This is a genomic window from Candidatus Paceibacterota bacterium (genome assembly GCA_036517255.1).
Lineage (GTDB): Bacteria > Patescibacteriota > Minisyncoccia > Phycocordibacterales > WO2-35-19 > DATDXE01.
In genome coordinates, this window is sequence record DATDXE010000017.1 from 1 (window position 1) to 56,849 (window position 56,849).

At 41.9% G+C, this 56,849-nt stretch carries 58 protein-coding genes and 1 tRNA gene (1 of these 59 running past the window's edge); 46 read left to right on the plus strand and 13 right to left on the minus strand.

Going from position 1 to position 56,849, the window contains the following annotated elements:
* Positions 1-144 precede the first annotated feature (144 nt).
* Complete coding sequence (locus VJH67_03370) at positions 145-1,314, plus strand: MFS transporter (protein ID HEY4516197.1); 1,170 nt, start codon at positions 145-147, stop codon at positions 1,312-1,314.
* 5 nt (positions 1,315-1,319) lie between these two features.
* Here VJH67_03370 and VJH67_03375 read toward each other — a convergent pair whose 3' ends face one another.
* A complete protein-coding gene (locus tag VJH67_03375) occupies positions 1,320-2,504 on the minus strand; it encodes a hypothetical protein (protein HEY4516198.1) in 1,185 nt (394 codons plus the stop codon).
* Between the two features lie 611 nt (positions 2,505-3,115).
* Here VJH67_03375 and VJH67_03380 point away from each other — a divergent pair.
* The 9 genes from VJH67_03380 (at position 3,116) to VJH67_03420 (ending at position 11,902) form a co-directional block, all read left to right on the plus strand.
* On the plus strand, positions 3,116-3,427 hold the full coding sequence (locus tag VJH67_03380) for an RNA-binding protein (GenBank protein ID HEY4516199.1): 312 nt from the start codon (positions 3,116-3,118) through the stop codon (positions 3,425-3,427).
* A gap of 66 nt (positions 3,428-3,493) precedes the next feature.
* Positions 3,494-3,940: a DUF192 domain-containing protein gene (locus tag VJH67_03385; GenBank protein HEY4516200.1), complete on the plus strand. Its 447-nt coding sequence runs from the start codon at positions 3,494-3,496 to the stop codon at positions 3,938-3,940.
* A gap of 123 nt (positions 3,941-4,063) precedes the next feature.
* Complete coding sequence (locus VJH67_03390) at positions 4,064-6,745, plus strand: ribonucleoside-diphosphate reductase subunit alpha (protein ID HEY4516201.1); 2,682 nt, start codon at positions 4,064-4,066, stop codon at positions 6,743-6,745.
* A 25-nt stretch (positions 6,746-6,770) separates the two neighbouring features.
* The gene (locus tag VJH67_03395; protein HEY4516202.1) at positions 6,771-7,805 is read left to right on the plus strand and encodes a ribonucleotide-diphosphate reductase subunit beta; all 1,035 of its coding nucleotides are present in this window, start codon (positions 6,771-6,773) and stop codon (positions 7,803-7,805) included.
* 26 nt (positions 7,806-7,831) lie between these two features.
* Positions 7,832-8,857, plus strand: coding sequence for a glyceraldehyde 3-phosphate dehydrogenase NAD-binding domain-containing protein (locus tag VJH67_03400; GenBank protein HEY4516203.1), 1,026 nt, complete (start codon positions 7,832-7,834; stop codon positions 8,855-8,857).
* The gene (locus VJH67_03405) at positions 8,854-9,336 is read left to right on the plus strand and encodes an RpiB/LacA/LacB family sugar-phosphate isomerase (GenBank protein HEY4516204.1); all 483 of its coding nucleotides are present in this window, start codon (positions 8,854-8,856) and stop codon (positions 9,334-9,336) included. Before VJH67_03400 ends, VJH67_03405 begins: the two co-directional genes overlap by 4 nt.
* Positions 9,329-10,000, plus strand: a complete 672-nt coding sequence (locus VJH67_03410) for a hypothetical protein (protein HEY4516205.1) — start codon at positions 9,329-9,331, stop codon at positions 9,998-10,000. Before VJH67_03405 ends, VJH67_03410 begins: the two co-directional genes overlap by 8 nt.
* 1 nt (position 10,001) lies before the next feature.
* Positions 10,002-10,901 carry a transketolase gene (locus tag VJH67_03415; protein ID HEY4516206.1) on the plus strand — a complete coding sequence of 300 codons (900 nt, stop codon included), beginning with the start codon at positions 10,002-10,004 and terminating at the stop codon, positions 10,899-10,901.
* A gap of 2 nt (positions 10,902-10,903) precedes the next feature.
* Positions 10,904-11,902: a transketolase C-terminal domain-containing protein gene (locus tag VJH67_03420; GenBank protein HEY4516207.1), complete on the plus strand. Its 999-nt coding sequence runs from the start codon at positions 10,904-10,906 to the stop codon at positions 11,900-11,902.
* Between the two features lie 5 nt (positions 11,903-11,907).
* Here VJH67_03420 and VJH67_03425 read toward each other — a convergent pair whose 3' ends face one another.
* On the minus strand, positions 11,908-12,906 hold the full coding sequence (locus VJH67_03425) for a carbohydrate kinase family protein (GenBank protein ID HEY4516208.1): 999 nt from the start codon (positions 12,904-12,906) through the stop codon (positions 11,908-11,910).
* Between the two features lie 14 nt (positions 12,907-12,920).
* On the opposite strand from VJH67_03425, the gene VJH67_03430 reads away from it, so the two are divergent.
* The 11 genes from VJH67_03430 (at position 12,921) to VJH67_03480 (ending at position 21,822) form a co-directional block, all read left to right on the plus strand.
* Positions 12,921-13,766: a ketose-bisphosphate aldolase gene (locus VJH67_03430; GenBank protein ID HEY4516209.1), complete on the plus strand. Its 846-nt coding sequence runs from the start codon at positions 12,921-12,923 to the stop codon at positions 13,764-13,766.
* Positions 13,767-13,809: 43 nt separating this feature from the next.
* A complete protein-coding gene (locus tag VJH67_03435; GenBank protein HEY4516210.1) occupies positions 13,810-15,513 on the plus strand; it encodes an FAD-binding oxidoreductase in 1,704 nt (567 codons plus the stop codon).
* A 24-nt stretch (positions 15,514-15,537) separates the two neighbouring features.
* Entirely contained in the window at positions 15,538-16,218 is a 681-nt protein-coding gene (locus VJH67_03440; GenBank protein HEY4516211.1) for a 50S ribosomal protein L25, read from the plus strand.
* 173 nt (positions 16,219-16,391) lie between these two features.
* Entirely contained in the window at positions 16,392-17,138 is a 747-nt protein-coding gene (locus VJH67_03445; GenBank protein HEY4516212.1) for a hypothetical protein, read from the plus strand.
* A 216-nt stretch (positions 17,139-17,354) separates the two neighbouring features.
* Positions 17,355-18,719: a hypothetical protein gene (locus VJH67_03450; GenBank protein ID HEY4516213.1), complete on the plus strand. Its 1,365-nt coding sequence runs from the start codon at positions 17,355-17,357 to the stop codon at positions 18,717-18,719.
* A 33-nt stretch (positions 18,720-18,752) separates the two neighbouring features.
* Positions 18,753-18,986, plus strand: a complete 234-nt coding sequence (gene rpmE / locus VJH67_03455; GenBank protein HEY4516214.1) for a 50S ribosomal protein L31 — start codon at positions 18,753-18,755, stop codon at positions 18,984-18,986.
* Positions 18,987-19,922, plus strand: coding sequence for a PCRF domain-containing protein (locus VJH67_03460; protein HEY4516215.1), 936 nt, complete (start codon positions 18,987-18,989; stop codon positions 19,920-19,922).
* Positions 19,923-19,944: 22 nt separating this feature from the next.
* Positions 19,945-20,643, plus strand: a complete 699-nt coding sequence (rpsB, locus tag VJH67_03465; GenBank protein HEY4516216.1) for a 30S ribosomal protein S2 — start codon at positions 19,945-19,947, stop codon at positions 20,641-20,643.
* 8 nt (positions 20,644-20,651) lie between these two features.
* Complete coding sequence (gene tsf / locus VJH67_03470; GenBank protein ID HEY4516217.1) at positions 20,652-21,248, plus strand: elongation factor Ts; 597 nt, start codon at positions 20,652-20,654, stop codon at positions 21,246-21,248.
* 4 nt (positions 21,249-21,252) lie between these two features.
* Complete coding sequence (locus VJH67_03475; GenBank protein HEY4516218.1) at positions 21,253-21,705, plus strand: hypothetical protein; 453 nt, start codon at positions 21,253-21,255, stop codon at positions 21,703-21,705.
* 41 nt (positions 21,706-21,746) lie between these two features.
* Positions 21,747-21,822 (plus strand) — tRNA-Thr (locus VJH67_03480).
* Positions 21,823-21,824: 2 nt separating this feature from the next.
* On the opposite strand, the gene VJH67_03485 is transcribed toward VJH67_03480, so the two are convergent.
* Together VJH67_03485 and VJH67_03490 are read right to left on the minus strand one after the other, a co-directional pair.
* Positions 21,825-22,532 carry a thioredoxin family protein gene (locus tag VJH67_03485; GenBank protein ID HEY4516219.1) on the minus strand — a complete coding sequence of 236 codons (708 nt, stop codon included), beginning with the start codon at positions 22,530-22,532 and terminating at the stop codon, positions 21,825-21,827.
* 11 nt (positions 22,533-22,543) lie between these two features.
* A complete protein-coding gene (locus VJH67_03490) occupies positions 22,544-23,668 on the minus strand; it encodes a glycosyltransferase family 2 protein (GenBank protein HEY4516220.1) in 1,125 nt (374 codons plus the stop codon).
* Between the two features lie 303 nt (positions 23,669-23,971).
* On the opposite strand from VJH67_03490, the gene VJH67_03495 reads away from it, so the two are divergent.
* Positions 23,972-24,223 (plus strand): hypothetical protein, encoded by a 252-nt coding sequence (locus VJH67_03495; GenBank protein ID HEY4516221.1) that lies wholly within the window; start codon positions 23,972-23,974, stop codon positions 24,221-24,223.
* Positions 24,217-24,561: a type II toxin-antitoxin system PemK/MazF family toxin gene (locus VJH67_03500; protein ID HEY4516222.1), complete on the plus strand. Its 345-nt coding sequence runs from the start codon at positions 24,217-24,219 to the stop codon at positions 24,559-24,561. The genes VJH67_03495 and VJH67_03500 overlap by 7 nt, the downstream gene beginning before the upstream one ends.
* Position 24,562: 1 nt before the next feature.
* Here the strand turns inward: VJH67_03500 and VJH67_03505 are convergent, their stop codons facing one another.
* A complete protein-coding gene (locus VJH67_03505) occupies positions 24,563-25,705 on the minus strand; it encodes a hypothetical protein (protein HEY4516223.1) in 1,143 nt (380 codons plus the stop codon).
* A gap of 39 nt (positions 25,706-25,744) precedes the next feature.
* Between VJH67_03505 and VJH67_03510 the strand changes: the two genes are divergently transcribed.
* From VJH67_03510 to VJH67_03520, 3 genes are read left to right on the plus strand one after another with little or no spacing between them, the layout of a single operon-like run.
* Positions 25,745-26,368: an NlpC/P60 family protein gene (locus VJH67_03510; GenBank protein HEY4516224.1), complete on the plus strand. Its 624-nt coding sequence runs from the start codon at positions 25,745-25,747 to the stop codon at positions 26,366-26,368.
* Complete coding sequence (locus VJH67_03515) at positions 26,352-26,963, plus strand: C39 family peptidase (GenBank protein ID HEY4516225.1); 612 nt, start codon at positions 26,352-26,354, stop codon at positions 26,961-26,963. Before VJH67_03510 ends, VJH67_03515 begins: the two co-directional genes overlap by 17 nt.
* A gap of 46 nt (positions 26,964-27,009) precedes the next feature.
* Positions 27,010-29,106, plus strand: a complete 2,097-nt coding sequence (locus VJH67_03520; GenBank protein ID HEY4516226.1) for a DNA topoisomerase subunit B — start codon at positions 27,010-27,012, stop codon at positions 29,104-29,106.
* A 13-nt stretch (positions 29,107-29,119) separates the two neighbouring features.
* Here VJH67_03520 and thrS read toward each other — a convergent pair whose 3' ends face one another.
* Entirely contained in the window at positions 29,120-30,841 is a 1,722-nt protein-coding gene (gene thrS, locus VJH67_03525; protein HEY4516227.1) for a threonine--tRNA ligase, read from the minus strand.
* 226 nt (positions 30,842-31,067) lie between these two features.
* Complete coding sequence (gene dnaE / locus VJH67_03530) at positions 31,068-34,310, minus strand: DNA polymerase III subunit alpha (GenBank protein ID HEY4516228.1); 3,243 nt, start codon at positions 34,308-34,310, stop codon at positions 31,068-31,070.
* Between the two features lie 159 nt (positions 34,311-34,469).
* On the opposite strand from dnaE, the gene VJH67_03535 reads away from it, so the two are divergent.
* From VJH67_03535 to rnc, 5 genes are all read left to right on the plus strand, one after another.
* Entirely contained in the window at positions 34,470-34,604 is a 135-nt protein-coding gene (locus VJH67_03535; protein HEY4516229.1) for a hypothetical protein, read from the plus strand.
* Positions 34,605-34,976: 372 nt separating this feature from the next.
* Positions 34,977-35,585, plus strand: a complete 609-nt coding sequence (locus tag VJH67_03540; protein HEY4516230.1) for a ribonuclease HII — start codon at positions 34,977-34,979, stop codon at positions 35,583-35,585.
* A 31-nt stretch (positions 35,586-35,616) separates the two neighbouring features.
* Entirely contained in the window at positions 35,617-35,829 is a 213-nt protein-coding gene (gene rpmF, locus VJH67_03545; GenBank protein HEY4516231.1) for a 50S ribosomal protein L32, read from the plus strand.
* A gap of 69 nt (positions 35,830-35,898) precedes the next feature.
* Complete coding sequence (gene nusB / locus VJH67_03550) at positions 35,899-36,774, plus strand: transcription antitermination factor NusB (protein HEY4516232.1); 876 nt, start codon at positions 35,899-35,901, stop codon at positions 36,772-36,774.
* A 13-nt stretch (positions 36,775-36,787) separates the two neighbouring features.
* Positions 36,788-37,483 (plus strand): ribonuclease III, encoded by a 696-nt coding sequence (gene rnc, locus VJH67_03555; protein ID HEY4516233.1) that lies wholly within the window; start codon positions 36,788-36,790, stop codon positions 37,481-37,483.
* A 17-nt stretch (positions 37,484-37,500) separates the two neighbouring features.
* Here rnc and VJH67_03560 read toward each other — a convergent pair whose 3' ends face one another.
* Complete coding sequence (locus tag VJH67_03560; protein ID HEY4516234.1) at positions 37,501-37,740, minus strand: hypothetical protein; 240 nt, start codon at positions 37,738-37,740, stop codon at positions 37,501-37,503.
* Between the two features lie 30 nt (positions 37,741-37,770).
* Positions 37,771-38,136 (minus strand): ribosome-associated translation inhibitor RaiA, encoded by a 366-nt coding sequence (raiA, locus tag VJH67_03565; protein HEY4516235.1) that lies wholly within the window; start codon positions 38,134-38,136, stop codon positions 37,771-37,773.
* A gap of 86 nt (positions 38,137-38,222) precedes the next feature.
* Here raiA and VJH67_03570 point away from each other — a divergent pair, with 86 nt between their 5' ends.
* The 3 genes from VJH67_03570 to VJH67_03580 are packed head-to-tail and all read left to right on the plus strand — an operon-like array spanning position 38,223 to position 39,781.
* Positions 38,223-38,843 carry a hypothetical protein gene (locus VJH67_03570; GenBank protein HEY4516236.1) on the plus strand — a complete coding sequence of 207 codons (621 nt, stop codon included), beginning with the start codon at positions 38,223-38,225 and terminating at the stop codon, positions 38,841-38,843.
* Between the two features lie 45 nt (positions 38,844-38,888).
* On the plus strand, positions 38,889-39,395 hold the full coding sequence (locus VJH67_03575; protein HEY4516237.1) for a hypothetical protein: 507 nt from the start codon (positions 38,889-38,891) through the stop codon (positions 39,393-39,395).
* Positions 39,396-39,397: 2 nt separating this feature from the next.
* A complete protein-coding gene (locus VJH67_03580; protein HEY4516238.1) occupies positions 39,398-39,781 on the plus strand; it encodes a DoxX family protein in 384 nt (127 codons plus the stop codon).
* A gap of 21 nt (positions 39,782-39,802) precedes the next feature.
* Here VJH67_03580 and VJH67_03585 read toward each other — a convergent pair whose 3' ends face one another.
* Positions 39,803-40,138, minus strand: coding sequence for a 4a-hydroxytetrahydrobiopterin dehydratase (locus tag VJH67_03585; GenBank protein ID HEY4516239.1), 336 nt, complete (start codon positions 40,136-40,138; stop codon positions 39,803-39,805).
* A 2-nt stretch (positions 40,139-40,140) separates the two neighbouring features.
* Positions 40,141-40,857 carry a TIGR00730 family Rossman fold protein gene (locus tag VJH67_03590; GenBank protein HEY4516240.1) on the minus strand — a complete coding sequence of 239 codons (717 nt, stop codon included), beginning with the start codon at positions 40,855-40,857 and terminating at the stop codon, positions 40,141-40,143.
* A 73-nt stretch (positions 40,858-40,930) separates the two neighbouring features.
* On the opposite strand from VJH67_03590, the gene VJH67_03595 reads away from it, so the two are divergent.
* Complete coding sequence (locus VJH67_03595) at positions 40,931-41,440, plus strand: FKBP-type peptidyl-prolyl cis-trans isomerase (protein HEY4516241.1); 510 nt, start codon at positions 40,931-40,933, stop codon at positions 41,438-41,440.
* 37 nt (positions 41,441-41,477) lie between these two features.
* A complete protein-coding gene (locus VJH67_03600) occupies positions 41,478-41,726 on the plus strand; it encodes a type II toxin-antitoxin system HicB family antitoxin (protein HEY4516242.1) in 249 nt (82 codons plus the stop codon).
* 232 nt (positions 41,727-41,958) lie between these two features.
* Here the strand turns inward: VJH67_03600 and rnr are convergent, their stop codons facing one another.
* A complete protein-coding gene (gene rnr / locus VJH67_03605) occupies positions 41,959-43,905 on the minus strand; it encodes a ribonuclease R (GenBank protein ID HEY4516243.1) in 1,947 nt (648 codons plus the stop codon).
* Positions 43,906-44,145: 240 nt separating this feature from the next.
* Here rnr and rpsP point away from each other — a divergent pair, with 240 nt between their 5' ends.
* From rpsP to trmD, 3 genes are read left to right on the plus strand one after another with little or no spacing between them, the layout of a single operon-like run.
* Entirely contained in the window at positions 44,146-44,562 is a 417-nt protein-coding gene (gene rpsP / locus VJH67_03610; protein ID HEY4516244.1) for a 30S ribosomal protein S16, read from the plus strand.
* 40 nt (positions 44,563-44,602) lie between these two features.
* Entirely contained in the window at positions 44,603-44,929 is a 327-nt protein-coding gene (locus VJH67_03615; protein ID HEY4516245.1) for a KH domain-containing protein, read from the plus strand.
* A 7-nt stretch (positions 44,930-44,936) separates the two neighbouring features.
* Positions 44,937-45,578 (plus strand): tRNA (guanosine(37)-N1)-methyltransferase TrmD, encoded by a 642-nt coding sequence (trmD, locus tag VJH67_03620; GenBank protein HEY4516246.1) that lies wholly within the window; start codon positions 44,937-44,939, stop codon positions 45,576-45,578.
* Positions 45,579-45,637: 59 nt separating this feature from the next.
* Here trmD and VJH67_03625 read toward each other — a convergent pair whose 3' ends face one another.
* Positions 45,638-46,204 carry a phosphoglycerate mutase family protein gene (locus tag VJH67_03625; GenBank protein ID HEY4516247.1) on the minus strand — a complete coding sequence of 189 codons (567 nt, stop codon included), beginning with the start codon at positions 46,202-46,204 and terminating at the stop codon, positions 45,638-45,640.
* A 118-nt stretch (positions 46,205-46,322) separates the two neighbouring features.
* Here VJH67_03625 and VJH67_03630 point away from each other — a divergent pair, with 118 nt between their 5' ends.
* The 7 genes from VJH67_03630 to dnaG all read left to right on the plus strand — a co-directional run.
* Positions 46,323-46,871, plus strand: coding sequence for a hypothetical protein (locus VJH67_03630; GenBank protein ID HEY4516248.1), 549 nt, complete (start codon positions 46,323-46,325; stop codon positions 46,869-46,871).
* Positions 46,872-46,974: 103 nt separating this feature from the next.
* Positions 46,975-47,202: a hypothetical protein gene (locus VJH67_03635; protein ID HEY4516249.1), complete on the plus strand. Its 228-nt coding sequence runs from the start codon at positions 46,975-46,977 to the stop codon at positions 47,200-47,202.
* 368 nt (positions 47,203-47,570) lie between these two features.
* The gene (locus tag VJH67_03640) at positions 47,571-50,741 is read left to right on the plus strand and encodes a DNA-directed RNA polymerase subunit beta (protein ID HEY4516250.1); all 3,171 of its coding nucleotides are present in this window, start codon (positions 47,571-47,573) and stop codon (positions 50,739-50,741) included.
* Positions 50,742-50,750: 9 nt separating this feature from the next.
* Positions 50,751-54,410 (plus strand): DNA-directed RNA polymerase subunit beta', encoded by a 3,660-nt coding sequence (gene rpoC / locus VJH67_03645; GenBank protein ID HEY4516251.1) that lies wholly within the window; start codon positions 50,751-50,753, stop codon positions 54,408-54,410.
* Between the two features lie 62 nt (positions 54,411-54,472).
* On the plus strand, positions 54,473-54,847 hold the full coding sequence (locus tag VJH67_03650) for a four helix bundle protein (protein ID HEY4516252.1): 375 nt from the start codon (positions 54,473-54,475) through the stop codon (positions 54,845-54,847).
* Between the two features lies 1 nt (position 54,848).
* Positions 54,849-55,280: a hypothetical protein gene (locus VJH67_03655; protein HEY4516253.1), complete on the plus strand. Its 432-nt coding sequence runs from the start codon at positions 54,849-54,851 to the stop codon at positions 55,278-55,280.
* 38 nt (positions 55,281-55,318) lie between these two features.
* A protein-coding gene (dnaG, locus tag VJH67_03660; protein HEY4516254.1) for a DNA primase crosses the window boundary here: on the plus strand, positions 55,319-56,849 show its 5' portion. Its footprint extends 176 nt past the window's final position; 1,531 of the gene's 1,707 nt are visible here — the first part of the coding sequence; it begins with the start codon at positions 55,319-55,321; its stop codon lies off the right edge, out of view.

Genomic DNA, 56,849 nt, shown 5'->3' on the forward strand with positions numbered 1-56,849 from the left:
AACTATTTTTCTGGGGGAAAGGATTTGGCAAAACCTCGGCTGACTTTTGTCTTTGCATTTGTCCGCGCGGAGGAGGGGTCTGGGGAGGAATCCGCGCGGGCTGATTTTTGGCACTGGGAATGGGTTGCATGATAAAATAAGTTCATGCTTCTATCTTTCCACAAAGCAAGTTCTGGCAGGTTGACGATATATCTCACAAACCTTTTGATCTCGTTCCATTATTTTATCATCATTTATATAAATTCTGCCTTTCTTTCAAAATATGTTAATGCTCAAGATTTAAGCCTTCTCTATATTGTCGGATCAATTTTGAGCATTGTACTTTTTTCAACATTTGCACAAATTATCAAGCGAGTAGGCAATTACCACCTCGTACTCTTTTTTACTGCGATAGAAGTTTTGGCTTTGTTGGGACTTGCATTTGGGCGAGATGTGAATATTGTCATTACTTCTTTTATTTTATATCTTGCCGTCTCGCCAATCATTTATCTTAACCTTGATATTTTTCTCGAAAGGCTGACTAACAATGAAAAAATAACGGGCGGCGTTCGCGGCATGTTTCTGACCATGCAAAACATCACGCAGGTTGTATGTCCATTGCTTGTGGGTTTGTTTCTCTATGACACGGAATATTGGCGGATTTATTTTATTTCCATCGGGTTTCTTTTTGCTGGCGTGATAGTAATTATTACGCGCTTGCGCCGATTTAACGACGCGCGATACCACCCTCGAACATTGTGGCAGAGCGTTGGTTATGTGCTCAAACATCCAGTTTTATACAATGTGGTCGCGGCGCAATTTTTACTACGTTTTTTCTATGCTTGGATGGTGATATACACGCCTTTATATCTTTTCCAATATATCGGTTTTTCATGGTCAGAAATAGGAACGATTTTTGCCATCATGTTATTGCCATTTCTACTTTTGGAATTGCCGCTCGGTAGAATGGCTGATTCGCGAATCGGGGAAAAGGAAATTATGATTTTTGGTTTCATTCTCATGGCCGTGGCAGTCGCTAGCGTTCCCTTTCTTCCATCCGCACTTGTTCTTTGGGCGGCCGTCTTATTTATTAGTCGCATTGGTGCAGCATGCGTAGAAATAGCTACCGAGAGTTATTTTTTCAGACATGTTGATGGGTCGCTTGCCGACACCATAAGTCTTTTCAGAATGGCTCGCCCGGCAACATATATCGCGGCCGCGGGTGTGGCGGCACTATCACTTCAAGTCATCACTTTGCAATGGAGCTTCCTAATTCTTGCGATAATTATGGCGTGGGGCTTAACCTACGCGTTTGCTTTGAGAGATACAAAATAGAGCGATTATTTTATATCTTTGTCGTACTCGATATCAGAAATATTGTAAGCCTTTCGTTTGTAGAACCACGTAGTTATTTTGTTGGCAAAGTAACCAATGGCCGCGAGCGCGACGAAATAACCAACTCCGAACATGGTGAATTGTGGAATAGAGTTAGTCGTAAAGAGACCGATGAGGGTTGCGCCCACGCCCATCGAGGTGACCACGGTAAGGTTTTTGACTGAGTTTTGCGTAGCTTGTGCTTCCAACGATGAAAAGAGGTCGAGAGCCGAATTGACATAATTTTTAGTCATGACCCAAATCTGCTGGAGATATGCCAACGTATCACCTAGCGTTTCGTAGCGGTATTCAAGCAGAGTAAGAAATCCTTTCAGTTCGTCGTCGCTTTTCACTATTCGCTCGCGGGTATGCAGGTACGTGCCCATTTGGTTGATACGGGCCTCAATGAGATTGATAGTTTTTGCATAACCTTGCACTTTGTCACGAAAACCCCCAATTTCGCCACCCTTGATATTTCCTTGCTCCTTAACCTTGGCGATTCGCTCCCAAATAATTCGATGGAGATTCAGGTAGCGATGGAGTTGACCCTTGAATTCGCGCAAGAATATCTGCTCCTCAATAAAACGCTCGCTGTGGCCTAAATCCTCTTTTTTGATGTGTACAATGTAAAACTTATCCCCACGAAAAAGGTCAAAGCGATCACCTGTAACCTCAAAATACGTTTTCTCATGGAAAGAGTCCATCAGAGCCGTTATCTCTTCGCGGGTAGCGTGCTCAACCACAACGAAGTAAGGATAGACGGTCTTAATGTTCGCTAGTTCTTTTGGCACCGGCGCTCCTAGACTAAAAATATAACTAAACGCTGGCGAAAGTTTTTTCTCGTAATACTCGGTTAATATTTTAATATCAGCAGCCAAATCATCGCCTTGACCATAATCGTGCCTCAACACAATAAGTCCGTCCTCATGGATTTTTAACGAAATGCCGTTGGTGCTCGTAAGTTCAATATGTTCTAGTCCATCAACTTTCAGCTCTGTTGATTGGATATCCAAATTCTGTTGCAACTCCTTAAGTTTTTTCTTGTCGAGCTCTAAGTTAGAATATCCTTCACGTAGAAAATCATATATCTCCGAGAGATGAAGCGTCGTTCGTTGAAACCAGCCGCCGATATAAACTCGTCTAATTTGCATGGTCTTATTGTAGCAAATTTTTCAGTTCTATATCAACCCATTCCCAGTGCCAAAAATCAGCCCGCGCGGATTCCTCCCCAGACCCCTCCTCCGCGCGGACAAATGCAAAGACAAAAGTCAGCCGAGGTTTTGCCAAATCCTTTCCCCCAGAAAAATAGTTTGGCAAAACCGAGTCCGCATTTCGCCCCGCCAACTGCCCGAATACTTGGAGGGCAGAACCCCGAAAGAAAAAACACCCTTTCCTTTTCCAAAAGAAATTTCACCCCCGCCAAACCAGAAATGCGAGGAGTGTTTTTTCTTTCGGGGTTGCCGCCGAGTCCGCGAGGCGGTGGCGGGACGATTCGTCGAGCGTACGATTTTGGTCAGAGCCACCACGCGCTCCGCGCGTGGCACATCAGTCGGGGTTCTGCTGGAAATGAGTCCGAACTTTTTGGTATAATGACCACAAAATAAGCAGCGCCATAGGCCTGTAGGGTTGACTTTTGGGATCGAAAGGAGTAGAATAGGGGGGTAAGCATGAATCTTCGTTTTCGTGTCTCTAGCGGGATACTTAGTAAGACGAATAAGTAAGTGCTTCGGGGTCGTTTTATAAGTATTCTAGAAAAAGAGAAATGAAAAAACTTTACGTCGGGAACCTTCCTTACACTACCACTGACACGGATTTGAAGGATATGTTCTCACAAGCAGGAGAGGTGACATCAGCTGTCATCATCATGGACAAGATGAGCCACACTCCTCGTTCTAAAGGTTTCGGTTTCGTTGAAATGACAAATGACAACGAAGCAGATGCCGCTATTGATATGTTCAATGGCAAAGATATGGGTGGACGCGCACTTACTGTGAACGTCGCTCGTCCTATGGAACCTCGCGAAAATCGCGGTGGTGACAGAGGTGGGGACAGAGGTGGTTATCGAGCAAGATAATCGATCTTTCCACTAATTAACAAAAACCGTCTGCGCAAGCATGCGGTTTTTGTTATAGTTATTTGTATGAAAGTAACCCTCTTTTCTATTTTCTTTTTGGTTGCTGTTGCTGTTCTATATGGTTTTTATAATAGAAGCTCCCTTTTTTCTGGTCATTTTTCTACTTTGAACGCTGGTGGCTCTATTCTTGTGGCTGAAATAGCTAGGACTCCTAAGGCTAGAGAGCTAGGCTTATCAGGTCGACCTCCACTTGTAGATGGGGAAGCGATGCTTTTCGTTTTCGATAAGCCTGGGCCGTATTCATTTTGGATGAAGGACATGTTTTTCCCTATCGATATCATATGGCTCGATAAAAATATGAAAGTAGTCCATATAAAAGAGAATGCAAACCCCTCTTCTTACCCTGAAAAATTCATTCCGAAGAGTCCTTCCCACTTCGTCCTGGAAACTCAAGCCGGACTTGTCTCAAAGCAAGGAATAAAAATCGATGACATTATAAAAGTAGTGGAGTAAAGTGAGTGAAAGCAAGGCTTTTTGGAAGTTTTTTTTGACAAAGATTTGCATCTGTTTTTGACTCCTGATTTTTAGGGTTATCCACACTTTTTTAGATCGAAAAAGATGTAAAATATTCCTCGTATGTCACCTGCGAATATTTTCATCAGTAAGCGCGACGGCACCAAGGAACTATTCAATGCCGATAAGATCAACCGCTCCATTGAGAGAGCTTGCAAGGGCCTCTCCGACCCGATATCCATGGTGGTGCAGATAGCGACTGATACTCGCCTCATGATCTATGATGGCATTACTACCTATGAAATGGATCGGGCTACTATCGATGCCGCAGTGCAGAATATAAAGAACGATACCGAATACGATAAAGTGGCGGTGAGGCTCATGCTGAAGACTATTTATAGGAAAGTGATCGGAGAATACGATGTCGATAGCCCTGAGGACTTAAGAGAGAAGCATCGCGCAGGTTTTATCAATTATATAAATGACGGAGTCACGCTTGGCAGGTTGCATCCTGAAATGCAACAGAAGTTTGATCTAGAAAAACTCTCTAGAGTGCTCGATGTAACACGAGATGAGATTTTTGTTTACTCTGGGCTCGATACCTTGATGAACCGTTACTCTATAAAGAATCTCGAACAGGAATATACTGAAACTCCCCAGTTCTTTTTCATGCGTGTCGCTATGGGGCTCTCTTTTGGTGAGAAGGACCCGACTCTTTGGGCTACTCGATTCTACGACAAAATGTCCAAGCATCAATATATTGCCGCTGGTTCTACAAACCTCGGTGCTGGTACTATCAGGTCCTCACTTTCCAACTGCTTTCTACTTGAAGCTCATGATGATATGAGGCATATCGCCAAGTCAGTATCCGATGTGATGATGCTTTCTAAAGATTCCGGAGGTATCGGCCTCTCGGTGACCAAGTTGCGCGCCACCAATTCTCCTTTAAAATCAAATTTTGGTGGAGCTTCTTCAGGTCCGACCAGTTTCGCTAAAATATTTGATACCGCTATACGGGCCATCATGCGAGGTGGCAAGAAAAAGGGGGCCCTCTGTTTTTATATGGAGAACTGGCATTTAGATTTTCCAGAGTTCCTACACTGGAAACATAATGCTGGTGATGATTATGCTCGTATGCGTACTGCCAATACTGCGGCTTGGATATCCGATGAATTTATGCTCAGGGTGCAGAGAGGGGAGGATTGGTATCTCTTCGACCCTTCCGAAGTCCCGGAGCTGAACGAGCTTTATGGCAAGGCTTTTTCTGAAAAATACAGAGAGTATGCAGCTAAAGCCGAAAGGAAGGAGTTGCGTATGTGGAAAAAAATGCCTGCGAGTGAGCTTTGGAGGCAAATGCTTATTTCCTTACAGACCACTTCGCATCCTTGGATTACTTGGAAAGATCCGATAAACGTAAGAGCCCTGAATAATAATACCGGTGCGATACACATGTCGAATTTGTGTACCGAAATATGTTTACCTCAAGACAAAGAAAACATTGCTGTGTGTAATTTGACCTCTCTCAATCTTTCTGCTCATATTCAAAACAAAGAAATAAGTTGGTCTCGGCTTGAGGAATCAGTACGCTTAGCCATTAGGCAGTTGGACAATGTGGTAGAACTGAATAAGCTCTCCATACCAGAAGCGAACAAGTCTGATAAGGAAAACAGGGCAGTAGGTCTCGGGGTTATGGGTGTGGCTGATATACTGGAACAGTTTGGTATGGCTTACGATTCGCCTCATGCCGCTGATTTCGTCGATAGGATTTTTGAATTTATCAGCTATATGGCGATCGATGAAAGTGCTAATCTTGCAACAGAGAGAGGTTCTTACAAGAACTTTGAAGGTAGTCGTTGGTCCAAAGGAATGGTGCCTATTGACACTCTCAGAGTTCTTGAAGAAGAGAGAGGTAGGCCCCTTACGGTGGATAAAGAAAGTAAACACAAAGGTCTTAATTGGGATCTGCTTAGAGAGAAGGTGAAGAAGGGAATGAGGAATGCCACTCTAATGGCTACTGCTCCTACTGCTAACATCGGCCTTGTTGGAGGTACTACGCCTGGAGTAGATGTACGTTTTGCTCAAATTTTTTCTCGTAACAAAATTTCTGGTAAATATATCGATGTCAATCGCAACTTGGTGAAAGATTTGAAAAACCTTGGCCTCTGGGAGCAAGTAAAGGAGAAAATAATCGAGCATCAGGGGGATATCTCAAATATAGAAGAGATCCCACAACATTTTCGCAATATTTATAAAACTTCTTTTACCACTGATCCGAATGCCGTAGTGGAAATAGCAGCAAGAGCTCAGAAGTGGACTGATCAAGCCCTTTCACGAAATATGTACCTTGAAACCAGAGACATTGATGACACTATGAAAATTTACGCTAATGCTTGGGAAAAAGGCTTGAAGACGACTTACTACCTGCACATGAAGCCTCGTCACACTGCTGAACAGTCGACAGTCAATGTAAATAAGTCACAGAAGATGGGTAGGGTTGGTTTTGCCGCTATTGCCCAGAGGATGGCTGAAAAAGCTAAAGATGAACAGCTTGGCTTTGCTGCCCCTCTCCAAAAATCTCTTGTTCCTGATAATTCTCCTGTCGAAATACCGATTTTTTCACAAGTTACAGCCATTCCTGTTCCAGATCTGATTCCTGCCCCAGTTTCTGTTCAAATTCCTTTAGAAAAAGTTTCCTTCAATATAAAACCTCGAGAAACTGTAGAAGTTTCTACTCCAGTCCAGAAATATAATGTCATCGCTCCTGAGGACCCGGGAGCCGAGAACATTTGTATCGGTTGCGAATAAATTAAAAGTAAGTAATATCCAAATCATGTTAATCGGAAAAGCTAGTCCGGAAGATACTAACCTGCATCCTATTCAATATAAATGGGCCTATGACCTTTATAATCAGGCTGTACGTAACACTTGGTTTCCCCATGAAATTACCCTAAAGGAGGATCTACAAGATTGGGAAAAAATGACTCCCGATGAGCGTCATGCTGTGAAGTTCCTCATGGCCTTCTTCAACCCTGCTGAGCTTATCGTCAACCGCTCTCTTGCTCTCGGTGTTTATCCTTATATCAAAGCTCCTGAATGCCATCTCTACTTGGCCAAGCAAATGTGGGAGGAGGCCAACCACTGTGTCGCTTTCGAATATGTACTTGAGACTTTTCCCTTTGATAAAGAAAAAATATATAACGTCCACCTTGAGGTTCCTTCTATGAAGAATAAAGAGGATTACATAAAGAAATACATGAGAAGAATGACGGAGGTGCTTCTCGATATTGAAACTCTCGATGGTAAAAAAGATTTTGTTAGAAATTTAGTAGCAACAAACATCGTGATGGAGGGCATCTGGTTCTACTCTGGCTTTATGGTGGCTCTTTCTTTCCGCCAGAGGAATCAACTTCGCAACTTTGGCTCCATGATCAATTGGGTCCTCCGTGACGAATCTCTCCATCTTCAGTTTGGTATCAACCTTATCCACAACGTGCTAGAGGAAAATCCAGAACTTCTAAGCGAGGAGTTTGCAACTGAAATCAGGAATATCATTATCGAAGGAGTTGACTTGGAGATCGCTTACAACCGTGACCTTTTTCCAAATGGTATCCTAGGCTTGAATGCTGATTATGTGAATCAATATGTGATGTATGTTACCGACCGAAGGCTTGAGGAGTTGGGTCTGCCAAAGCACTACAATGTTACCAATCCAGCTAAATGGATGTCGGGAGCGACCGATGTCTATGAGCTAGTAAATTTCTTCGAAGCTCAAAATACTTCTTACGAAGTTGATGGTCATGCCCACTCAAACAAAAAAGATGAGAAGCAATCCGATTCCGTTCTCCAGTCCCCAATCTCAGAATAAATAAAAAGTTTGCTATAATGTAGCCAATGATCAAGGTGGCTATTAATGGTGCGGGGAGGATAGGCAGGGCTTTTTTGAAGCTAGCTCTTTCGGAGGCTGAAGTGGAGGTCGTGGCTATGAACGACCTTTGTGACGTGGAGAATATTATTTATCTCTTGAAATACGATACTGCCTATGGCCGGAGCGATTTTTTGCCGATCTTAGCTAAAGATAAAAAATCGATCTCTATCTATGATAAAGAAATAAAATATTTTAGTGAAAAAGATCCGGCCATTTTGCCTTGGAAAGATTTGGAAGTGGATGTGGTGGTAGAGTCGACTGGAGCTTTCACTACTTTTAAAAAAGCAGGCCTCCATATTAAGTCAGGGGCTAAGCGGGTAGTCATCACTGCTCCAGTCAAGGAAGAACCAGCTGATGTTACCGAAGCCACTATCCTCATGGGTATCAATGAAGAAAAATTTGAAACCTGCATTGTAACTTCAAATGCGTCTTGCACTACAAATGCCGCTTCTCCTCTTATACAGATTTTGAATGAGAAGTTGGGTATAGAAAAAGCCATTCTGAACACTGTGCATGGCTATACTGCTAGTCAAAGTATTGTCGATGGACCAAATAAAAAAGATTGGAAGGAGGGCCGAGCGGCTGCTCAAAACATCGTACCGACTTCTACCGGTGCGGCTATAGCTGTGACCGAAGCTATCCCAGAATTAGAAGGAAAATTTGATGGTATATCAATGCGCGTGCCGATAGTAGCCGGTTCCATTGCTGACATCACTTTTATTTCTAAAAAAGAAACCACTGTAAAAGAAATAAACGAAATCTTGAAAGATGCTGCCAAGGAAGACAGGTGGCAAGGTATTTTTACTGTCACCGAAGACCAGATCGTCTCTTCGGATATTGTCGGTTCTTTATATGGCTCTATAGCTGATCTGGGCCTCACTCGGGTTGTGGGTGGCAATTTAGTTAAAGTATGTGCTTGGTATGACAATGAAATGGGGTATAGCAATACATTACTTAGGCATGTGCTCGAGATAGGAAAATATTTAAAATGAAAATATATTTTGCCAGTGATCACGCTGGCTTCAACCTCAAGAATAAATTAATCAGTATGGTCAAAGACTTGGGCTATAATACAGAGGATTTGGGGCCAAGCTTTTATGATCCGAACGATGATTACCCTATATACATAGCCCGTGCGGCTGAAATAGTAAGTCATGATCCGAAAAATTCTCGAGCTATAATACTGGGAGCTTCTGGAGAAGGGGAGGATATGGTAGCTGACAAATTTCCGGCGGTGCGTTCGGCTGAATTTTATGGAGGGCCTCTCGATATCGTCCGCCTTTCTCGCGAGCACAATGATGCCAATGTCCTTTCTTTGGGGGCAAATTTTATCTCCGAAGAGGAGGCTAAGGAAGCTGTAAAAATTTGGCTCGAAACTCCTTTTTCGAAAGAAGAAAGGCACATAAGGCGGCTCGGCCAAATAGAAGAATTGGAAAAACATTTACATAAAAATTTATCAAGCTATGAGTGAAATAGTACCAGCCATAATTCCAAAAAATTTGAATTTACTTAAAGAGCGCCTTCCTCTTGTTGCTTATTTTGTAAAACGAGTTCAGATAGATTTTATAGATGGCAAATATGACGATGATCTGTCCTGGCCTTTCTCGGTAGAAGGTTTGGATGAAGTCGCGAACATGGTTCGTAACGATGAAAAATTTCCTTTTTCGGACAAGGTTGTGATCGAAGCCGATATGATGGTGCTCCACCCGATTGAGTACCTTCCCGACCTCCTTTCTCTTGGAGTGAAAAGTTTTGTCATTCATGTTGATTCTACCGATCATTTGAAAGAATGTATCAGCACTATAAAACATGCTGGATGTGAGGTGGGATTAGGCATCAAACCATCTATTAACAGCGAGCTGTTGGAACCTTTTATCCTTGATGTAGACTTCGTCCAGTTTATGGACAGTGACAATATAGGTCATGTTGGAGTTGAAGTAGATAATTTAGTTCTAACAAAAATAAAAAGTTTCCACGAGATTCATCCTTTATTATTGCTGCAGGCTGATATAGGAGTAAATGCCGAAACTATTCCAGAATTAAAAAAAGCCGGAGTCTCCCGCTTTGTCGCTGGTTCTGCCGTCTTCAACAACCCCAACATAAAAGAAGCTATCGAAAAATTATCTAGTTTATAAAATGGAAACACTTACTCCTGAAAAAATAAAGTTTTTGGAAACCATGGCGAATGAGATAAGAATTTCAATTATTGAAATGCTTGTGGAAGCGGGAAGTGGACATTCGGCTGGGCCGCTTGGCATGACTGACATTTTTACTGCTCTATATTTCCATGTTTTGAAGCATGATCCTAAAAAGCCTGAATGGAAAGATCGGGACAGGCTGGTGCTATCAAATGGCCACATCTGTCCAGTGCTTTACGCTACTATGGCCCATGCCGGCTATTTCTCTCTGGAGGAATTAAAAACATTGAGAAAGTTTGGCACTAGATTACAAGGTCACCCTCATCGGGATTTCCTGCCCGTGCTTGAAACTAGTTCTGGGCCTCTGGGGGCTGGGCTTTCCCAAGCGGTAGGTATGGCCCTTGCCGAAAGGATGGATAACAGAGCTTCTAGTAGCAAGCAGATATATTGCTTGATGTCGGATGGCGAGCATGATGCGGGAAACACTTGGGAAGCAATTCTCCTTGCTGGCAAAAATAGATTACAAAACCTTACCGCCATAGTCGATAGAAATAATATCCAAATCGATGGCTACACTGAAGACATTATGCCCCTCGAACCATTGGCTCGTAAATGGGAAGCTTTCAATTGGCATGTCCAGGAAATTGATGGTCACAATTTTGAAGATATAGTGAGGGCTTTAGGAGAAGCACAGGCTGTGTACGAAAAGCCTTCTGTCATAATCGCTCACACTATTCCGGGCAAAGGGGTAAGTTATATGGAGCGTGATTATCGTTGGCATGGTCAGCCGCCTGGAATTTCCGATATGCCGGGGGAACCTCCTAAAGCCGATCAAGTAAAAATCGCACTGCATGAACTCCGAACCTTAGGTGGCAAGATTAGAAGTGAACACGAATAAAAATGCTAAATCCAGACGCAAAACTAAATCCTAAAATTTTTGATACTGATGTAGAACAGGAGCCAATCCGGAAAGGTTTTGGTGAAGGCTTAGTCATTGCCGCTGATACCGACGCAAACGTCATCGGCCTTTGTGCTGACCTCACTGAATCGACTAAAATGGAAGCCTTTGCAAAAAAGTATCCGGAAAGATTTGTTGAAATCGGAGTAGCTGAACAAAATTTAGCAGGAGTAGCGAGTGGCATGGCCGCTATGGGCAAAGTGCCGTTCATTTCCTCCTATGCCATGTTCAGTCCAGGTAGAAACTGGGAACAAATCCGCACCACTATTTGTTACAACAACAGAGCCGTAATCATTGCTGGGTCACATGCTGGCATCTCTGTCGGGCCTGATGGTGGTACTCACCAAGCTATTGAGGATATTGCTATTACTAGGGTCATCCCTCGTATGGTGGTCATTTCTCCTTGTGACAGTATCGAAGCCAAAAAAGCTACTATCGCTGCGGCTAAAAATGGTACTCCAGTTTATCTTCGTCTAGCGAGGGAGAAAACTCCAGTTATCACCACTGAAAGTTCTCCATTTGAAATAGGGAAAGCGGAGGTGTTGTTTACTCCACCTAATCTTAAACCTGAAGTCCTGATCGTCGCTACCGGCGCTCTTGTGCACAAAGCTCTTAAGGTGGCTCATGAGCTAGAGAAAGAGAAAGTGGGTATAGTCGTTATAAATTTACATACTATAAAACCTCTAGACGAAAAAACGATCATTAAATTTGCGATGCAGTCTGGAGCGGTAGTGACTTTAGAAGAGCATCAATTGATGGGGGGGATGGGTAGTGCTGTTGCTGAAGTCTTGGCTCGCAATTGCCCGGTACCAATAGAATTTGTCGGAGTGCACGATAAGTTTGGTCAAAGTGGCCAGCCAGAGGAGCTACTGGAGTACTATGATATGGATGAGAAAGGAATAAAAGAAGCAGTAAAAAAGATCTTGCAAAGAAAAGTTTAACTACTCTATATTTTCTGTGGTTTGTAATCTTCGGGTGCTTTTTTCAAATAGTCCTCAATTTGTTTCCGGGTGAGGAGTCCTTCCTGAGCCCCTATTTTTTGGACTACTGACATTGAATTGATCGGTCCCCACATCAAAGATTCTTCTAATGTTTTGCCAAGGGCGAGGGCAGCAATCACTGTCGATGCAAAAGCATCTCCTGCGCCTGTTCTTTCATATGGTTTATGAGGGTATACTGGCATGAACCAGGCGTTGTTTGACTCTGAATCGTAGGCATAAGCGCCTTTTATACCATCAGTGATAAATACTTTCTTCGGTCCCAATTTTGCCATCATTTCCATTAATTTTTTGATGTCGTGTTCTTCTGTACTAAGTATTGTCCTAGCTTCCTCTACATTACAGAAAAATACTTCAGTCTGTTTATAAATATTTTTTATTTTTTCTCTGTCCCACTTGATTTGAAATATACCAGGCTGGAAAGCCATTTTTACATCTTTATTTTTATCTAGGTACTCTGATATTTCGTTGTGTAGCCCCACAGAGTTGTCGCCTAGGGAGGTGAGGTAAATCCATTTTGGTTTATTGATCGCAGGCATTTTGTAATGAAAGTCGGAATGTTTTTGCAGAATAGTGCGTTCGGATTCGTACCACAACACATAATGGTAATTGGTCTCTTTATCTGTATTTATTTTTAAGTATTCAGTCCCCACCCCATCTTTTTGGAGCGATTTTTTACATTTTTTACCGTTGTCATCTTTGCCAATATTTGCTATGAGGGCGCTACTCAGGCCTAAACGACTAGCGGAGACAGAAGCGTTGGCTCCGTTGCCGACAGCGGGTATTTCTTTACTGAATTCGAAGGGAATTTTAGCTCCGAAGTCGACACAGAGCTGACAATTTTCATTATTTATATTGCAATGAACGCTGGCATCTTTCAGCCTGATAAAAGCGTCTATAGTGGTTTCCCCAATGGCTAAAAAGTCATAATTTTTCTCCCAAAACATGCTATGATCATAGCATGTTACTTTGTGAATGCATTGCCCAAGCTGAGGAAAAAGGTGTTGCTATTGGCCATTTCAACATTTCAAACATTGAGGGTTTTTGGGCTGTAGTAAATGCTTCAAAAAAACTTAATTTGCCAGTCATAATCGGAGTTTCTGAAGGGGAGAGGGATTTTATTGGTGTGAAGCAGATTAAGGTTTTGGTGGACACTATTAAAGCTGAAGGCCAGCCCGTTTTTCTGAATGCTGATCATACCTATTCTCCAGATCGAGCGAAGCAGGCTATTGACTGTGGATATGACGCGGTCATTATCGATGAGACAGATAAGAGTTTCGATCAAAATGTTGTTATTGTCAAAGAAGTTGTTTCTTATGCTAGATCAAAAAATCCTGAAATTTTAATAGAAGCCGAACTTGGTTTTATCGGCAAATCCTCTAAGGTTTTAGAAGAAGTTCCGGACGGAATAGAAATTGTCAGTGTAGAGGAAGCCATAAAATTTGTTGAAGAAACTGGTGTTGATCTATTTGCTCCAGCTGTAGGCAATGTCCACGGGATGCTTAAAGGAGGCTTGGAACCAAAATTAAATGTACAGAGAATAAAAGAAATAAAAGAAGCTACAAAGCTCCCCCTTGTGCTTCATGGAGCCTCAGGAAATAAGGATGATGAAATAAAAGAGGCAATCAAAGCTGGGATTTCTATTATTCATATCAGTACCGAATTGCGAGTTGCCTTTAAAAAAGGTCTTCAACGTTCACTTTCAGAAAATGTGGATGAAATCGCTCCTTACAAATATCTGCGACTCGCTCGGGAAGAAATGCAAGAAGTAGTCGAAAAGAAACTTTTCCTCTTCAATCAAAAATAACCAAGGGTGACCCTTGGTATTGGAAAATTTGTGGTGTAATTTTATGACAAAAGAAGAGTTAAAAAATAAAATTTCTGAATTGGTAGAAGGAGAAGTTTTTGATGACGAGGAGACACTGAAGCTTTATAGCAAGGATGCATCACTTTTTGAGGTTAGGCCTAGTGTCGTGGTGTGGCCGAAGGGTGCGAACGATGTGAAGAGGGTGGTAAAGTTTGTAGCCAAAAAGAAGAAAGAAGAGCCGGAGGAAAATAAAAATCTATCTGTCACTGTGCGGGCTGCAGGAAGCTGTATGTCGGGAGGATCGCTCAGCGAGTCTATTATTTTAGATGTTTCCAAACATTTAAATAATTTTTCTGTTAGTGCGGACAAGGCAGTGGCCGAAGTAGAGCCTGGAGTTTTTTATCGTGATTTTGAAAAAGAGACATTAAAAAACAATTTGATTTTACCTTGTTACACTGCATCAAAAAATTTATGTGCTCTAGGCGGGATGATCGGCAACAACGCTGCGGGAGAGAAAACTTTGCGTTATGGCAAAATGGAGGATTATATCGAGGAACTGACTGTCGTTCTGTGTGATGGTGAGGAACATACCTTTAGAGCAGAAAGTAGGGTAGAGGCTCTAAAAAAATCACATGAGCACAATTTTGAAGGTGAGATTTACCAATATATTTCGGCTCTGATCGATCGCAATCGGGAAGTGATAAATTCTTCCAAACCTAAAGTATCAAAAAATTCTGCTGGGTATTATTTGTGGAATGTCGAAAGAAACGGCCTATTTGATCTTACTCGTCTTATTGTCGGCTCTCAAGGAACGCTGGGCATCGTGACTAAAGCAAAAATAAAATTGGTTCCAGTAAAACCGAAATCAAAATTGTTAGTGGTATTTTTAAATAGTTTGGAAAATTTGGGAGACATTATAAATGTCATGTTAAAAAAGAATCCAGAAAGTATCGAATCATATGATGACTCGACCATAAAACTTGCCGTTCGTTTTGCACCCGAAATGATGAAGTTAATGAAGGCTAAAAACGCTCTGAAACTATTCTTTAGTTTCCTGCCTGAAGCTTGGATGATTCTAACGGGAGGGGCGCCAAAGCTTATTTTACTTGTGGAATTTGTGGGGGAGAGCGAGCCAGAAATAGACATTCAAGCTAAAGATTTGGAGAACGAACTACGAAGATTAAACCTCTCATTACCAAGGCTTAATCTTCGTACGCGACTTACAAGTGATGTCGCGGATGCGGAAAAATATTGGACTATTAGACGGGAGAGTTTCAATCTGCTTCGCCAACACATTAAAGGTAAAAGGACAGCTCCTTTTATAGATGATGTTTGTGTCAACCCTGTCTACCTGCCACAGTTTTTGCCTCGGCTACGAAAGATTCTTGATGAAGCAAAAATCGTCTATACTATTGCCGGCCATGCCGGTAATGGTAATTTCCATATCATTCCTCTTATGAATATGAAGGAGGAACACAATAGGGAATTAATTACGGAGCTTTCGGATAAAGTTTATGACCTGGTGGGCGAGTATAAAGGTACTATTACCGCCGAACACAATGATGGTATCGTCCGTACTCCTTATTTGGGCAAAATGTTTTCGCCTGAAATGCTTGCTCTTTTTGAACAAACCAAAAAAATATTTGATCCTGATAACATTTTCAACCCCGGCAAAAAAGTCCCTTCCTCGTCGACAGACGGGAGTGGCACTGTGAAGTATATGATGAGCCACCTTGCCAGGGAGTAAGTATTTTGTTATATTTCTCTCGCTATGGTCCTGACACTCAAAGCGGAAAAAAGGAATAAAATTGGGAAATTAGGAGCTCTTAGAAAGGAGGGTATTTTCCCTGCGGTATTTTATGGACATAAAAAGGAATCAACTCCGATTCAGATGAATAAGGCTGATTTTGTAAAGGTTTGGAAGGAAGCAGGGGAATCGACTGTGGTTTCTATCACTATGCCTGAAGGCAATGTCGATGCTCTGATTCACGATGTCAATTACGATCCACTTACTGGTGAGCCGAGGCACGCTGACTTTTATGTCTTTGAGAAAGGTCACAAAATCGAAATCTCAGTTCCTATTGAGTTTGAAGGAGTTTCTCCTGCAGTCAAAGAAAAGGGAGCTGTGCTGGTGAAAGTGCTCCACGAACTCAAGATCAAAGCTGATCCGACAAATATTCCGCATGAACTTATCGTCGACGTTTCTTCACTTATCGAAATGGGTGATCAAGTTTTAGCTAAAGATATCAAATTGCCAACGGGTGTAGAGCTTGAAGAAAATCCTGAAGAGGTTATGGCTTTGGTAACTGAAGCTAAGGAAGAAGTCGAGGAAGTGGCTGCTCCTGTAGACTTCTCCGCTATTGAAGTTACAAAGAAAGGTAAGGCCGATGAAGCTGAAGGTGCTGAAGGCGAAACCGAAGCAGGAGCTTCACCTGCCTCAGAATCTAAGTAATTTTTTATTTGACATGCGTAGCTGTTAGGTGTATAATGCTGGGAGATTTAAAATTTAGTGTCGTTTAGGAATAGGCGACATAACGTTCTTAGAAATAGAGAAGCATAAGGAGAGATTTCATGACAACGACTAATACTCAGGTAGGGGCGGACCTCGAATACGCTCGTCGCAATATGTCCCGTGGTACCGATTTCATCGGGCCACTAGAGATTGAATCGGTATCTGATCTGAAGATGCTGGTACACAAAGTCCCTCCGATCTTTTCGGAGTCGGAAGTTCTTCGTACCCGTTCGCTGGGAGAGACTCTCATCTACCAGCCAGCTGGTATCACTATGCAGGGGATTCATGACATCTGGGGGAACAAGACCTCGGATGACCATCCCTTGCTCTACAAGGTCGATTGGTATTCCGGCGAAAAGTTCTATACCAAGGATACTCTCCGGTCCGGTTGGCGGTGCACCACTCTCGATGTGGTGCTTGGCACTCGCGATGTCGACTACCTCCAGCAGACGGCAGTGCTTGTCGAATATGCCGAACAAAAGGTCTTTCCCGACCACATGCCAATTCCGACGAAGGAGGCGATCAAGGAGTTTCGTTCTCGGCAACTGGACATGGAGAAGCTGCTCAGTAGAGACTGGCAAGAAGGGGCGCGACAACTGGCTCTTCTCACATTCAACCAGTTACATCGTGAGACGCCGGCCGAAGCTCTGTGGCGGGTTGCCCTGCACCAGCGGGTGAATGGTATCCGTCTTTTGCCTGATGGCACATGGACATGGACCAATGCACTGTCCTCGGATGGCTACCTGGTGAACCTCGGTGCTTTCGATTCTGACGGTGTGGGCGTCGGCGGCGACGACCCCGACCGCTCGAACTCCTACCTTGGTGTCTGTTTCTCCCGCAGCGGGTCCTTGGAATCCTGAAATATGGATTCCTGACTGCCCCCGCCCGTTTAGGGCGGGGGCAAAGAGCGCGTCTTTACCGGCGGGCTCTTTTTGTATCCGATTTATTTTTTTGAATTCTGATATAAAATAAGAGTGGCGGCAGTTTCAGCAATCTTTTAATTCGTATCTAGGGCTTTTAAAACATTGTAATTCAAATGAGTTGAAAAAGCATATTTTTGCTATACTTAAGTCCTAATGCAAACAGTAATCCTCAAAAGATTCTGGGTTTTTATTTTTTTGTTACTTTCTAGCTTCTATTTCCTACTTTCTACTCCAGCTAATGCCCAGCAGATGTCGGAGGCTGAAATACAGGCCCAGGAGGCTAAATGGAGAGTCGAGCTTGCGGAAACAGAGGCGGAAATTGCTAAATGGCAGGCAGAGCTGAATAAAACAAAGCAAGGCACAGCTTCACTTCAAGGGGAGTCGGCTAAGCTCCAGGCTAAAATAAACGAGGCCAAAGCTTTTATCAGACAAAGGCAAATACAAATAGAGCAACTTACTCGTGATATCGGGGAGAAAACTCGGGTTATCAGCGAACTGGAAGCAAAAATAAATCGAGGAAAAGAATCACTCGCTTCTATTATAAGAGCTACTAATGAAATTGATTCATATTCTCTGCCAGAAGTAATTTTGTCCAATGAAAATATTTCCGAATTTTTTACTGATGTTGATTCGTACAATACTATCAAGCTTTCTTTGAAAGAAGAGTTCGATGCGGTGAGGAATTTGCAAGATTTGACTGCGACCGAAAGGGAAGCTCTGGATGCAAAGCGAGATGCCGAGGCCGACAGGAAAGCGGCTATAGAAGTCGATAAAAAGAAAATTGAGCGCGATGAGGCTGAAAAGCAGCGCCTCATTACTATAAACAAAACTCAAGAAAAAACTTTCAATCAAATTATCGCTGAAAGGCAGGCCAAGGCGGCCCAAATACGAGCTGAGTTGTTCCGTTTGCGTGATTCTGACGGTATTTCTTTCGGTGATGCCTTGGTCTACGCCAATGAAGCTTCGAGGCTTACTGGTGTCCGTCCGGCGTTCCTCCTCGGTATTCTCCAGCAAGAAAGTAATATCGGCCAAAATGTCGGCTCATGCATCATCACTGATCTTGAAAGTGGGTCTACTCAAAGTGTCAATTCAGGTAAAACATTTACAAATGGTATCCATCCTACTCGCGACTTGCCGACCCTGAAAGAAGTGCTCGAAGATCTTGGCCGGGACCCACTAATGACAAGAGTGTCGTGCCCGCTCTCCATAGGCTACGGTGGTGCCATGGGGCCGGCGCAATTCATCCCTTCCACTTGGAAAATGTATATAGAGAGATTGAAACAAATTCTAGGCACTCATCCCGATCCGTGGAATCCACGCCATGCTTTTATAGCTTCTGCCTCACTCCTGTCTGATTTAGGGGCCTCAAAAGGAGGCCATACTGCTGAACATACGGCAGCGGCCAAATATTATGCCGGTGGCAACTGGAAATCTTCGGGCCAAGGCTATGCCAATAGCGTCATGAAGCATGCCCAAAACATCCAACTCACCATGATCGATCCTTTGGAAGGGTTTTGACTTTAGGGGCTTTGTAGATTATAATGGGGAATAATGAAAACTGATATTCATCCACAATACTATACGGATGCCAAAGTAACCTGTGTTTGTGGTAACAAATTTAGCGTGGGTTCAACTATGAAGGAAATCAATGTGGAAATTTGTTCTGCTTGTCACCCATTTTATACTGGCAATGAAAAAGTACTTGATACCGCAGGTAGAGTAGAAAAGTTTAGAGCTCGTAAAGCTCTCGCAACCAAACTTCCAAAAAAGGCTAAGAAGTCTTAAATGGACATTTCAAAATACAAGCAAAATCCGAAAACTGCCTATATCGCAGAATCTCTAGAACGGCTCTTGAAAGAAGAGGCGGATATTTCTACGCTCTCTCCTGAAATGGCCGACTTGGCTAAGGAGGAGCTTGTCAAAATAGAGGACCAGAAGAAAAATATTATTGACCAGATGGAAGAGATTTTGAAAGAGGAAGAAAAAGAAGACGAATTTCCAAATGAAGTGGTGCTCGAAGTGCGGGCTGGAGTGGGAGGTGATGAAGCCGCTCTCTTCGCTCGCAATCTGGCTTACATGTACGAAAAATATGCCGAAATAAGAGGCTGGTCGTGGAAATCTCTCGATGAATCGGAGAACCCACTTGGTGGTTTCAAGGAAGCCAGCTTCGAAATAAGAGGCAAAGACTGTTATAAAGATTTAAGATTGGAAACCGGAGTGCATCGTATCCAACGTGTGCCTACTACAGAGAAGTCGGGTAGGGTGCACACCTCGACAGCGTCCATCGCTATTTTACCTATGAGGAAAAAAACTAAGATAGATATTAATCCGATTGACTTGGAAGTGACTTTCTCTCGAGCTGGGGGTAAGGGGGGTCAGAACGTGAACAAAGTGGAAACGGCCGTGCGTCTGACTCACAAGCCGACCGGTATTGTTGTTTCCTGTAGGGCGGAAAGAAGTCAAAATGCCAACAGGGAGAAGGCTCTCGAAGTCCTTTCTGCCAAGCTCGAAATTTTGAAGAGGGAAGAGGAGGATAAAAAGTACGCTCACGAGCGCAAAGCTCAGATAGGCAATGTCGATCGTTCTGAAAAAATAAGGACATACAACACTCTTCAGGATAGGATTACCGACCACCGTATCAATAAGAGTTGGCATAATATTGAGGCTATTTTAAAGGGTAATATGCAGGCTATTATCGATGATCTTGCGGAAGCCTCTTAACTTTGCTAATCTTACTCTCGTTATGTCAAAAATTGTAGATGCCACAAATACCCAGAGTAAGCTCATAAGCGACTTGTTTGAGGTCGGCGCGCATTTTGGTTTTGGTAAGAGCCGTAGGCACCCTTCGGTCAGTGATTTCATTTTTGGTTCTAAAAATAAGACTGATATTTTTGATCTAGAAAAAACATCTCAAACTCTCGAAAAAGCTATAGAGTTTGTGAAAAAATTGGCCTCGGGAAAAGGCACTCTTCTTTTTGTTGGTGGTAAGAGTGAGGCTAAGGAAGCTGTAAAAAAGGCGGCGGAGAGTTTAAATATGCCTTATGTTGCTGGCCGTTGGATCGGCGGTAGCCTTACTAATTTTACTGTTATTCGAAAGAGAGTCGATACTATGCTCGACCTCCTATCCCAGAAAGAGAAGGGAGAGCTTGCAAAATACACTAAAAAGGAACGTCTGATGATCGATCGCGATATCGAACGTTTAAATCATTTTTTTGTGGGCCTTGTCAATCTCACTTCTTTACCTAAGGCTATTTTTATCGTTGATCCTAGAAAGGAAGAAACAGCTTTAAGGGAAGCCGTCCAGCTCAAAATTCCAGTCATTGCTCTTTGTGGTTCTGATAACAAAATAAGTGGCATCGACTATCCTATTATTGGTAACGATTCAGCCAGAAAGAGCATCGAATATTTTGTCGAAGCGATCAAGGAAGCTTATAAGGGATAAATTTTAAAATGGCGATTACAACCGAGCAAATAAAAGAGCTCCGCGAAGCAACTGGTGTTTCTGTCATGCAGTGCAAGAAGGCACTTGAAGAAGCGGGAGGTGATATGGAGAAGGCTAAAATCATTTTGCGTAAAATAAGTAAGCAAAGTGCAGAAAAAAAGGCAGATAGGAATTTAGGTTCTGGAGTCGTCGCCTCTTATATTCATGGTGAAGGTGGTATTGGCGCTATGGTGGAGCTCCTATGCGAGACCGATTTTGTGGCCCGCAATGATGAGTTTAAGGCCATTGCTCGTGATATAGCAATGCATGTTGCCGCACAAGCTCCTGAATATGTAAAAATCGAGGATGTGCCGGAGGAGGCTAAAACTAAAGCCAAAGAGCTTTTTGCTGAGGAAATCGAAAATAATAGTAAGGATAAGACTCCAGAAATGAAGGATAAAATAATCACAGGAAAGCTTGAAGCTTACTTAAAAGAAAAAGTTCTTCTAGAACAATCATTTATAAAAAATCAAGATGTTCTTATTAAAGACTTGGTAAGCGGTGCGGTTCAGAAATTTGGGGAAAAGACAGAGATTGGTAGAATCTCTCGATTCAGTGTAAAATAGTTTTGTGCTAGTCATATATTTTTTCATCCCAGCCTTTCTTGTGCTTGTTATCCTTTTTCTCTCAAAGCATAGGGAGATAAATGCAGGTACAAAAACATTTGTAGGTAATTTTTTATCTCGTTTTGATGTTTCTTCGGCTCGTATTATGAGCTTAATAAAGTATCGGATGTATCAGGTGGTGCAAACAGTAAGGTACCTACTTTTTGTTCATCTACCTGAAAAGAGTAAAGTAAAAATAAATAAAACTAAGGAAGCAGTCGAGGAAAGATATCGTAAACAGAAAGATGCGGTGATGGGTAAGAAAGAATTAAAACAAAACGGTTCCTCTTCGTTCTTTTTACACAAAATGAGTGAACATAAAAATAGCGCAGACTCGGAAGTAACCGAAGGTGGTGAAAGGGGTAGAATAGAGGATGAAAGTATAGGAAATTTGGAAGACAAAAACGAGAAGGATTGAAAGATTTTTTAAATAAGATAGTATTCAAGATCGAAGAGTATGCCGGCATAGCTCAGTTGGTAGAGCGCCACTTTTGTAAAGTGGATGTCCGGGGTTCGAACCCTCGTGCCGGCTCCAGTTTATATTTCACTTGTGGTAGCTGAATTTTCCTTATTCTTTTGAGCTTTTTCTCTTTCAGAATCGATCTTTTTCAGCTCTGGAATAATTTCTTTTATTTCGTCGACAGATTTAAAGCCGGAGTAGGTTTTTTCTTCGATAATCATCGATGGAGTATTTGTTATGGAAAACATTGATACCATAGTTTGCATGGCCGGAGTCTGTAGGCTACGGTCAAGCCAGTAGACTCTTATGTTTGGATAGAGCGAAGAAATTTTATCGAGGACTAGAGATTGTTTGCGGCAGTCAGAACAGTCCAAGTCGTGGAAATAAAGAATGGTAGACATTTTCTCTTTGCAACGGGTCGCTAATTCCCGCATGAGCAAATAATCTTTGATTTGTAAAAGAGAGTACTGTGTTTTGATGAGGACTACATTAGAATCGTCAGCCCCTAGTTGATTTTCCATATACTTCACTCTTTTTGCCATATCATTCAGTTCGAGGGTGAGCTCATTTTCAAGAGAAGTTTCAGAAATAGTATCCTCGCATGAAGCTATGCGGAGCAGGGAGAATTTTGTTTCTGTGGACAGAATATTAGTCGATATCTGCTGATAAATGTTTTCTAGCTGGTTAAGTTTCTTATCATTAATATAATCACTCACGAAGAAAGCTACGGCAAAAATACCGAGGGTTATAAAGAAAACCATTAAATATTTTTTCCAGTCAGTCATTTTATTTTATATTAACGCCAAGACGGCATCTTTGATGTCAGTGTGTAGTAAACCGACTTCATTAGCCAAAGTGGCGGAAACAGAGAGTATATTAGGCAATACGAGACAAAAGATGAGAATGATACTTTGCTTTTGGAAAGGCGTATTCCAATAACAATAGAAAATATCATAAATATATAAAGTACCGGTACCAAAAAGGCTATTGTTCGTGTGTCTATAAAAAATAGATCAAATTTTAAAAAATCAAGAATGTCGCTAGACCCAAAGCCGACAGCATTGATCTTGGCTATTTTAAACCAAGTAGATTTTACAAGGTAAATCCAACTCCAACAAAAAACATAAAAAACGGTGAAGTAGCTTATGATACCTATCGGCATAGAGAACAATCCAAAGTTGCCGAATTTTTTGTTGAAAAGAGCTCTTTTGTATTCTAGAACGTTGCCCAAGAAGCCTCTACTCCAACGTGTTCTCTGTTTAAACAACGATAACAATGTTGAAGGACCTTTTGTAAAAGCAAAAGCGGTATGACAGTGGTCCACCCTCATATTATTTGTCTGCATCCTGAAAGTCAATTCCAAATCCTCTAGATTATTTCCTTCTCTATACCCACCTACTTTTTTGACGGCTTCTGTACGAAAAACTGAAAAAGCTCCAGGGGCTACTAGTACACCACCTGAGAAACCAAGCATTTTTTTGACATAAGAATTCATTTGATACTCAACACTCTGGGCTTTTTGGACGATTGAAGATGGCTTGTTGATAAGAACCGAACCACCCACAGCCACAATTTCTGGGTCTGTAAAATATTTAATTATCTCAACCAAAGCTTTACTGTCTAAGGTCGTATCAGCATCAACAGAAGCCATAAGGTCAGTTTTGGAATGGTATAAGCCTAGATTGAGTGCCGAGTGTTTACCCCCATTTCTTTTTTTAAAAATTTTAATCCTCGATTCGTCTTTAAAACTTTGCATTACTTCCCATGTATTATCGGAGCTTCCATCGTCAATTATGATCATCTTCAATTTATCTTTTGGATATTCTAAGTTGTAAATTGAATCAATGGTGCCCCTTAGTGTTTTCTCCTCATTCCAACAAGGAACAAGAAAGGTAACACTCGGATACGAATCCAGTCCCATGTTGGTGGTTTTTTTAAAAAGAGTCTCTTTATTTTTTAAAAAAGAAAATAGAAAAAATACCTGCACGTATAGAGCAAAGAAAATGATTATATATAGAATTGTCGTCCAAATATCCAGCATTAATATTTAATATATAAACATAAAAAACACTAAAAAGCAATGATTTACACAATGTATTAACTCGCGAATACTATCACAAAACCCTTCGGGTTTCTATGAATTTTGAGGCTTATTGTGACCGGCGCCGTTTTTTCGTTATCTTAATAGTTTGACATAGGATATACATTGGATATACTTATTTACATGAGTACTAAATTATCAAAATGGGGCAACAGTCTTGCTTTTAGAATTTCTTCGTCTGTAGTAAGCAAGCTCAATCTTTCTTTGGGAGATGTAATGATGTTAAATATTAAAGGTAATTCCATAGTCCTTTCACCTAAAGTTTCTCTAAAACATGCTACTAAACTAATACCAATGAAAGAATTGGTGAAAGGTTTCAAGGGAAAGAAACAAAAAGATTATTGGGGCTTGCCTATGGGTAAAGAAGTATGGTAGTGAGAGAAAAATATATTCCAGATAGGGGAGATGTTGTTTGGCTTTCTTTTTCTCCCACCGAAGGTCACGAACAAAAAGGCCGAAGGCCTGGCTTGGTTTTGACTAGTAAAGAATTCAATCAAAAAGGAAGTTTGATGTTTGCTGTGCCCATATCTTCCAAGAAGAGAGGGTATGGCACTGAAGTTTCTATAAATACAGGAAAAGTAAAAGGAGTGGCTCTCGTAAATCAACTCAAAGCTGTAGATTGGAAAGCCAGAAAAGTAGAATTTGTAAGTGTAGTCTCTAATGAAGAGATAGAAAGAGCACAATTGATAGCCACCTCAATAATTCAAGGATAAGTTACCTAACTTTAGCTCCGAAGACTTTTTGGGTTTCGGATTCGAGTTTTTTGTGGAGGGAGTCGACTTCTGGATTAGTGAGAGTTCTACTAAGACTTCTATAAGTTATCCTATAAGCATAACTCACATTACCTTCGCCAAATTTTTCAGAATTTTCATATTTGTCTATGAGAGCCATTTCTTCCGCTAGGTCGCCCACCACATCACGCACTAGGTCGAAATAATCGTTTGGAGTGAAGCCATCTGACTTTACAATGAAAGAAATATCACGCACCACAGGTGGGTATTTCGATACTTCTACAAACTTCTGCCCCAATTTAAGTTGTTTTTTCACCCTCTCATCCTCTGACCAAAGCAGGCGGATATCGGGCAGCTCCATCGATATGATGGCAAGCCTCTCGAGGCCGAAGCCGAAAGCCCAGCCATTGTAACCTTCAAGATTCATTTTCGTGAGTACACTTTTCTTGGGCATGCCACCACCCATTATTTCTACCCATTGACCATTAATTTCTACTTCAATTTGTAGAGACGGATCGGTATAAGGGAAAGTATCATCCAGGAATCTGTATTTGGTATTTTTACCAAAAAGGTTTTCCACAATCTCACTTAAAACTTTTTTCAAACTATCGAGAGGCATTATACCCTCGCTATCTGGCTGCAAATAAAGCCCACCAAATTGATGGAAAATATTCATATGCCTACGATCGATCTCGTCTTTCCTGTAGACTTTGCCATAACAAAGCACGCCTAATTTTTCTTGTTTTACAATTCGTTCTTTAATTTCCGGCAAATTCAAATAGTAATGCCACATGACGGTATCGTGTGTCCTCAAAACATTTTTTTCATCCACATAATAGGTGTCGGACTTACTTCTAGCTGGGTGGTCTGGTGCAAAGTCAAACAAGTCGAAAAGAATATCAGTCGAAATTATTTCAGGAATATCGATAACATCGAAATCTTTTAAGACTGGTACCTTTTTCACAGTTTCTATTATGTTGAAAAGTGGGCTTCCTTCTGTCCGCGACAGATCCGGCATGGCTAAATACCTTTTTATTCTCATGGCTTCAGCGTCTGTACGTTTCTCTAGTCCTCCTATCAGTACTTCTTGTTCCTCAGTCGCCACCTTGTAAGATTTTTTCTCCATATCCTTAGTCTAATGAAAATCATGCTAAAATTCAACAATATGTCATGGCAATATACGGTTGGTCTTTCCGTCATAGAAGTAAACGAGGAGTCTCTAAAAAAGACTGGTTTTTCATATAAAAAAGTTGTTGTAGGGGAAGCGGTGCAAAAAGCCATATCTGAATGCATGGGAGCGGAGTATAAAAATCCTTCTTCCATGCGTCTCGATGCTCCGCATGCTTTTAGTTGCTCGTCTCTTATAAGCTATATTTTTACGAAGGCGGGAGTTTGGATGCCAAGCCTCTCAGTAGATAAATATGTTTTTGGAAAGGCTGTAGAAAAAAATGAACTCCAGTTTGGCGATCTAGTTTTTTCAAATACAGGTGAGGGCAGAATTTATTATGAGACGGTCGAATACCTACCTGGCACGAAAGTCCCAGAAGGTGTCGATCATGCTGGTATCTATCTAGGAAATGGGGAAGTACTTCACTCAAGCGATTCGATAGGTGAGGTAGGTTTGGAGAAAATAGATAAAGCTAAAAATTTCAAGCACATTGTCGGTTTCAGAAGAGTTTGTGATTTGAATGAAGAAAGATTTGTAGTTAATATTCCTAATGACAGGTCAGAATTAATGAATAGAGAAGCCTTTTTAAAAGAAATACAAAAATATGAAAGTCATTCTTGATGTGCCTTATTACTCTCAATTTAAAGTTGTCGAGAATATGGAATTGCAAAACAAAGCTTGTTCTTTAGTTTGTCTTAAAATGGCGATTGAATATTATTTTCCAGACAGAGGACAGGTTTCAGCAATCGATTTATTTGATGAAAGTGAAATTATTCAGAAAAGCATGTTGGAGAAAGGGCTGATTACGGAGAAGGTCGTAGCTCATGGTAGGTCACACGATACGATTGTTTTTGTCGCACACAACCATGGACTTTCGGCATACCGTGAGGAATTTCGATCAATCTCGGTAAATTTAGAGACACATGAATTTTTACCCAATTCTTACGATGAATATTTTTGGGCGAGAGGAATAGAGAAAATCAAGACTGCAATTAAGAATAATTCTTTAGTCATGACCTCGGTCTTCCCAGGTCTTTCTGATGGCAAATCCTTTCACACACTTTTGATTATCGGTTTCGAAGAGAGCGAGGATGGGGAATTGAAAGGTTTTTATTATCATGATTCTGATGCTGTAGGAGAGCCCAAAAATGCTCAATTTATCGACCTCCCCACCTTCAAAAAATTCTGGCGCCGGCTGGCTATTTTCTTGGGATAAAGAGCTTTCTTTTTGGTGGAAAAATTGCTATAATAGGGTGGCTAATATGCCTGAGATTAAAGGGAAAGAGGTCAAAAATAAAGTAGCATACGGAGCCGACTCGATCACAGTACTCGAGGGGCTTGATCCTGTGCGAAAGAGGCCTGGAATGTATATTGGTACTACAGGTCCTGATGGCTTGCATCACCTCATTTGGGAAATATTCGACAACTCGAGGGATGAGGCTATGGGCGGCTTTGCCGATGATATCGAGGTATCCTTGCTTCCAGGCAATCGTATCCGGGTAGTCGACAATGGTCGAGGTATACCAGTCGATACTCATAAACAAACAAAAGTTTCAGCTCTCGAAACTATCCTCTCCACTCTTCACGCTGGAGGTAAATTTGGTGGCGATGGATACAAGGTTTCTGGTGGTCTTCATGGTGTAGGCGCCTCTGTAGTCAACGCTCTCTCCGTATATATGCGAGCTGAAGTGCATCGCGATGGGGGAATGTTTATGCAGGAATATTCCAAGGGTAAGAAAAAAGCTGCAGTAAAAAAAATAGGTTCATCTAAACTACATGGCACGATTATTACTTTCCAGCCGGACGAAGAAATCTTTTCCACGGGAGAGAATAAAATAAAATTTGATTTCGATAGAGTAGTCTCACACCTGCGTCAACAAGCCTACCTAGTGAAAGGGCTCAAAATTTCAGTACTCGATTTGCGGGAGGTGGATGAAAAGAAAGTGAAAGATACGGAAGTCTATTACATTCGCGACCTACATCTCGATGCTCCTTCCATGAGTTTTTATTTTGATGGCGGCCTTGTTTCTCTGGTGCGTTTCTACAACCAAACCCAGAAACCGATTCATAAAAATATTTTTTATGTCGAGAAACAGGATGAAAATTTCGAAGGGGTGGAAATAGCTCTGCAGTATGTCGACGACATATCGAGTCGCCTCATGCCTTTTGCCAACAATATTTACAATGCCGAAGGCGGTACCCACATCACAGGTTTTAAGACAGCTTTAACGAGGACTCTTAATAGTTATGCCAAGAAAAATAATTTGGTAAAAGAAAGCGAGGACGCTTTTACCGGGGACGACTGTTTAGAAGGCTTGACCGCGGTTGTGTCAGTCAAACTTAGAGAGATTCAGTTTGAAGGCCAAACCAAAGGTAAACTCGGCTCCGTCGAGGCGAGGGGTATGGTGGATACAATATTTAGTGACAAATTCTCAGAATTTCTAGAAGAAAATCCTGATGACGGAAGGTCAATAATAAACAAAGTACTACTAGCTCTCAAGGCTCGCAAGGCGGCTAAAGCGGCGAAGGACTCGATTCTCAGGAAAGGCGCTCTCGAAGGGATGACTCTTCCAGGTAAGCTAGCCGATTGTCAAAGTAAATCAGCCGAAGAGTCAGAGCTTTTTATTGTAGAGGGGGATTCAGCAGGAGGTACAGCCAAAACTGGTCGCGACAGAAGGACACAAGCCATACTTCCGCTTCGAGGTAAAATTTTGAATATTGAAAGAGCGCGTCTCGACAGAATGCTTGGTTCGGAGCAAATCAAAAATTTGGTTATCGCTTTAGGTACCGCCATAGGTGATACATTTGATATCACTAAACTTCGATATCATAAAATGATTATAGCGACCGATGCCGATGTCGATGGCGCTCACATCCGTACCCTCATCCTTACCCTCATGTATCGCTACTTCAGGCCACTTATTGATGGGGGATTTATTTATATTGCTCAACCTCCTCTATATAAAATAAAAAAAGGCAGGGAAGTATTTTATGCCTACTCGGATGAAGAGAAAGCAAAAATAATGGGTCCAGCGACTGAAGCTTCGATGAGTGAAGAAAGATCCGAAGCAGAATCTGGAGAAACAATAGAGTCTGGAGAGGAAACTGAAGAATCGACTGAAACTGGTAAAATTAAATCAACGAAGGTTTCTGTCCAGCGCTACAAAGGTTTGGGAGAAATGAATTCAGAAGAATTGTGGGAAACAACCATGGATCCTAAACGCAGGATTTTGAAACTAGTTTCGATCGACGATGCCGCCGCTGCCGACAGGATATTTGATATTCTCATGGGTACAGATGTACCAAGCCGCAAATCCTTTATTCAGTCCAACGCTAAATACGCTACGATAGATATATAACCTACTCCAGTCTTTATCTTCTATCTTTTATCTCCAGTTTTATTTTATCTAAGAATTGGGAAAGTGGCATAGTACCTAATTTTTCATTTCGGAACTCGACAGCCACTTCTTTTGAATCCACCTCCTTATCTCCGACTACAAGCAGGTAAGGAATTTTCTGTGTTTTTGCCTCACGCACCTTTTTACCAAGTGTCTCATTTGATTCATCCACTTCTGCGCGCACCCCATTCTCCATAAGTTCTTTCTGTACTTCTTTTGCGTACACCAAGTGTTTCTCGCTTATCGGTAAAACGATAGCTTGTACAGGCGAAAGCCAAGTAGGGAAGGCCCCAGCATAATGTTCTACCAATATACCTATGAATCTTTCCAAAGAACCATATATTACTCTGTGGATTACAGCTGGAGTTTTTTTACTACCATCTCTATCAGTATACTCAAGCTCAAATCTTTTTGGTTGCTGAAAATCTAATTGCATCGTGCCCATCTGCCAATCTCTACCAAGGGCATCTTTCATTACGATGTCTATCTTTGGTCCGTAGAAAGCACCATCTCCTTCTGCCACAGAATATTCTTTGCCTGATTTTTCTAATACCTTTTTTAAAATACTCTCAGCTTTGTCCCAGGTTTCTATTTCTCCCAGGAAACCTTCTGGTCGAGTACCGAGTCTAAATTTGTATTCAAGATTAAATATTCCGTAAAAATCTTTACAGACTTGCATGATATGTTCATATTCAGATTCGATTAAATCTTCGGATATGTAATTATGTGAATCGTCTTGTTGGAATGATCGACAGCGTAACAGTCCATTTAGTGTTCCTGATCTTTCGTATCTATGGAGTCTATCAGTATCAGATAGACGAAGAGGGAGATTTTTGTAACTTACTTGCATCGACTTGAAAACTATCATTGCGTTAGGACAGTTCATAGGTTTAATGCCGTATATTTCGTTTTCCCCCATATCTGCAATAAACATATCATCCTTGTAATAATCCCAATGACCTGATGTCTTCCAAAGTTCAGCTTTATTCACCAGAGGACTTGCAATTTCCATGTAATTAAACTTTACATGTTCTTTCCTCCAGTAATTTTCCAATTCCTTATACAATATCAATCCTTTTGGTAGCCAATAAGGCATTCCAGGCGCTGTTTCGTGGAACATATATAGACCAAGTTCTTTCCCAAGTTTTTTATGGTCTCTTTTTTCTGCTTCTTCTCTTAACTTGATGTGGTTTTCAAGTTCCTCTTTGGTATTAAATGCTAAGCCGTAGATGCGAGTAAGCATTTTATTTTTTTCATTGCCACGCCAATATGCTCCAGCTAAGCGGTCAAGTTTGAAGCTATCCGGATCGATTTCTGAAAGAGCTACAGCATGGCCACCTTTGCAGAGATCTACTAACCCACTACAAGTATAAAAAGTAAGATCTTTACCTTCTTTAGAAAATTCTTCCGCTAGTTCTATTTTATATTCATTCCAAGAAAATTCTTTTCTGACTTCGTCAAGGGTGACGGTTTTTCCAGTCCACTCTGTCCATTTGGGTAACATTTCTCGCATTTTTTCTTCAATTTTGGGCAAGTCTGCTTCAGAAATAGGTTTGGGCAAATCGAAGTCTTGGTAGAAGCCATCATCAATTGCAGGACCGATAGCATTTTTAGCACCAGGGTAAAGTTCCTTCATGGCAGCAACCATAAGGTGAGCGAGAGAGTGTCTTATATGGGGAAGTTCTTTTTCTGACATATTTTAATAATAGCAAGGTTAATTTAATCCGCCAGCTGAAGGAGCCGTATTGTTGACTTTGGAATAAGATGGTTGTATCGTTGGTGGTAGGAGGTGTCTATGAGTTTGGCACTAGCTACAGCCATAGAGAACTTCTTCTTCGCCATCTTTCGGAGTATGAGATTTTGGCGATGAGGATTCTCTAGGACGCCTCGTTGCATTTAGGTGTAGCGGGGCTTCCTCATTTCTACAAAACTTTTGCTTTTTCGGCTACTAACGATTTTTCGCCGTTGCGGAGAGTGACACGGGCTTTGATAGCGATGCATTTATCGGTTGTAAATATATCTTTGAATTCAGCTAGGGTACGAGGGAAGACAGCCATTTCGATCGAGTCAGTGAGGTCAGCTATTTTGGTAAAAAGCATTTTGTCACCGTTTTTAGTGAGGTGTGGTTTTATTTCTTCTAGTATTCCGCCGACCACTACCATTTCTCCTTCTTTTACCTCCTCCTTTATTTTTTTGATGGTCATTTTTTGTGATTCTAGTTTTTCTTTGAATTTATCGAGTGGATGACCAGAAACATAAAGTCCCAAAAGTTCTTTTTCCCAAGCTAATCTTTCTGTTGCCCCCACTTCTGGCACATCATTTAATCGAAGTGGAGTGTGTCCTTCTGAAACGGAGGAAAAGAGGGAATTGTGACTATTGACCGTTCCCATTTCCTTATTATATTCAAGTAGTCTTTCGGTATGGGCTAAAAACTTTCCTCTTTCTCCCATCGAATCAAAGCAACCCGACTTTACAAGAGCCTCCAATGATTTTTTATTCAAATTTCTGTCTTGAATGCGCACTAGAAAATCCTCCATAGACTGGAATTTTCCGTTTTTCTTTCTTTCTTCTATTATTGTTTCCGCTATACCTTCACCAAAGTTTTTAATTGTGGTGAGGCCAAAGCGTATTTTACTCGCCCCGCGAAGCTCGACTGGAAGCTCGACTGGAAGGTCGACTGGAAGGAGATGCGAAGTGGTGGCTTTTTCCTTTGGTTTTACAACAGAGAAACCAGCGAAGCTCTCGTTTATATCTGGAGGCAATACCGGAATTCCCATACGAGTACATTCACTTATAGTTTCCGCTATTTTTTCTACATCTCCCGAATCAGCCGTGAGTACTGCTGACATATATATTTCAGGGAAATTGGCTTTCATATACGCTGTCTGGTAAGCCACTTTGCCATAACTTGCAGCATGAGCTTTGCCGAAACCATAGGCAGCGAAAGGCTCGATCAATTTCCACAATTTTTCTGCCAGTTTTTTCGAAAGTTTGCCATATTCTATAAAGCCTTTGATCAGTTTTTCTTTTTCTGCTGCCATGACTTCAGGAATTTTCTTGCCTATGGCTTTGCGTAATTTGTCTGCATCGAGCCAAGAATAGCCACCGAGTTTGATGGAAGTCATGAGCACATCGTCCTGGTATACCAGTAGCCCGTTCGAGAATTCCAAGTATTCTTTCATTCGTGGATCTTCGTAGACGACCAATTCCGGGTTATGTTTCCGTTCTATGTATTCAGGTATGGTTTCCATTGGTCCCGGACGGTAGAGGGCGACCATGGCGTTGATATCGTGAATGGTCGAAGGTTTTAGCTCTTTCAGGAACCTCGTCATACCAGAGCCATTCAATTGGAAAAGACCTATGGTTTCTCCCAAAGCCAACATCTCAAAAGTTTTTTTGTCGTCGAGTGGAATGCTTTCTATATTCACCTCTATATTTTCTATTTTCTTTACTCTGCGCACAGCATCGGCCAATATAGCCAAGTTTTTTATTCCAAGAAAATCAAATTTCAGAAGTCCTGCTTCCTCTACTGCATGCATATCGTATTGAGTGATCAGGTGGTCACCGCTTTTGGTATCAAATTGGAGCGGCACAAAATCAGTAAGTGGGGTGGGGGATATCACTACTCCTGCCGCGTGAACGGAGATGTGGCGAGCACAACCTTCTATTTTTTTGGCCATGTCTATTATGGTCCTAGTGTCCTCATCTTTTTTATACAATTCAGCTAGGTCTGGATTTTCCTTCATTGCTCGATCGATCGTCATGGGGAAGCCCTGCGCTCCCATCGGAATAAGTTTAGCTATCATGTCACCTGCTCCGTATGAAAAACCGAGAGCTCTCGCTGTATCTCGCACTGAACCTCTTGCCATCATGGTTCCAAAAGTGCCTATTTGGGCTACATGCGCGTCACCGTATTTTTGTTTGGCGTAGGCTATCATCTCATCTCTCCTATCATCGGCATAATCCATATCTATATCGGGAGCGGAAGGTCTCTCTGGGTTTAAAAATCTTTCAAATGGTAGTTTGTATTCAAGGGGATTTACATTAGTAATCCCGACACAATATGTGGTAAGCGAGCCAGCCACTGAACCTCTGATCGTTGTCAGTATCCCGTTTTCATGTGCGTATCTAAGTAGGTCGGCGACTACTAAAAAGTAGGGCGAATAACCCTTCTTTTTTATTATCCCAAGTTCATATTCAAGCCTCTCTTCTACTTCTTTCGATTTTTCTAAACCTCTTTTTTCTATTCCAGCATAAGTCAGTTCCGTCAGTTCATCATCATGCGATTTTCCGGAAGGGAGTTTGAGGTCAGGGAAAACCCATTTACCAAGCTCAAGTTCGATATTGCACATACTTACCACTTTCTCGTTTCCTTCTAGAGCTTGAGGCATATCCTTAAATCGTTTCTGCATCTCTTCTTGCGAAGTAAAAGAAAAATCCTCATCGTGTTCATCAAAACCTCCTCTTTCGCTTCTGCTTGGGGGCGCTCCTTGCATCACGGCCATCAGTGTTTCTCTCGCTTTTTTGTCCTCTGGGTTGATGTAATACACATCCTGTGAAGCGACAGGTAGCACTTTCATGTCGATCGCTAGTCCATAAAGTTTCTTCATGTGCTCGCTATGTCCTGGCATCTCTGGGTGGTGTGTCAGCTCTATGAAAAACTTTTCACCAAATATTTTTTGATACCACTCTATGAGCTCGCGTGCTCCTTCCTCGTCGCCCCGCCTCAAAATATTTGATACATCTCCGCTCCATGATGAAGAAATGCATATAAGTCCATTATTATGTTTTTCCAAGAGGTCCTTATCGATTCGAGGTTTGTAATAAAAACCTTCTATATATGAAGCAGTAACTATTTTTAAAAGATTTTTATAGCCCTCGATATTTTCTGCGAGGAGAATGAGTCGCGTTCTGTCTTTATCGACGCCGGCCTGCTTGTCTAATCTTGTTCTACTTGCTACATAACAATCTACTCCGATGATCGGTTTGATCTCTGCCTTCTTGCATTCTTTATAAAATTCGATTGCTCCATACAAATTTCCATTGTCGGTAAGAGCTAATGCTTCCATGCCGTCTTTCTTTGCCGCTTCCACCAGCTCTGAAATTTTTGGCAATGCTTGGAGGAGGGAATAGTGGCTATGGACATGCAAATGAGTAAATCGCATCTGCTCATATTAATTTAAAAAAGGAAATAAGGAAACCTGCTCGACGAAAAGGCGGGGACAAAAATCTTATCCACAATCACACTTGTTCTTTATTTTTACTTTCGATATTATCTACTCGGGAATGCAGTGGATTCCCTCACAGGAAGAGGAAAAAACACAATGCACACGGCTTTCAGCACTTTCGAACCAGTGACCGCCGGCACCAGCAAAAATGGTATCGAGCTGCGCGCGGTCACCACCGAAGACATCACCACGAAGATCAGCGCGCGCGGCATCATCCGTCGTCGCGGCTAACCAGTGGATCTGTCCACCCCCCAACCCAACCCCGGCGTTCGCGCGCCGGGGTTGTACTTTTTATATAAAAGTTATCCACAACTGGCCATTGTTCTATCAATGCCAGAAGTTACAATTAATTCAGCAAAGTAGTACCACCCTCTCTAACGAGAGGATGCAATTTGATGTAAAGGGAGAATCACTCAATGCTCAACGCAACCAAGAAGATCAGTCAGAAGGCCGCCGCGAAGGAAAAGAAGTAGTAGCAGCTACTCTGGCTCGATAGAGTTCAACCCACTCGCCCCGAGCAATCGGGGCGGGTTTAATTTATATTTTAATGGCTCCCCAACCACTCAAATACCGGTATTTGAGTGGTTGGGGTAGAATGCTTACATGAAAATGGTAGTGGGAATAGACGAAGTAGGAAGAGGCCCTCTTGCTGGGCCGGTGACGGTGGGAGCTTTTATAGCTCCATATTCTATGCGAGGCAAACTTATAAAACTTCTTGGAGGCAAAATAAAAGATTCTAAAAAATTGACTCATGAACAACGTTCTTCGATTAATCGCAGTATTTGTGACTTAAAACAGCAGGGAAAAGTAGATTTTAGAATAACCCATATCTCAAATTCAGCGATAGATAAAAAAGGTATTTCCAAAGCAATCACACAGGCAATTACCTTATCTCTTAAAAAATTACACCACAAATTTTCCAACACCAAGGGTGACCCTTTGTCGGTTAGGCTTGATGGATTGCTTAAGGCGCCGGAAGAATATAGGAGTCAGAAGACTATAATAAAAGGGGATGAGAAAGATGTTTTTATCGCCTGCGCTTCTATCGTGGCTAAAGTTAAACGTGATCGGCTTATGTCTCGCTTGGCTAAAAAATACCCTCTATATGCTTTCAATATCCACAAAGGCTATGGTACAACTAAACATAGACAGCTAATTAAAAAATATGGTCTATCTTCAATCCACCGTTTAACTTTTTGCAAAAATATCTAAAACAATGTAATATACCAGCATGGTTGTCAGGATGCGACATACGAGGTCCCAGAGAGGAAACACACGAAGCCATCATGCTTTGACGCCGGCTTCTTTGAAGTTGTGTTCCGAATGTGGTCAACCGAAGTTGCAACACGCCGCCTGCCCTAATTGTGGCAAATATGGCGGCAGGGAAATTGTAAATGTCACTGCCCGACTAGCCAAAAAAACACAAAAGAAGAAAGAATCGAAGGTCAAGAATTAGAATCAGTCGCTGATTCTTTTTTGTTTATTCGTGACTCTTAATTTTAGCTTCTTTAAAACAAAGTTCTTTATGGCAAATAGGCACCTTGCACGATCAACAGTTCTACAAACACTTTACGAATGGGATTTCGGCGAAAAGAAGTCCAACACTAAGGAAATTTTGGACCGTGATATGGCTGAATTCGCACCCGACTCGAACGACAGGACTTTCATGCAACGTCTTCTCGTTGGCGTTACTTCCAAGTTTCAAGATCTCGATGTCATTATAGAAAAGGCTGCGCCCGATTGGCCTATCGATAAAATAAGTGTTATGGATAGGAATATATTGCGTCTCGGCCTTTACGAGCTTCTTTTCTCTGACAGGGCCGAAGTACCTCCAAAGGTAGCTATCAATGAAGCTATCGAACTTGGTAAAACGTTTGGTAGTGAGAGCAGTTCCAAGTTTATAAACGGAGTGCTGGGCGCTGTCTACCGAGAAATGGGTGAACCAGGTAAGGATGACAAAGCTCTTCCTAAAAAACCTATACCCCTGGAAGCCCTTGCTGGGGCTGTGGTATATGCCAGAAAAGACAATGATGTGTATCTCTGTCTTGTCCATGATGTATTCGGCCACTGGACTCTTTCCAAAGGTCATATTGAGGCTTCACTCGATATCAAGCTTGAGCTCAAGAGGGCAATCAAGGAAGAGATCGGTATTGATGTAAAACCTTCTGAACATTTGGGTCACACCGAATACGGTACCTTTGATCCAGAAAAAGGCAAAATAAAAAAACGAGTAGAGTATTATCTTGCAGAAACAGAATATGCCGATGTTAGGCTTAAAAGTTCTGGAGGCCTGGATGATGCCCAATGGTTTCGCTTGGCTGATATCCTTGACTTGAATTTTTATGATGATATCTTGCCTATTGTGACCAAAGCTATCGATATCCTAGTTAAAAGTCCATAAAGTTTATAAAGTTATGCGCGATTTTGCAGAATTCGAAAATATCATCGGAATAGAGTTTGAAAATAAAAACCTGCTACGCCAGGCTTTTACTCACAGGTCATATCTCAATGAGAATAGGGGAATGAAAGGTGGCCATAATGAACGCCTTGAATTTTTAGGCGACGCTATCCTAGAACTTGTGGTCACTCACTTTTTATATGACCTCTATCCTGTAAAGACTGAAGGTGATCTCACCTCTATCCGCTCGGCTTTGGTGAACGCTCAAACCTGTTCCACTATCGCTAATGAAATAGAAGTGAACGATTTCCTCCTTCTTTCGCGTGGTGAGGCTAAAGACGTGGGCAGAGCCAGGCAATATATTTTAGCTAACACTTTAGAGGCTGTGATAGGAGCACTTTACCTTGATCAGGGTTACGAAAAGTCCAAAGATTTTATATACAAATTTATAACTCCGCTCACAGAAAAAATAGTGAAAGAGGGCTTGTGGACGGATGCCAAATCTCGTTTACAGGAAAAAGCTCAGGAAATAGAGGGAGTGACACCATCATACAAAACGATAAAAGAAGTCGGTCCTGATCACGACAAGAAGTTTACTGTTGGTGTGTATCTCGGGCAAGATATGGTATCTCAAGGAGAAGGGGATTCGAAACAAGAGGCTGAACAAGAAGCGGCTGGCTATGCTCTAAAACAGAAAGGTTGGGGTAACTAAAGAAAATAAAATAAACCTTATTCCAATTCAGGAGCCTTTTCTTTTGTTGTAGTACTAGCACTCTCTATCATGGCTTCCTCCTGGATTCTCAAAGCGACTAAAGCTGAAGCGGTATTCTCAAGAGATACCTGGTCAGCCTCGTATTGGTTTGCCAACTCATCATCCTTGTAGTATCCGTAAGTCAAAAAAGTGCTACCGATAGCTGCCAGCATCACTAGAGCTGAAGCAAAACCTCCTACATGTGTATCTTCGTTCATTTTTTTATATTATTATTTTTAATTTTTAATCTAAAACTTCAATCTTTTCATTAGGGATTTTATTTTGGCCCCACCCCTTCTTAGGAGTGTTTCCCTCTTTTCTTTGGATGAGATCATCTCCCTCATTATCTCATCTTTTACTTCGTCTATAGCCGCGTATAAATCATCTTTTTCCACAGCGGCATAATATTTTCTACCGTGTGATACAAGCGACACTTCAGCTCTGAAAACGTCACCATTTCTATGATGGTGGGTTATCTTACCCACTTCGACCATGGCTAGGGCCTCTTCGTTCTCCTCATGAATGTACTTTTCGAGCGATAAAATTCTTTTTTCAACATAATCTTTGATCGCAGAAGTGAGTTCTATTGCACTTCCCTTTATCTGTACTTTCATTACCTTTCATTCTAATTTCAATATTTAAATATGTCCATAAATACTGGGGAAAACAGTAGGAATTGAAGCTAGTGTATACTTATAAAATGTCCCAATTTCTCACAAAAATGCTTAAAAATCTCAATACTCCGGATAGGATTCAAGATTATTTGGATCAGCTACCTTTCAATTTTGAGAAGAATGGTGAGACGTACTTTTCTCCATTAAAAGTACTGGAAAATAAAAGAGCGCACTGTTTTGAAGGGGCATGTTTTGCTGTGGCGGCGATGCAGGCGAACAACAAGAAGGCCTTTCTTTTAGATTTAAAAGTGAAAGATTTAAATAAAGACAGTGATCATGTTCTGGCTGTGTATAAACAGGCTGGATGTTGGGGGGCGATCAGTAAAACCAATCATGCAGCCTTGCGCTGGCGCGATCCTATATACCTATCGATTCGGGAACTCGCCACTTCATACTTCCATGAATATTTTTTAAGTGTTAGTGGCGAAAAGACTCTTCATTCATATTCCCAACCTTTTGATATTTTGAAGAAGTTTGGAAAAGTTTGGATGAATTCAGAAGAAGATCTGGATGATATAGCCCTCGCTCTCGACAAGAGTAAGCATTTTAATTTTTATCCTGAAAAGTTAAAGAAGTACATTAGGAAAGTGTCAAAAATAGAGAGAAGAGCGGGAGGGATAGAGGAGTGGAAATTAGGCAGGAAATAGGGTATAGTAAGGGCTACTAATTAAAGGTTATAAAACATATCTAAAATGCGAAATTTCATAACAATAGCGGTAATCGTGATCATCATTGTTCTTATAGCTATCTTTGGCTTGGGTGGAGGAGAAGCTACTCCTAACCAATCAAATAATGAGGGGGCGGTAGAGGGGGAGTACTCCATAAAAGAAATAATGGCCAAAGGCGAAGCTTATCAATGCTTTATAAAAAAGGGTGATGCGAGTGGTTCAGTCGACGGAGTGGTGCTTGTGTCTGGGGAAAACGCTCGCGCCTTCTTTACCTTAAGTGCCGAAAATCTTGAGTCTTCATTCAATAGCAACTTCATCGTAACTGGCGGGGTGTCTTATATATGGACTTCTATTTCACCTCTCGGTTTTAAATTACCTGCTGTAAATAGTACTCGTGGTAGCTCTTCTGCCGCAGAGCAAGCAAGTATCATAGGTCTCACAGATAAAGAAAATATGAAATGTGAGCCGACTGAACCAAATGAAGACAGTTTTAAACTTCCGGTAGGAATTAACTTCCAGGAAGTTAAGTAATCATGGAATTCCTATTTCTAATTGGCAGAGTTCTTTTTGGTGCGCTGTTTGTGTACAACGGCTGGAGTCATTTGGCTCACAACACCTCGACTTCTCTCTATGCTCAGTCGAAAGACGTGCCCATGCCTCGCATCACTGTGTTTGTAACTGGTATCGCTATAATTGCTGGTGGCCTAGGAATTATTTTGGGAATATACGTTAAGCTTTCTGTCTTCCTTCTCGCCTTCTTTCTCTTAGGCACCCTAGTGAAAGTACATACTTTTTGGAAGCACAGCGACATGAGTTCCAAAGCCCAAGAGCGCAATGAATTTCTCAAAAATGCCGCCCTTCTCGGCGCTCTTCTCATGTTTCTCTCCGTTCTCGAGCCTTGGAGTTTGTCGTTTTAACTAACCAAGGGTCACCCTTGGTTAGTCTTTTAACCCATCGATCTTGCTTGCCAAGATGAAGTCATTTTCTGATAGGCCTGATATTGCGTGTGTGGAAAGACGGATGGTTACCTTCTTATAATCATGCAAATTAATGTCTGGGTGATGGCCTTCGGCTTCAGCAATCTTACCCACTTCATTTACAAAATTTAGAGCATCCTTGAAATCTTTAAAAACATAATTTTTCTCCAGCTCTTTGTCCTCGATTAGCATCCAATTTTCATCTACTTCCTCCAGCATTTCTTTAACTTCTATTTTATCAAAAGGCTTGATCTTACCTTCACATGGTACGCAGTGTTTTTTTGACAAGTCATTCATGGTTACATTTCTTTGTTTCCAGTATGGCTACGTGGCACTCCGAAAGTTATCGGAGCATTCTTAATAGCCTCCAATATTTCGTCGTCGCTATCTGTAAGAACAAATAATGAGAGATCGCTTTTGTCTATCATATTTTCTTTCGACATTTTTTCTTTAAAGAACGCGACTAGCGGTTCCCAGTACTCTACCCCCACTAAAATGATGGGTACTTGAGATATTTTGAGAGTTTGAACCAGAGTCAATATTTCTGAAAATTCGTCTAAGGTGCCGAATCCTCCCGGGAAGAAGACGTATGCCTCTGCCGAGAAAGAAAGAGCCACCTTCCTACTGAAGAAATGATGGAACATCATTTTACCAGTCAAATATTTGTTAGTTACCTGGCCTTCTGGCAGTTCAATGAGGAGTCCTATTGAATTACCTCCAGCCTCATATGCTCCACGATTACTTGCTTCCATGATGCCTGGGCCACCACCAGTGACTATTGAATAATGAAGTTCTTCGACTATTCTTTTACCAAGACCACGAGCTTTTTCGTAGTAAGGGTCGTTTTCAGGTGTTCTAGTCGAACCAAAAACAGTCACTGATTTCGGATAATTTTTTAGAAATTCGAAACCTTCTGAAAATTCTTTCGATATGAGGGCTACTCGATCGAGTGCTATCTCCGACATCTGTTCGAAGGTGAGAGAGGTAAGTGGTTTTTGATTGTTCCCAGTATCCATTGCAGTGTTTCTTATCTTTGTTAATCTTTAATCAATTGTCGTTTAATCAATTGTGAGTATAATCATAATCTATATGAAAAATTTATCAAAAAGGGAGTGGGTAGCTGTCAGCGTCTCTTTGGCTTTCGTGGTCTATATTATGTTCGGTAGTACTGTGATGAGCGTCTTTAATAGGTCTTCTCAAGGTGATGTAGCCGCAGTGGAGTCTATCTTTAATAGCAACGATAATCAAAATATAATGAATGAAAGCGTAGCGGGTGGTGTCATGACACAAGATCTATCTATCGGTTCAGGCCCAGAAATTCGTTCTGGTATGGCTGTTTCTGTTCACTATGTTTTGAAACTTTCTGATGGCACTTTGATCCAAGATTCTAAAGTTGTTGGTGGGGGAGAGCCGTTCACCTTTCTTTATGGAGCAGGACAGCTTATCCCTGGTTGGGAGATGGGTATAGAAGGTATGAAAGTCGGTGGCAAGCGCCTTATCACTATCCCTCCTGCTCTCGGCTACGGCTCTCAAGCAGTCGGTCCTATTCCTGCCGAGTCTACTCTCTTCTTTGAAATCGAAGTAGTCAGCGCAGAGTAGAGTAGAGACCCTTTCCCTAATATGTTATAATGAGCCAATGAGAAAAAGGCTTATAAAATCAAACAAAGGTAAGCATCTCCCTGTCTTTTTAGAAAAAGATGAGGACGGCTTTTATATTGTTGAATGCCCTGTTTTTAGGGGTTGTTATACACAAGGTAAGACAATAGACGAGGCGCTTACAAATATAAGGGAAGTAATCGATTTGTGTTTAGAGGAGACGGAAAACCAAAAAGTTCTAAAATCATATTTTCCTACCGAAATAAGTTTGCACACAGTTAGCGTCTAAGTATTTAAGATGGGAGACAAAATTCCATCATGGCCGTATAGGAAAGTTGTTAGAAATTTAGAAAAGTTGGGTTATAAAATAGTACGCCAGAAGGGGAGCCATATCAGAATGTTTTGTTCAGGTAAGGACCCAATCACAGTTCCCGCTAACAGTCCTGTAGCTCGTGGTACTCTCCGTAAAATTCTCCGTGATATTAATGTTAATCTGTCTGATTTTTTGGATATTTAATAGGTTATATAACTTTAAAATCTAAGTTCTTGCGATCGAGGTCGGCGGAGGCGAGGCGGACTTTTATTTTGTCGCCTAAAGAGTATTTCTTCTTGGTGCGAATACCGATAACAGCATAATTCTTCTCATCTAGGACATAAGTATCGTCCAACATTTCCTTTAGTTTTGCCATACCTTCCGCTTTGGTATTTGGCTCTTCGATATAAATACCCCATTCAGTCACTCCAGAAATGATACCTTCAAATTCCTGACCGATTTTGCCCATCATATATTCCACTTGTTTGTATCTTATGCTTTCTCGTTCAGCTTGGGTTCCTGCAATTTCTTTTTCGGTGGCGTCGTCGCAGATTTTCTGGAGTTCTGCCATTTCATCCTGTCCGATTTTGCCATTGTTTAAATGTTTTTCTAATGTTCGGTGGATCACCAGGTCGGGGTAACGGCGAATAGGGGATGTGAAATGGGTGTAATATTCAAAAGCTAGTCCGAAGTGGCCGATATTCTTGGTCGAATAGACTGCTTTAGCCATCGATTTTACAGCCGCTGTGCGCACTAGCCCTTCGCTTGGATGGCCAGAGAGTTCCATAAGGAGTTCATTTATTTCTCTTGCCGTTATTCCATCTTCTATTTTCAACTCATGGCCCAAGGCTCTCACAAATATTGCGAGCTCCTGAAGTTTATCCATATTTGGAGAATCGTGTATTCGGAATATAGAAGCTCCGCCACGCTTTTCCAAGTGATCAAATATAAATTTGGCTACCTCACGATTGGCGAGAAGCATCCACTCCTCGATCATTTTCATAGTATCGACCCTAGCTTTCTTAAATACTCTGATCGGCTTTCCTGTTTCATCAAGTTCAAATTTCACTTCTTCCGTTTCAAATTCGATGGCTCCATTTTCTTTATTTTCTTTTCTGTATATTTTCGCTATTCTATCAAGCTCGCTCAATTCATACCCAAAGTTCTTATCACTTAATTCTTGGTTCTTTATTCTTAGGTCTATTACTTCCTGCGCTTCTTCGTATGAAAATCTTTTATCAGAGTTTATGATGCTCTTGCCAAACCAGCGCGACTTCACTTTTCCGCTTTCTTTCTCTAAGTCAAATATGGCTGAAAAGGCTAGGCGGTCCACATTAGGGTTGAGCGAACAAAGTCCGTTTGAAAGTATTTCTGGAAGCATGGGTATAGTACGGTCGACAAGGTAAACGGAAAACTCTCTCTTCCTAGCTTCTTTATCTAGTAAGGTGCCGGGGCGCACAAAATGCGACACATCGGCAATATGCACTCCTATTCTATAAGTATTTTTATCGACTTCTTCAAAAGAAAGGGCATCGTCGAAGTCTTTAGCATCGACTGGGTCTATGGTGAAGGTAGTCACTCCTCTTATATCTTTACGAAGCTTAGCCTCCTCGCCCATTCTAGCTTCTTCTTTTTTGGCAATTTCCGTAGCTTCTTTTTCGACTTCAGGAGGGAAGTCATAGATGATACCTTTATCAACAAGAATAGAACGCATCTCTGTCTCATGTAAACCTTTCTTTCCTATTATTTCTACTATGGTGCCGGAAGGATTTATTTTAGGGTCAGTCCATGCGTCCATTTTTAACAAGGCCTTCATTTCCTCTTTCACTTCAGATGAAGGATTTTTGATTTCAATATTTCTGTAGAATTTGAAATCGTCGGGAATAAGTAAAAAGCCAGTAGCCGATTTTTTTATGGTACCCACGAAATCAGTTTTGTTTCGTTTGATTATTTTTATTACCCGACCTTTCTTTTTGTCGTATGATTTGCCGGTGATCTCTATTTCCACCTCGTCCCTATTCAGGGCGCAGTTTAGATCCTCTTCAAAAATAATCACATTTTCTCCTTCAGCTTCCGTCTCACTTATTAATTCTACAAACCCGGTCGGTTTAGAAGTTATTTTTATTATGCCAGTTTTATTTTCCTGTAAGTTCATTTAGAGCTTTAAAGTAACACGTTTTTTCCATATCTACAATTAGACGTGACATGATATTTGGAGGGTGTATAATGCAGACATCTCGGACGGTGCCCTATGTACCGTCGCAGTCAAGTTGCCGTCACTATAGGGTGATGGTTGTTGTGCCCTCATTTGGACCTCAGTCTCTCAGCAGGATTGGGGTCCACGGGGGCTTTTTGTTTGCACTTTTTTCATATATTTGTTAATGTATTTCTCGCAATGCTATCGATACGACTTCAAAGAGTGGGCAGAAAACACGAGCCGTTGTTTAGGCTCGTTTTGACCGATTCCAAAAATTCCACTAAAAGCGGCAAATTTCTAGAAATACTAGGCTCTTACGATGCCCGCCGATCTGAAAAAGCAGAATTTAATAATGAGAAAGTTTTACACTGGATTTCCAAGGGAGCACAGCCGTCTGACACAGTTCACAATCTTTTGTTAAAAAGAAGCCTGATAAAGGGTGAGAAAAGAAACGTTCTTTCTAGAAAGCCTGTGCCCCCTAAAGCAGAAGAAGTTACTCCAGTAGTGGAAGCTCCAGTCCTAGAGGCTGTAGTTGAAGCTCCAGTCGCGACAGAAGAAGTCGTTCCTCCAGAAACAGCTCTGGTTGAAAATGTTACAGAAGAAGTAGTACAATAAAGTTGAAGCCAAAAGGCTATTAAAATTTAAATATACGGAAATGGAACAAGATGCACAATTTCTAGAGTTTGTGGTGAAAGCTCTGGTTGACAATCCTCAGGATGTGAGGATAACAAGGACGGTGGATGAGATGGGTGTCCTCATGTCGCTTGATGTCAACCCTCTGGATATGGGTAAAATAATCGGTCGTGATGGCAATACCGCTAAAGCTATGCGCACTCTTTTGAGAGTGGTCGGTATGAAAAATAATGCTCGGGTCAATTTGAAAATAAATGAACCAGAAGGTGGCCGCAGACCAGAGCGCAGTGAAAGGAGTGCCAATATGCAGTCAGTGGATGACGTGATAAATGATTTGAAGATGGAGTAATCACTGCATGACTTTCCACATCGTTACACTTTTTCCAGACTCTTTTAAGTCTTATATAAATTCGTCCATTATTGGACGAGCTTTGCGTGATGAAAAAATAAAAATAAAATTTTACAATCCGAGGGATTATACAAAAGATAAACACAGAAGAATCGATCGTAAGCCTTACGCAGGAGGCCCAGGTATGGTCATCGAAGCCTTACCTGTAATCAAAGCTATTGAAGCAGCGATAAAAAATACCAGGACTTTGAAAATTATTTGGACTTCTCCATCAGGTAAGCAGTTTGATAATGCTTATGCTGAGAAGGTTTCAAAAAAATTTACAGATATAATAATTATTTGCGGTAGATACGAGGGTATCGATGCTAGAGTTCGTAAAATTTTTAAGGCAGAACAAATTTCAGTGGGGCCTTTTGTGGTTACGGGAGGGGAGTTGCCAGCTATGATTATCCTCGACACCATTTCGCGTCGTATTCCTGGAGTGCTTGGGAAAATAGAGTCAGTAGAAGAAAATAGGGTTGCGAGTAGCGATGTCTACACTCGCCCTGAAGTTTTTGAGTATCAAAAGAAAAAATACAAAGTGCCTAAGATTCTTCTATCTGGACATCAAAAAAATATAGAGGATTGGAAGAAGTCAAAAAATAAATAAATTTTATATCAAAGGCTTGGGCTGGCATCTCTGCCAGCCCGTATGGTATGGTCGCACCGTCAGAAGAGGCGAAAAATTTCGCAGTTCTTGGGGGTTTTCGCGCTTGCGAAGTCGTGATGTGTTTTTCCCTCGATCACCAACCTCATTGCTCGGAGGAATGCTCCGTGGGAGACGATTAGCACGTCTTCATTCTCTTGGACGTCCTTGGTAATTTCCAGCACCCTTTTGTGCGCTTCGGAAGCTCTTTCGCAGAGCATCTCGTCGTTCTCGTACCCCTCGGCCTCTTCGATGTACACATGGTCACCGACATTGCGGTACTTCGTGGCATGTTTCGAGAGTTCACTGTACTTGACCCCCGTGCACACCCCACAGTTTCTCTCGATAAGGATAGGCATTCCGAACATCGGAACACCGAGATGTATCTGGCAGGCAAATGCCATAAGCGATGCTCGTTTTAGCGGCGAGGTCAGGATCATCTTGATGTTGTACTCCTGGCCGCTCACAAGCATCACTAATCGTTGAAGTTGCCCGTATCCGGCCGAGCTTATTTCTGTTTCTCTGCGCCCGTTTAGGATTTTCTTCGCGTTGTCTACATCTTCCGGATGTCGCACCGCGTACACCGCCATAAAGATCGCCTTCTTTCTGGACCCGAGTCCTTTCTAACTATCTAATTTTTCTTTTATTCCCACAACTTGCAAATTATTTTTACATATGCTATAATTTATAGCAGAAAGGGGTTGGACGATGAACGTCTACCAGAAAGTGAGTACTGCCGTTGCTCTGTTTTTGTATCTGCCACTCGCGTTGCAGATACTGAATGGCGAGGTAACGCAGAACCTCGCTACATGGATCCTCTGGGGAACTCTCGACGGGATCGCGGCCGCTTCTATGTTCAGGAAGGGAGGGAATTGGCATCTTCCCACTGCTTACGTTGCGGGCTCTGTGTTTACTCTGGTCTGCATGATCAATAAACACATCTTCGCTTGGACATGGTTTGAGACGCTGATCTGCTTTATGGTCGTCGCCTGTGTAGTCGGATGGAAAATGTCGGGTTCTACACTCGCGACCATCTTGTCGAGTATCGGCACCGCCTTAGCTGGTGTGCCCCAGCTGAAAGATGCCATAGCTGACCCCACGGCAATGCCGTTTGAGATATACCTCGGTTTTCTCGGGGTGAACATTCTCTCGGTAAAGGGTGGGAAGGACTGGTCAATCAAAGAACGGTTCTATCCCATCTGCTGCGGCGTTATCTGCGTAGCGATCGTCGTCGCTTCTGCTCGCAAATTCTTCTAGTTTGTTGATCTCGACCCAAGGCTCCTCACGTGCAAAATGTTATGCGCGCGGAGGAGTCTTTTCGTTTGTATCTGTATAGTGTATATTCATCGCGGGAGGTTCTATGTTGATATCTGAAGCGGCTGACAAGATTGTTGTCTGTCCACGTTGTGGTTGGAAAGGCCATCTTTCAGAAGTGGCATCTGTGCCTCTCTCTGAACTTCTACCTGAATATCGGGCGACAGAACATCGCTGCCCTGTATCAACCTGTCGTAAGTTACTGGGGTGTTCTAATGCAACGGAAACCCTTTTTGCTGACGGTGTCCAGGTCCAGGAGGCCTCAGCAGTATGAAGTCCAATCGAGCTCCCTCGTGCATGAAGTTATGTGCACTGGGGAGCTTTCTCGTTGAAAACGTTACTATCCACAAGATAGCTTGACAGCTTGACAAGTAATTCGACTTGACTATAATAGTATTTACTATTGTTCGATTGAGTTACGGAGGAACCAATAGGCAGCTTTTATTACGAGGGATAAAGGGTCACTGCCTTGTACTATTATTTGTACTATCATTTGTCACTTGATTTCTATTACGCATAAAATAAAATACTAAATTTTTTCCGTTGTGTTCCTTCTAAAAGGAAGGAATAGCGGGTTTTTGTGCGTTTTGGAGCTTCGGATTTTGAGGGGATTTAGTAAATCTAAAAAAATTTTAAATTCACATGCAAAAAACAGCACTACCTAAGAAATATTTCAGTCGCTACAAGAAGCCTCTCGCGCCGATACCTAATCTGGTCAAGGATCAAGTCGATTCTTTCGATTGGTTGGTGAAAGAAGGCCTGAAGGAGGTTTTCAATGAATTTTCTTCCATCCAAGATTTCTCTGGTAAAAAATTCCAACTCGATTTCACCGATTTTGAGTTGGAGAAGCCTCGCTATGATGAATATTATGCTAAGGATAAGAAGCTTTCCTACGAAGCCCCTCTCAAAGTAACCGTCCGCCTCACCAACAAACTGATGAGCACCGTGAAGGACCAGGAAATATTTATGGCCGATTTTCCTATTATTACCGACCACGGCACTTTTATTATAGGAGGAGTGGAGAGAGTGATTGTGCCTCAACTTACTCGATCTTCCGGAGCGATGTTTACCAGTGTAGTCATGAAGGGCCTCAATCTTTTCGGGGCAAAAATTATTCCAGGTAGAGGAGCTTGGATCGAAATCGAAACTGAGGTAGATAAAAGTTTGTTTGTCCGTATCGATAGAAAAAGGAAGTTCCCAGCCACTGTACTTCTAAGAGCTTTTGGTGCTGAAACTGATACTGATATTTTTGATTTATTTAAAAATAATCCTGCAGCTAAAGAATATATAGAGAAAACTTTGGCCAAGGATCATGCCAAAACAGTGGATGATTCTTTTATAGAGATACATAGGAGGTTACGTGATGGCGATTTGGCGACAGCAGAGAATGCTCGTGAATTTGTCAAAGGCCTATTCGGGGTGGAGCGATATGACCTGTCAAAAGTTGGTCGTTTCCGTTTCAATTCTAGGTTCGGTAAAACTCTCGGAGGGAAGGAAGCGGATAGGAAAACTCTTTCTCTCGACGATCTCGCTACTATCATAAATCACATCGTCACTCTCAATATTACTCCAGGTTCTACGCCTGACGATATCGATCACCTTTCTTCTAGGAGAGTGCGTTATGTCGGTGAACTTTTCCAGCAGAAAATCCGTTTTGGTATGGCTCAAATCAAGCGTAATATTCAAAATAGGATGTCGACTATCGAAACTGACGTCACTCTTCCAGTACAATTTATTTCGCCTAAGCCGTTGCAGGCTCGTATCAAAGAATTTTTTGCTACCAACCAGCTCTCACAATTTATGAGTCAGGAAAATTCCCTGGCTGAAATCGAACATTTACGTACTCTCTCGGCTCTCGGCCCTGGAGGCCTCAATCGTTCTCGCGCTGGATTCGAAGTGCGCGATGTACATCCTTCGCACTACGGTAGGCTTTGTCCCATCCACACTCCTGAAGGTCCAAACATCGGCCTAGTACTTCACCTTGCCGCTTATGCTCGTATCAACGAATTTGGCATTATCGAAACTCCTTATGCCAAAGTAAAAAATGGTAAAGTTTCAAGTGATGTGGTTTACCTCAACGCATTGGAAGATGAAAAATTCAATATCGCTCATGCCGCTACTCCATGTGACGAAGAAGGTAACATTATTCCAGAGACTGTGGAGATACGACATGCAGGTAAGCCGACCCTCTGTCCTAAGAGCAAGGTTGACTATATAGATGTAGCTACTAACCAAGCTTTTTCCGTTGCTACATCCATGATTCCATTCTTGGAAAATGATGATGCGAACAGGTCACTCATGGGTTCCAACATGCAAAAGCAAGCTGTTACCTGCGTTACTCCTGAAGCACCGCTTGTGGCTACCGGTATGGAGGCCCCTGCCATGAGGGATACAGGAAGGCTCATTCTTTCCAAAACTGAAGGTACTGTTACCGCTGTCGATGGAAGAAGCATCAAGGTGAAGGATGGCAAGGGCGAAACTCATGAATACAAACTGATAAACTTTTCCAAAACGAATTCCGCTACCTGTTTCCACCAGAGACCTTCGGTTGATTTGGGTGACAAAGTAAAAAAGGGCGATGTCCTAGCGGATACTTTGACTAGTCAGAATGGGGAAATGGCTATCGGTCAAAACGTGCTGGTAGCTTTCCTTTCTTGGAGTGGCGCCAACTATGAGGATGCAATCATTCTTTCCGAGCGTCTGATCAAAGAAAATAAATTTACTTCGATGCACATCGACGAATTTGTAGTCAGTGTGCGTGATACTAAGCTTGGTCCTGAAGTTACCACTTGTGATATTCCAAATGTGGGCGAAACCAAACTTCGTAACTTGGCGGAGGACGGTATTATCCGTGTCGGCGCTGAGGTCAGGCCAGGTGATATTCTTGTCGGTAAGATTACTCCAAAAGGTGAAACTCAACTTACTCCGGAAGAACGCTTGCTCCGATCGCTCTTCGGAGAAAAAGCTCGTGATGTGAAGGATACTTCCAAGAGGATGGAAGGAGGTAAAAAGGGTAGGGTAATCAGGGTGCAGGTATTTTCTCGAGAACAGGGTGATAAGCTAGACTCTGGTATTTTGAAAAGAATACATATTGAAATTGCTCAAATAAGAAATGTTTCAGTCGGCGATAAACTTGCAGGTCGACATGGTAACAAGGGAGTCATTTCCAAAATATTACCAGTCGAGGATATGCCATACATGGCTGATGGTACTCCGATGGATGTCATCCTTACTCCTCTCGGTGTGCCTAGCCGTATGAACTTGGGTCAAATTTTAGAACTTCATCTCGGGTTAGCCGCGAACACTTTGAAATATCAAGCTGTCGTACCTCCTTTTTCTGGAGCTACTCATGCTGAAGTAAAGGAAGAATTACAGAAGGCGGGATTCAGCGAAACAGGAAAAATCCAACTCTATGATGGTAGGACGGGCATGGCTTTTGAGAAGGAAACAGCTGTCGGTTATATGTATGTCTTGAAGCTTGACCACATGGTGGAGGACAAAATTCACATGCGTTCCATCGGGCCTTACTCTCTTATTACCCAACAGCCTCTTGGTGGTAAGGCTCAGGGCGGAGGCCAGAGGTTTGGAGAAATGGAGGTCTGGGCACTCTTGGGTCATGGTGCTGCTTATGTCCTGCGAGAAATGCTCACTATTAAGTCCGACGATATCGTAGGTAGGAGCGCCGCTTTCGATTCCATCGTCAAGGGAGAGAGGATAAGTGAGTCCAATATCCCAGCTTCCTTCAATGTGCTGATAAACAATCTTCGTGGCCTGGCTCTCGACGTCGACATGATAAAGGAAATTCAAAATTAATTAAAATTTATGAGACCAAATCAATCACAAGAGGCAAATAATTTCGAAGCTATGAAAATAGCTCTCGCTTCGCCGGAGCGTATCAAGGAGTGGTCGTTCGGTGAGGTCACCAAGCCTGAAACCATCAACTATCGCACCCAAAGGAGCGAGCGCAGTGGTCTTTTCGACGAGAAAATATTCGGTCCGGACAAGGATTTTGAATGTTACTGTGGAAAATATCGCGGCATCCGCTACAAAGGCATTGTCTGTGAAAAATGTGGTGTTGAAATCACTCGCTCGATTGTGCGCCGTGAAAGGATGGGCCACATCGAGCTTGCTGCTCCCGTCTCTCATGTTTGGTTTCTCAAATCGATGCCATCGAGGATTTCTCTTATTCTCGGCATTCCTGCACAAGACATAGAGAAGGTGGTTTATTTTGCTGGTTATATCATCACTCGTGTTTCTGCTGAAGAAAAAGCTGGTATCTTGCGCGATCTCGATTCAGAATACAAATCCAAATCAAAACAACTAAATGAGGAAAAAGCTAAGGAATCTTTGAAAGAAAGGCTTCTCGCTACCAAGAAGGAAATCGAAAGCTTGGTTGAAGGTAAAGTCTTGGACGAAGTCGAATATCACAAATATTCAGTGAAGTACGGTACTCTTTTCGAAGCTCAAATAGGTGCTGAAGCCATTTTCGATATTTTCAAGAAAATAGATATGGTTAAATTGGAGAAGAAGTTACTCGAAGAATACGAAAAAGCTGGAGCTATGGAATCAGCCAAAATTGCCAAGCGGCTTTCCACTATTCAGGCCATGATCAAATCAGGAGTGCGTCCAGAATGGATGTTCCTTACCCGTATTCCAGTTATTCCTCCGGCTCTTCGCCCGATGGTGCCTCTTGATGGTGGCAGGTATGCTACAAGCGATGTTAATGACTTATATAGGAGAGTAATCAATCGCAACAACCGATTGAAAAAATTGAAGGAGATCCATGCTCCAGATGTTATTTTGCGTAATGAAAAAAGAATTTTGCAAGAAGCTGTGGACGCTCTGCTCGACAACTCCATCCGTCATGGTTCTCAAAGTGGAGCTACTGCAGGTATCCAGACAAAAGCTAGAGCTTTGAAATCGCTCTCTGATAACCTCAAAGGTAAAAAAGGCCTTTTCCGTCTGAACCTTTTGGGTAAACGCGTCGATTATTCTGGTCGTTCGGTTATCGTCGTTGGTCCCGACCTCAAATTACATCAGTGTGGTTTGCCGAAGTATATGGCTCTCGAACTCTTCAGACCTTTTATTATTTCCGAACTTATCAAGAAGGAGCTGGCTTACAACGTACGTGGAGCCGGGCGACTTATCGATGAAGCTCTGCCTGAGGTTTGGGCTATTCTTGAAGAGGTAATCAAGGGTAAATATGTACTCTTGAACCGAGCTCCTACTCTTCACCGATTGGGCATCCAAGCTTTCCAGCCGATTCTGGTTGAGGGAAGTGCTATTCAGGTGCACCCTCTTACTTGTAATGCTTTTAATGCCGATTTCGATGGCGACACTATGTCAGTCCATGTTCCTCTTTCTGAAGAGGCACAGATGGAAGCCAAGGAAATCATGGCCGCCAATAAAAACATCTTGAAGCCGGGAAGCGGCGATCCTACTATTTCGAACAAACCCCTCGATATTATTCTGGGTTGTTATTGGATGACAAAAGACGTATCGGGAGAAAAAGGGGAGAACATGATTTTTGAGGATCCAAACAGTGCCATCATTGCTTACAACTTCAGTGCTGTTAGTTTACGCGCTAAGATTAAAGTTCTAGGCAACGATTCTCTGAAGTACGCACAATTCGGAGGTAAGATTTTCGAAACTACCATTGGTAAAATCCTCTTCAACTTCGTATTGCCTCCAGATTATCCTTTTGTCAACTATGAAGTAACTAAGAAGAAATTAGTTCAGCTTGTCGACGATCTTACTAAAATTTATGGCATAGGATCTGTACCGGCCATCATGGATAAAATAAAAGAATTTGGTTTTCGTTACGCTACTGTTTCTGGTACTACTTGGGCCATGTACGACATCAATGTGCCGGAGGAAAAGCACGCTGTTATTGAAGGGGCTTTGAAGAAAGTGGAGGAAGTTTCTAATCAGTACGATCAAGGTTTGGTTTCGGAAGAAGAGAAGAAAATAAAAAATATTGAAATTTGGACAGCCGCTAAAGACGATATTGAGAAGAAAGTGCAGGATTCGCTTGATAAAACAGGCTCTGTTTACGATCTAGTCAATTCTGGAGCCAGAGGTTCCTTCGGACAGCTTACTCAGATGATTGGTATGAAAGGACTTATCGTGAACACTGCTGGAGAAACTATCGATTTTCCTATCACTTCTTCTTACAAAGAAGGCCTGACTCCGCTTGAATACTTCATCACTACTCACGGTGCTCGTAAGGGTATGACGGACACGGCTCTCAATACCGCTAAAGCCGGTTATCTCACGAGGAGACTTTTCGATGTAGCCCAGGATGCTATTGTTTTGGAAGAGGACTGTAAAACCAAAGAGGGTATTATAATTAGTCGAGAAACCTCTGCAGGTATGGAAGTATCTCTCTCTAAACTGGTCAAGGGCCGCTACCTTTCACATGATGTTCTCGATAAAGAGGGTAAAACTCTGTTTGAAAGGAATCATTATTTAACTAAGGAAGATGCGAAGGCGATAGAAGACGCGGGAGTAGAGAGTGTTACCGTCCGTTCTCCTCTTACTTGCAAAACTTTAAGTGGCGTTTGTATCTATTGCTACGGCTCTGATCTCGGTCGCGATGAGGTTATAGATATTGGTGAAGCTATCGGTACTGTGGCTGCTCAGGCGATCGGCGAGCCTGGTACTCAGCTGACGATGAGGACCTTCCATGCTGGAGGTACCGCATCTGTCGGAGGCGACATTACTCAAGGTTTGCCTCGTGTTGAGGAAATTTTCGAAAATCGTACTCCTAAAAATCCTGCCCTAGTCTCACATATCGATGGTATCGTGTCCGAGATAAAGAGTGACGGTAAAGACAGAACCATAATACTGGCTTCTTCAGGGGCAGAAAAAAGTAAAGCTAAATCAAATCTTGAATATGCCGTAAACTTCAACCGCGTTATCTTGGTGAAGCAAGGGGATGAAATAAAGAAAGGTGATGTTATGACTGATGGTTCCATTGATCTTGATGAATTGTTCAAGTATGCCGGTAAGGAAGCTACCCAGAATTACATCATCGATGAAATTACCAAAATTTATGAGCTTCAGGGAGAGCCAGTTTCTAGGAAACATATAGAAGTTATCATAAGGCAAATGTTTAGCCGTCGTAAAATCAAGAGCCCAGGCGATACCACCTTCTCTTCAAGTGATGTTATTCCTCTTTCTGAAGTGGAAAAAGTAAATAATGTCATGAAGGAGCAGAATAAAGAAGAAGCCAAGACGGAGGCTGTCTTGCTTGGGATATCAGAGGTTTCTTTGACTAGGACTAGTTTCCTCTCATCCGCTTCCTTTGAGCGCACCACCAGGTCTCTTATCACCAACTCACTTCGTGGAGCCGTGGACAACCTTACCGGCCTCAAGGAAAATGTCATCATCGGCCGTGTCATCCCTGCTGGTACCGGTTTCCCAGGTAGCCGCAAGTTCAAGATGATACAAGAATTGCAGGAGAAGTTGGATAGAAGATAATTAATTGAAAGATGGAAAAAAGGAAAGATGGAAAGATTTGGGGAGGGGGAAATTAAAAGATTATGGTTTACAAAAGATTCGAGGAGATAAAAGTGTGGGATGAATCGAGAAACTTTGTAAATGACATATACAATCTTTTCAGAACCCATCAAAAGCTTAGCAAAGACTATTCTCTAGTGGATCAACTAAAAAGAGCCTCATACTCTATAATGCTCAATATTGCTGAAGGCTTTGAGAGAGGATCAAATAAAGAGTTTGCTAACTTCCTTAATATTGCTAAGGGTTCTGCTGGCGAAGTTCGCTCGATTCTCTATATTTTGAAAGATAATCAGTATATAAACGAAAGTGAATTTGAGAATCTTTGTTTGAAGGTCGAAAATATTTCCACCCAGCTTTCAAACTTCAGAAAATTCTTGATTGCTAATATAAAAAAATAAAATGGAAGCAGTTGGAAAAACAAATACCCCATTCATATATCCTTCTGTCGAAAAAGAGATTGGAGAAATCGAGAGAGTGGCTAGAGAATTGAATTTAGGAAAGTCCTTCGCCAATGATTTTTTAGAGAGATCCAAACATACAGAACTTGTAGAACTATCTGAGAATGATTGGTCAAGGCTAGAAAATACAGACTCGTTTGTTATTTCTGTTGGTGATTGGGATTCTGTAGCGAAAAATACCCTCGCCGGTCGGCTGGAAAATCCACGTAATTCAGAATTATTGAAGTCAAAAATTGAATCTGGGGTAGTTCTCGATGCTCCTATTGTTGTAAAGATAGGAGATGTGTTGCATTTAGTTAGTGGCAATACACGTCTTATGGTAGCAAGAGCTTTGGGAATTAGACCGAAGGTATTGATTGTGGACATGAACTAATTTAATCTTTCCATTTTTCCATTTTTAAATCTTTCCTTATGACTTCCTCCCCCGTAGAACAAATAAAAGATCGGCTCGATGTGGTCGAGGTTCTTGGGTCGTATATAAAACTAGATAAGGCTGGTAGAAACTATAAAGCTCGTTGCCCTTTCCACAATGAAAAGACACCCTCTTTTATCGTCTCTCCCGAAAGGCAGTCCTTCTACTGTTTTGGTTGTCAGGCTAAGGGTGATATGTTCGAATTTGTCCAAAAGTTTGAAGGTCTTGATTTTAGGGAAACTCTGAAGCTCCTCGCGGAAAAAGCTGGAGTAGAACTCAAAAATTATGACAACCACGCTCATGGTGAAGAGAAGAATAGAAAAGAAAAAATAATCGAAGTTCTTGATGCAGCTACTACTTTGTATGAAAATCTTTTGGCCAGTGGAAATCGTGTGTCCACAGAAATAATGCGTTATTTAGAGGCCAGGGGGATTAAAAAAGAAACTATAAAGAAATGGCGAATCGGATGGGCTCCAGAAGGGTGGAGAACAGCGCTCACTGGTCTAGGAGAAATGGGATTTAAAGAAAAAGAATTATTAGAGGCAGGATTGATCAAAAAAACTGAAGATGGAAGCAAAACATACGATGTATTTCGAGGCCGAATCATGTTTCCCATCTTTGATCCGAGTGGGGAGGTGATCGCTTTCTCCGGGCGCATCTATAATGATCTCGGCAATTCTCCTAAATATGTCAATACTCCCGAAACTTTAGTTTTCAAAAAATCTGATGTGCTTTATGGTTTACACGAAGCTAAAAGCGAAATACGTCGGCTCGACTATACTGTATTAGTCGAGGGCCAGGTAGACTTAGTTCTCTCACATCAGGCTGGAGTGCGTAATACTGTCGCCAGTTCGGGCACTGCCCTCACGGAATCCCATTTGAAGCGGATTCAGAAATTGTCGAACCGTTGTATTATCGCCTACGACAGCGATCCCGCTGGTCGGAGTGCCGCCAAAAGGAGTGGCGAGCTTGCTCTTTCTCTTGGTATGGAAGTAAAAATTGCTTCTCTGCCTGACGGGGAAGATCCGGGCGATGTTATCTTGAAATCGGGAGATAAGTGGAAAGAGCTCTTGAAATCATCCGTTAATCTGGTAGAATTCGTAATCGACGAAGCGGTACGGAAAAATAAAAAAATTGGTGAACTCCCACGTGAGTTCAATAAGTCCGTAATACCACTTCTATCTTTGATTCAAAGCGAGATGGCCCGCTCTGAATTTGTAACTCTTTCTGCTCGCAAGACTGGCTTGCCAGAGAGTAGTATTTTGGGAGATTTAAAAAAATTTTCTAGTAAGGCCTTACTCTCAAATAATGAGAGAGAGCAAAATAAAGAAACTTCGGTTGAGCCGTTTGTCCTTACTCCGGAAGAAATGCTTGCTGGTATTATCGTTGGTTCTCTTCTTCCAGAAAAAAATCAGGAAGAAATCAGAGAACGGTTTAAGGAAATGTTGGGAGAAGAATTTTTTCGGGAGCTTGTCGAAAATTCAAGATTCGACAAGGATACTCTCATCTTTGAAACTGAGGCTCGTTTCG

What these genes read in the sequence shown, in the direction of transcription:
- VJH67_03370 (HEY4516197.1), top strand. Translation starts at nt 145, where the DNA reads ATGCTTCTATCTTTCCACAAAGCAAGTTCTGGCAGGTTGACGATATAT.
- VJH67_03375 (HEY4516198.1), bottom strand. Translation starts at nt 2,504, where the DNA reads ATGCAAATTAGACGAGTTTATATCGGCGGCTGGTTTCAACGAACGACG.
- VJH67_03380 (HEY4516199.1), top strand. Translation starts at nt 3,116, where the DNA reads ATGAAAAAACTTTACGTCGGGAACCTTCCTTACACTACCACTGACACG.
- VJH67_03385 (HEY4516200.1), top strand. Translation starts at nt 3,494, where the DNA reads ATGAAAGTAACCCTCTTTTCTATTTTCTTTTTGGTTGCTGTTGCTGTT.
- VJH67_03390 (HEY4516201.1), top strand. Translation starts at nt 4,064, where the DNA reads ATGTCACCTGCGAATATTTTCATCAGTAAGCGCGACGGCACCAAGGAA.
- VJH67_03395 (HEY4516202.1), top strand. Translation starts at nt 6,771, where the DNA reads ATGTTAATCGGAAAAGCTAGTCCGGAAGATACTAACCTGCATCCTATT.
- VJH67_03400 (HEY4516203.1), top strand. Translation starts at nt 7,832, where the DNA reads ATGATCAAGGTGGCTATTAATGGTGCGGGGAGGATAGGCAGGGCTTTT.
- VJH67_03405 (HEY4516204.1), top strand. Translation starts at nt 8,854, where the DNA reads ATGAAAATATATTTTGCCAGTGATCACGCTGGCTTCAACCTCAAGAAT.
- VJH67_03410 (HEY4516205.1), top strand. Translation starts at nt 9,329, where the DNA reads ATGAGTGAAATAGTACCAGCCATAATTCCAAAAAATTTGAATTTACTT.
- VJH67_03415 (HEY4516206.1), top strand. Translation starts at nt 10,002, where the DNA reads ATGGAAACACTTACTCCTGAAAAAATAAAGTTTTTGGAAACCATGGCG.
- VJH67_03420 (HEY4516207.1), top strand. Translation starts at nt 10,904, where the DNA reads ATGCTAAATCCAGACGCAAAACTAAATCCTAAAATTTTTGATACTGAT.
- VJH67_03425 (HEY4516208.1), bottom strand. Translation starts at nt 12,906, where the DNA reads ATGTTTTGGGAGAAAAATTATGACTTTTTAGCCATTGGGGAAACCACT.
- VJH67_03430 (HEY4516209.1), top strand. Translation starts at nt 12,921, where the DNA reads ATGTTACTTTGTGAATGCATTGCCCAAGCTGAGGAAAAAGGTGTTGCT.
- VJH67_03435 (HEY4516210.1), top strand. Translation starts at nt 13,810, where the DNA reads ATGACAAAAGAAGAGTTAAAAAATAAAATTTCTGAATTGGTAGAAGGA.
- VJH67_03440 (HEY4516211.1), top strand. Translation starts at nt 15,538, where the DNA reads ATGGTCCTGACACTCAAAGCGGAAAAAAGGAATAAAATTGGGAAATTA.
- VJH67_03445 (HEY4516212.1), top strand. Translation starts at nt 16,392, where the DNA reads ATGTCCCGTGGTACCGATTTCATCGGGCCACTAGAGATTGAATCGGTA.
- VJH67_03450 (HEY4516213.1), top strand. Translation starts at nt 17,355, where the DNA reads ATGCAAACAGTAATCCTCAAAAGATTCTGGGTTTTTATTTTTTTGTTA.
- rpmE (HEY4516214.1), top strand. Translation starts at nt 18,753, where the DNA reads ATGAAAACTGATATTCATCCACAATACTATACGGATGCCAAAGTAACC.
- VJH67_03460 (HEY4516215.1), top strand. Translation starts at nt 18,987, where the DNA reads ATGGACATTTCAAAATACAAGCAAAATCCGAAAACTGCCTATATCGCA.
- rpsB (HEY4516216.1), top strand. Translation starts at nt 19,945, where the DNA reads ATGTCAAAAATTGTAGATGCCACAAATACCCAGAGTAAGCTCATAAGC.
- tsf (HEY4516217.1), top strand. Translation starts at nt 20,652, where the DNA reads ATGGCGATTACAACCGAGCAAATAAAAGAGCTCCGCGAAGCAACTGGT.
- VJH67_03485 (HEY4516219.1), bottom strand. Translation starts at nt 22,532, where the DNA reads ATGACTGACTGGAAAAAATATTTAATGGTTTTCTTTATAACCCTCGGT.
- VJH67_03490 (HEY4516220.1), bottom strand. Translation starts at nt 23,668, where the DNA reads ATGGGACTGGATTCGTATCCGAGTGTTACCTTTCTTGTTCCTTGTTGG.
- VJH67_03495 (HEY4516221.1), top strand. Translation starts at nt 23,972, where the DNA reads ATGAGTACTAAATTATCAAAATGGGGCAACAGTCTTGCTTTTAGAATT.
- VJH67_03500 (HEY4516222.1), top strand. Translation starts at nt 24,217, where the DNA reads ATGGTAGTGAGAGAAAAATATATTCCAGATAGGGGAGATGTTGTTTGG.
- VJH67_03505 (HEY4516223.1), bottom strand. Translation starts at nt 25,705, where the DNA reads ATGGAGAAAAAATCTTACAAGGTGGCGACTGAGGAACAAGAAGTACTG.
- VJH67_03510 (HEY4516224.1), top strand. Translation starts at nt 25,745, where the DNA reads ATGTCATGGCAATATACGGTTGGTCTTTCCGTCATAGAAGTAAACGAG.
- VJH67_03515 (HEY4516225.1), top strand. Translation starts at nt 26,352, where the DNA reads ATGAAAGTCATTCTTGATGTGCCTTATTACTCTCAATTTAAAGTTGTC.
- VJH67_03520 (HEY4516226.1), top strand. Translation starts at nt 27,010, where the DNA reads ATGCCTGAGATTAAAGGGAAAGAGGTCAAAAATAAAGTAGCATACGGA.
- thrS (HEY4516227.1), bottom strand. Translation starts at nt 30,841, where the DNA reads ATGTCAGAAAAAGAACTTCCCCATATAAGACACTCTCTCGCTCACCTT.
- dnaE (HEY4516228.1), bottom strand. Translation starts at nt 34,310, where the DNA reads ATGCGATTTACTCATTTGCATGTCCATAGCCACTATTCCCTCCTCCAA.
- VJH67_03535 (HEY4516229.1), top strand. Translation starts at nt 34,470, where the DNA reads ATGCACACGGCTTTCAGCACTTTCGAACCAGTGACCGCCGGCACCAGC.
- VJH67_03540 (HEY4516230.1), top strand. Translation starts at nt 34,977, where the DNA reads ATGAAAATGGTAGTGGGAATAGACGAAGTAGGAAGAGGCCCTCTTGCT.
- rpmF (HEY4516231.1), top strand. Translation starts at nt 35,617, where the DNA reads ATGCGACATACGAGGTCCCAGAGAGGAAACACACGAAGCCATCATGCT.
- nusB (HEY4516232.1), top strand. Translation starts at nt 35,899, where the DNA reads ATGGCAAATAGGCACCTTGCACGATCAACAGTTCTACAAACACTTTAC.
- rnc (HEY4516233.1), top strand. Translation starts at nt 36,788, where the DNA reads ATGCGCGATTTTGCAGAATTCGAAAATATCATCGGAATAGAGTTTGAA.
- VJH67_03560 (HEY4516234.1), bottom strand. Translation starts at nt 37,740, where the DNA reads ATGAACGAAGATACACATGTAGGAGGTTTTGCTTCAGCTCTAGTGATG.
- raiA (HEY4516235.1), bottom strand. Translation starts at nt 38,136, where the DNA reads ATGAAAGTACAGATAAAGGGAAGTGCAATAGAACTCACTTCTGCGATC.
- VJH67_03570 (HEY4516236.1), top strand. Translation starts at nt 38,223, where the DNA reads ATGTCCCAATTTCTCACAAAAATGCTTAAAAATCTCAATACTCCGGAT.
- VJH67_03575 (HEY4516237.1), top strand. Translation starts at nt 38,889, where the DNA reads ATGCGAAATTTCATAACAATAGCGGTAATCGTGATCATCATTGTTCTT.
- VJH67_03580 (HEY4516238.1), top strand. Translation starts at nt 39,398, where the DNA reads ATGGAATTCCTATTTCTAATTGGCAGAGTTCTTTTTGGTGCGCTGTTT.
- VJH67_03585 (HEY4516239.1), bottom strand. Translation starts at nt 40,138, where the DNA reads ATGAATGACTTGTCAAAAAAACACTGCGTACCATGTGAAGGTAAGATC.
- VJH67_03590 (HEY4516240.1), bottom strand. Translation starts at nt 40,857, where the DNA reads ATGGATACTGGGAACAATCAAAAACCACTTACCTCTCTCACCTTCGAA.
- VJH67_03595 (HEY4516241.1), top strand. Translation starts at nt 40,931, where the DNA reads ATGAAAAATTTATCAAAAAGGGAGTGGGTAGCTGTCAGCGTCTCTTTG.
- VJH67_03600 (HEY4516242.1), top strand. Translation starts at nt 41,478, where the DNA reads ATGAGAAAAAGGCTTATAAAATCAAACAAAGGTAAGCATCTCCCTGTC.
- rnr (HEY4516243.1), bottom strand. Translation starts at nt 43,905, where the DNA reads ATGAACTTACAGGAAAATAAAACTGGCATAATAAAAATAACTTCTAAA.
- rpsP (HEY4516244.1), top strand. Translation starts at nt 44,146, where the DNA reads ATGCTATCGATACGACTTCAAAGAGTGGGCAGAAAACACGAGCCGTTG.
- VJH67_03615 (HEY4516245.1), top strand. Translation starts at nt 44,603, where the DNA reads ATGGAACAAGATGCACAATTTCTAGAGTTTGTGGTGAAAGCTCTGGTT.
- trmD (HEY4516246.1), top strand. Translation starts at nt 44,937, where the DNA reads ATGACTTTCCACATCGTTACACTTTTTCCAGACTCTTTTAAGTCTTAT.
- VJH67_03625 (HEY4516247.1), bottom strand. Translation starts at nt 46,204, where the DNA reads ATGGCGGTGTACGCGGTGCGACATCCGGAAGATGTAGACAACGCGAAG.
- VJH67_03630 (HEY4516248.1), top strand. Translation starts at nt 46,323, where the DNA reads ATGAACGTCTACCAGAAAGTGAGTACTGCCGTTGCTCTGTTTTTGTAT.
- VJH67_03635 (HEY4516249.1), top strand. Translation starts at nt 46,975, where the DNA reads ATGTTGATATCTGAAGCGGCTGACAAGATTGTTGTCTGTCCACGTTGT.
- VJH67_03640 (HEY4516250.1), top strand. Translation starts at nt 47,571, where the DNA reads ATGCAAAAAACAGCACTACCTAAGAAATATTTCAGTCGCTACAAGAAG.
- rpoC (HEY4516251.1), top strand. Translation starts at nt 50,751, where the DNA reads ATGAGACCAAATCAATCACAAGAGGCAAATAATTTCGAAGCTATGAAA.
- VJH67_03650 (HEY4516252.1), top strand. Translation starts at nt 54,473, where the DNA reads ATGGTTTACAAAAGATTCGAGGAGATAAAAGTGTGGGATGAATCGAGA.
- VJH67_03655 (HEY4516253.1), top strand. Translation starts at nt 54,849, where the DNA reads ATGGAAGCAGTTGGAAAAACAAATACCCCATTCATATATCCTTCTGTC.